This is a genomic window from Mesoplasma corruscae (assembly GCF_002930145.1).
GTDB lineage: Bacteria > Bacillota_I > Bacilli_A > Mycoplasmatales > Mycoplasmataceae > Entomoplasma > Entomoplasma ellychniae.
Genome location: NZ_PHNF01000001.1, coordinates 115344 through 173014 on the forward strand (window position 1 = coordinate 115344; position 57671 = coordinate 173014).

Below are 57671 nucleotides of genomic sequence, written 5' to 3' on the forward strand. Positions count from 1 at the left end.
TAATATAGGAAGGTTACCAAAGGCAACATCCCCCATTTTATTAAACAGTGTACCAACATATCAAAGAAAACTTTGATTTGCAGCAGCATTAGAAATAGCAGCGCCCACTCCTAAAAATACACCTGCAATAGGCAATAGTGCAATAGGTAATAAGAATGCTTTACTTAATTTTGAAAGAGTAGGCATGATTCCACCAGTAAACTTTTTAAGTTGAGTGATAAAAACTTTAGAGCCTAAACCTTCACGCTTTTTTGAAGTTATCATTTTATCTCCTTTTTATAATTTATAGAAGGTTATTTAAAACATCATCAACATACCAGAAAAAGCCATTATGAAACAAAATATAGTTAAAAATAAAGGAAAATTCTTTTTTGTAAATTCTCAAATGGAAGTTGATTCTTTATTGTTTTGGTGAAACTCATTATGAATTTTATTTCCATTTTTTATTCAATATGTTCATATTGAAGATATGATAGTCAATATTACTCCAATGACTAAAATACTTAATCCTATAATTTGTTGATCAGTCATGTTTTAAATACCCCCTATTTTTATTATAAAGTTTTCAAATATAAGTTTGTTAAATATAGTAATATTTTCTAATTAAACCCTCTATTTTTGGAATCTATTTTTTTAATTCACTCTTTCATCTTTTGATTATCTTTTTCTTCAAAAAGTTGAATAATAACAACTCTGTTAAATTCAATATCATTCAAATCCATGTAGTTTTTTATTTTATGAGTTCTATCTTCATTTATTTCAGATATCAGCTTAGTTATTTCTTTTCCTAAATTATCAGTTGTAAAAATATAAACAGGTATAAAAAAATCTTCAACATTTATGCCTTTAAAAGTTATTGCATAAACTCCTTGTTTATAATTAAAAATTTCATTTAATGAAAAACTTGGTTTTTTTCTGAAATGTTGAGCTCAATTTGTTTTTTTGTTTACCTTTTGTTTTGAAGCAACATAAAAAGACGACATCACTCCTCATAGAGCAAATACTATACCAATTATAGAAAGAACAACAATTACAACTATTGCTCAGATAGGTAATTTAAAATTAGCTGATTCACTCATAGTTTTCCTTAATATTTGTATTTACGCATTTCTTTACGTTCACTATCTCTTTTTTTGATGGTTTCTCTTTTATCGTGCAATTTCTTACCACGACCTAACCCAATTTCTAATTTAATATAATTGCCATTAAAATATAACTTTAAAGGAACAATTGTTAAAGATTCTAGCTGAACTCTTGATAATATTTTTTTAATTTCTTTTTTATGTAAAAGCAATTTTCGTGTTCTAAACGGATCAACTCCTTGAACAAAGTTGGCAAATTCATATTTCTTAATATTTGAGTTGATTAAAAAAGCTTCACCTTTTCTAATTATAATAAAAGCTTCGTTAATTGAGATATCATGATTACGAATGGATTTTACTTCTGGGCCAAATAATTCTAGTCCTGCTTCATAAATTTGTAGAATTTCATAATTAAAATATGCTTTTTTATTAGATGTAATTAAATCTATTCCCATTATGATCAGCTCCTTACTTTTATTAGACTAATATAAAGTCAATTTTTCTTTTTCTAATATCAGCTGCAATTATTTTGATTTTAACCTTTTGACCCATTCTATAGAACTGGTTATTTGTTTTAATTAAAACTTGATTAGTTTCATCATAAGTAATTCCTGCTTCCAAATTAGAAATATGTACCAGACCTTCAACCATATTTTCTAGTTGAACAAAAATACCAAATTTTAAAGCAACTGAAATTGTTCCTTCAAATTCCAAACCAATTTTATCTTGAAGATATTCAACCATGCAAGCTTTAACCACTTCACGTTCGCAATCTACACTTGTTGTTTCAGTTTCATTGATAATAGCACAAGCTCTAGTAATAAACTTTTCATTATCTTGCAAATCATTTTTATTATATTGTTTATTAATCACATATTGTTTTAGTAATCTATGAACAATTAAATCACTATATCTTCTAATTGGAGATGTAAAGTGAGTATAACATTTACTTGATAAACCAAAGTGACCAATATTATCTAATTGATATGCTGCTTTAGCCATGTATCTTAACAATGATAAATTTAATAACTCTTCTTCAATTGCATCTTTTGCTTGAACTTTAATATTGATTAAAGTCTTATTAATATTTACTGGATCTAACATTTCAGCTGGTGTTAGTTTAGGATCAATACCAAATGATTTTAGTGATTTATATCACGTGATTAAATCTTCTTCTTTTGGTTGATCATGATCTCTATAGATAAATGGTAATTCCATCTCATTAACAATTTCAGCAACAGCTTCATTTGCACTAACCATGAATTGTTCAATAAGTTTTTCAGATTCACCAGTTTGGCGTGCTTTAATTTCTAAAACATTGCCTTCATTATCCATCATAACTTTTGGTTCTCTGACATCAAATGTTATTGTTCCCCTTTTTATTTTGACTGCATCAATAAGTTTATACAATTGAATAGCTTGATCCATCATAACTTTTGATTCTTCATTATGATTTCATGAACCATTAGCTATATATTCATTTACTTCATTATAGTTTAGTCTAACTTTTGAAACCATAATTGTTTCATAAACTTTTTTAGATAACATAACACCTTGTTCATCAAATTCCATTTCACATGCTAATGCAAATTTTTTTGTATTAGGATTTAACGAACATAAATCATTACTTAATATTTTAGGTAACATAGGTATAACTTTGTTTGCTAAATAAGTGGAGTTACCACGAATTAAAGCTTCATTATCTAATGCTGAATCTATCTTTACATAATGACTGACATCAGCAATAGCAACATAAAGTTTAAAATGATTATTTGGTAGTTTTTCAACACAAATAGCATCATCTAAATCTTTAGAGTCTATTCCATCAATTGTAACAATCATTTTTTCTTCTAAAGAGTTAGCTTTTCTTTTTAACAATTCTTTAACTTCTTGTTCAACTGGTATATTAACTTCTTCAGCTTCTTTAATTGTCTTTTTGTTAAAATTAGTTTTAATATCAAATTCTTCTGCAATTGACATTATTCTGTCATTAGCTTTTCTTGAATCACCAATAATTTTTTTCAATCTTACAAATAAAATACGATCTTTAATTGAAACTATTTTTGCCTTAATAATTTGATATTCTTTAAAATCAAATTCATTTTTATTTACAATTCTAGTCTTAAAATTTGTAAATGCTTGGTCACTTGGTAAAAAATCTAAAAATCTACCATCAAAACTTTTTGAAATTTCTCCAATTAAAAAAAGTTTATTTCTAGTTAACAATTCTACAACTTCTGCTCTTGTTCTTTCATCTTTTATAACTGTATAAACTACAATATCACCATCATAACAACCAGACATAGAAACTGGTGGAACAAAGAACGCTTCTTCTTCGGGTTTTAAGATATCATTAACAAAACCAAATCCTTTTGGATTTAATCTTAAATTACCAGTTTTATATTTGTCGCCTAACAAATAAACATTATCTTCTTCAGAAATAACTATTAGTTTTGCTTGAACAAGTATTTCTAATTTATTTTTTAGTTGCACAATGTCAAAAATTTTTAACTTATTCGCTAAATTAGAAATGCTTATTAAATCCTTGTTATTTTTTAAAATTGATATTATTTCTTCTTTTTTCATATTTATAATTATAAAGCAATATATGAAAATATTAGTTTTTAGAATTAATAACTGATATTTTCTCTAACACTTCTATACTTTGAATTGATAAACTTAATCAGTAATTCATTTTTGGAAAATCTTGTGTCTTAGTCAAATGAATCATTTCTTGAATTTCTTGAATCATTGGATGAATAGTTTCATCTCTTGAGATCTCTATTCTTCCAACTCTTGCAATGTGGTGTTCTGAAATTATTTTATCTAAAGTCCCAATTCCTTTAATTTCTAAAGTTTGATCCTATGAATAAATTTGAGAGTTGACTGTTTGAAAGTTATTTTTAGAACTATTTATAAAAGTTATGTTTCCGTTTACATGCTGTATTAAAACATAATCAGCTATACTTACTCCATTTTTTAAATATTTAGATATTGAATTAACTTCTTTAACTTCACCAAATAAAGCTATAGCCATTTCAACAGGATTAATAAGAATATCATATGTATTACCTTTACCTAATTCAGCATCAAAAACTGAATCAAATATATTCTTATTAATCTTGCTCATTCTGCTTGAATATTGATTTGCATTTAAAAAAGCTCCAGTTGCTTTTGAATTAATAGACATTTCTTTTAGAATTTCAAATTCTTTTGAATGAATTGTCTTAATTGCTTCTAATAAAATAACTTTATTCTTATTAGCAAATTGAGTAAGTTCTAATATTTCTTTTTTTAAAAACGTTACTGGTTTTTCTAGTAAAACATTTATTTTATTTTTAAAAAACAATGCCTGAGAATAATGCAAACCATTGGGTGAAGCTATATAAACAAAGTCAACTTTTTGATTTACTATTTCTTCAAAAGAAGTTGTAATGATTGTATTTTCTTCGTCAATATTTTTTAAAAATATTTTAGCTGTTGGTAATGTTCTACTATATCATACACCATAATTTAAGTTATCAAATGACTTTGTAGCTTTAATAAACTCTTTTACTATATCACCAGTTCCGATTGTTGCAAACTTCATCTTATTCTCTTTTCTTAAAATGCTCAATCTCTTTCAAAATAGATGATGATAAAGTTCTTTTTTCTTCATCACTGATGAAATAAACAATTTCTAAATTATCATCTAATGCTTTAATTCCATCATAATATTGTACTTCATAATTAAAATCATCTTGTGACCTTAGCCCTCTTATAAGATATTTAGCGTTCAATTTTTTAGCTTGTTCTGTTGTTAGTATGCTTTCATTAATATCTACAAACACGTTTGTTAAATGTTTTATTTTTGATAAAACTAATTCTTTTCTTTCATTTGAATTTAATGTATTATTTTTGTTAATATTAAGTGAAATAATTACATGTACTTCATCAAATAATTTTGATGCTTTTTCTATTATATTCACATGGCCTTCATGTATTGGGTCAAAACTTCCTGGGTATATGGCTTTTTTCATAATTAACTCTTTTTAATATTTTAACTTAATAAAAAGTAATTAAATTATTTTGAGCATTAAAATAATTTAATTAAATATATTAGTTGCTCTACTAAAGATGCAATCCATATTCAAAATTGCACATTACAACGTATTATTTAAAGATAAAGTTTTGGCTTTCAAAATATATTATAATTTTGTTATTCAACCTTTTTTAAATGAAATAAGAATAAAGCCTATAACTAATTTAGAGATTTCAGGGGCACATAACTTTTTTGTATAAAAGATCAAACAAACACAATCTATCTAAAATTCTAGAGCCTATAAACAATCGATAGAATTTTTTATCGATATTACTTTTGATTGACATACGTATGGATGCTTATAATATAAAAATAATCATAATATATATTGAAAAAAGTAAATTATCTTGGAAAAAAGATAATTTACTTTTTTAACTCACGTGTTAGTATTTCAAATTATAAATTTAGTTAAGCTAATTTGCTTGCTTTTTTTAATTAAATTTTATCTAAGTCAACCAATCTTAAAATTAGGGCCCTAGTGTTTAAAACAAAAAATAACTTCTTTTGACTTAAATTCAATATAAAACAAAATATTATATTTCTTTGGTGTAGTTACTGGTTTAATTTGTTTTATTATATTTTAAAATAATTTATTTCCTTATTTATTATTTTTGTTCATTATATCTTAAATATATTTCATCAACTTTTCTTAAAAAATAGTCAAGTGTTAATATTTCTTTCATCTTATCTTCTGAAATAAATTTACTAATATCATAAGTTTTAATAACTTCAATAAAATCTTTATTTTCTTGTAAAGCAACTAAAGAAGCTTTTTGAATTAAATCATAAATTTCTTCTCTTTTATTATTCGAATGTTTAATAGCTTCAGTTAAAATTGGTTGAGAATAAAACACATTATTAGCTAATTGAATATTTTTTAACATCTGCTTTTCATCAACAACTATATTTATTAACACTGAATTTAATCTATTTGAAATATAAGTTATTAAGTTAAATACGTCTGGTAGCATAATTCTTTCGTTTGAACTATGCGAAATATCTCTTTCATGTCATAAAACATTATTCTCTAAAGCTGGAATAACATATGATTTAATCATTCTAGATAAACCTGATATGTTTTCAGAACTTATAGGGTTTTTTTTATGTGGCATAGAAGATGAACCCTTTTGATTAATTGAAAAACCTTCTAAAATTTCTTTAACTTCGCTTCTTTGATATAGTCTAATTTCAGTAGCGATCTTTTCAAAAGTAGACGCTAAATTAGCAAAACTTAAAAATAATGAAGCTAAACGATCCCTTTGTGAAACTTGAGTTGAAATTAAATCAACTGGCATTTGTAAATTTTTAGCTACTATGTTTTCGACTTCTACTTCTAAGTTAGCAAAGTTTCCCATAGAACCAGAAACTTTAGTTACACAAACATCTTCAAAAGCTAATGTAACTCTTTTTATTTGTCTTGATAACTCAGCATGTCATAATAAGAATTTTAAACCCAATGATGTTGGCTCGCCATATATTCCATGACTTCTTCCCATGATTAAAGTTTTTTTGTGTTTAATAGCTAAATTAAAAATTGTCAAACTTAATGCATTTAATGATTCCAAAACTATTAAGCTTGATTCTTTAATCTGTAAATTTTGAGCAGTGTCAACAACATCAGTTGAAGTAATGCCTAAGTGAATTCATTTTGCTTCTTCATTTAATGACTCACTGATCATTCTTGTAAAAGCAACAACATCATGTTTTGTTTCTTTTTCGATTTCTAACATTCTCGACAAAGAGAGATTAACTTTTTTAATAATAATGTCTAAATCATTTTGAGGTACAACACCCAATATGTTTCATGCTTTTATTACTTCTAATTCAACTTCTCACCATTTTTGAATTCTATTTTCTTCATCTCAAATTTTTTGAATTGAAGAAACTCTATATCTTTTAATCATTATTAAATTCCTCTTTAATCATGATTGTTTGTTTTCTGTCCGGTCCTACAGAGAAACCTAAAATATCAATTTCACAAAATTCACTAATTCTACTTAAATACTTTTTAGCGTTTTCTGGTAGTTGGTCTCAAGATGTAGTTTGAGTAATGTCTTGTTTTCATCCTGGTAAAGTTTCAAATACTGGTTTACATTTTCCAAATTCATTATTTGATGCAGGAATAGTATCAAACGCCTTTCCTTCATATTCATAAGAAGTACATAATTTAATTTCTTCTTCTGCATCCAACACATCTAATAAAGTTATAAATAATTCATCAATACCACCAGTTCTTATTGCATATTTTAATGCAACCAAATCTAATCAGCCAACTCTTCTTGGTCTTTTAGTGTTTGAACCATATTCATTTCCATTAACTCTAATTCTTTCACCAATTTCATTATCTAATTCAGTTGGCATAGCACCATTCCCAACTCTTGAATTATATGCTTTTGTAATTCCGACTACTTTATTAATTAACTTTGCATGAATCCCTGTTCCAACACTAACATTATTAGCTGTTGTGTTTGAGCTGGTTACATAAGGATAAGTACCGTGATCAATATCAAGTAAAGCTCCTTGTGCGCCTTCGAATAAAACTTTCTTATTTTCTAAAATAACTTTTTGAATTAGTTGACCACCATCAATTACTCTATTTTTAATGGTTTCAAAATTATGCATTTGTTTTTTGTAAAAATTTTCAAAATCTATATCAAATTTATCTTCGTAAATTTTTGTTATTTGATCTTTATGGTAATCAAAATTTTCTTTTAAAATATCTTTAAATTCAGGATCAGCAAAATCACAAATCCTAATACCGATTCTTTGAGCTTTATCTGAATAAGTTGGTCCAATCCCTCTTTTAGTAGTGCCGATTTTTCTGGTTTTTTTTGATTTTTCTTGTAAAGCATCTAAAGTTTGATTGTATTCAAAAACAACGTGAGCTCTGTCTGAAATTAATAGTTTATTTGTATTAACATTTGACTTTTCTAAAATATCAATTTCTTCCATTAATTTATCAATATTAACAACAGTACCATTTCCTATAATATTAGTTGTTTTTGGATTTAAAATTCCAGAAGGCACAATAGTTACTTTATATTTAACACCATCACTAACAATAACATGACCAGCATTATCTCCACCAGCAAATCTAACTACATAATCTGCATTTTGTGCAAAATAATCAGTTATTTTACCTTTTCCTTCATCTCCCCATTGGCTACCTAAAATAACCATAGTTTTATAATTATTACTTTTAAACATTTTACTCCTTAAAAACTTGACTCTTTTAATAACACATAATCAACGTCTTTGATTGCAGACAGTTTATTACCACCAGAATATGAAATGGATGATTGTAAATCTTGTTGCATTTCCTCTAAAGTTTCAAAAATTGATCCACGAATTTTTATCAAGTCTTTTTTACCTTCAATGAACCTTTTTTCTGACTTATTAAATTCAGATGCAGAACCATAGTATTCTTTGTATAATTCACCATTAACTTCAACAGTTTTTCCTGGTGATTCTAAGTGAGATGCAAATAAAGACCCAACCATTATCATTGTTGCTCCAAATTTAATTGATTTGGCGATATCTCCATTAACTCTTATACCACCATCAGCTATTATTGGTTTTTTAGCATATTTACTACATCATTGTAACGCTGATAACTGTCAACCACCAGTTCCAAAACCAGTTTTTAACTTTGTTATACATACTTTACCAGGACCAATACCAATTTTAGTAGCATCAGCTCCTCAACTTTCCAAATCTATAACAGCTTCTGGAGTCCCTGCATTACCTGCAATAATAAAAGTTTGATCTTTCATATGAATTCGAATATGTTCAATAATTTTTTTAATTGATTCTGAATGGCCATGTGCTATATCAATAGTAATAAAATCCGGAATTAAGTTTTCTTTTGTTAATGTTTCAACTAACTCATAGTCTTCATTTTTAACACCAAGTGATATAGATGAAACTAATGCTTTATTTTTCATTTCTTTAACAAATTGAACTGTGTCAATATTAAATCTATGCATTACATAAAAATAACCCTTTTTTGCAAACTGTTCAGCTATTTGTTGATTTATGACAGTTGCCATATTTGCTGGAATAACTGGCATCTTAAATGTAAATTTTCCTAAAGTAACAGTTGTATCACATTCTTGTCTTGACGACACTATACATTTTTTAGGAAGCAATTGAATATCATTATAGTCAAAAGCTATTAAATTTCTTATTTCTTCTTTCATAATAAACTCCTTTTGATGCAAACAATAAATAAGATAAATAATTAAATATCAAAATAAAATTATAATCCAATATTATTCAAAATTTTACTTATGAAGAACAAAGATTATACTTTATTGATTTATAATTTTTGTCGGTATTTTTAGATTGCCAACAAATGTATTATACATTTAATGAGAATATAATAAATAAAAAAATCACACTTAGTGATTTTAATTAATTATAACAACCTCTCTTTTTTCACGAATGGCTGTAATTGTTATTTCTCCTGGTATAACAACCTTATCTTTTAAGTTATTTTTGAATGTCTCTAAAATTTCAAACATTTCACTTTCATTTGATGCTATTGGGTCTATTATTATCCTAATTTGTCTTCCAGATTGAAAAGCATATGTTTTAGCAATTCCCGGTATTTCCTGACCTATTTCTTCAATTTGATTCATTCTTACGAAAAAATTTTCAATTGTGTCATTTCTGACACCAGGTCTTGAGGCACTTATAGCATCAGCAATAGAAACTATTATTGCTATTTCACTTTCTTTGGCTACATCATTATGGTGAGATGCAATTGCATTTTGAACTATTTCATTTTCACCATACTTACTAGCTTGTTCAACCCCTAATGTAACATGGCTTCCTTCTCTTTCAAAATCTAACGCTTTCCCTATATCATGCAATAATCCTGCTCTTAACGCAGTTTTGGCTGATAAACCTAATTCTGAGGCTATTGTAGAAGCAATCTTTGCTACTTCCACAGAATGTAAAAGAACATTTTGCCCATAACTAGTTCTGTATTTTAATCTTCCCAATAATTTTACAAGATTTTTATCCATGTCTAGTATGTTTAATTCATTTACTGTTTGATAACCAATTTCCAAAATATTTTCTTCTAAAAGTTCTTCTTGAATTTTTAATTCTTTCTCAATTCTTATTGGTTGAATCTTTTTTTCCTTTAATAATTTGTAAAGTGTTCTTGTAGCGATTTCACGTCTTATTGGATTAAAACAAGATACAGTAACAACTTTTGGTGTGTCATCAACAATGATTTCAACTCCTCCATAATTTTCAAAGGCTTTTGTATTTCTTCCATCTTTTCCAATGATTCAACCTTTTAAGTCATCATTTTCAAGCTTGACAACACTTGTTGTTTTTTCATTAACAATATCAGTTTTAAACTTTTCCATAGCAGAAAGAATAATATCATTAGATAGTTCTTTTGATCTAGAATTTGCAAAGTTTTCAGCTTTTTTAATTCTTGAAATAATTTCATGTTGAATTTTATTTTCAACATTTTTTAATATTTCTTCTTTTGCTTCTTCTTGGGTAAACTCACTTAAATTTTGTAATTTAGTTGTTAATTCTTCTTGTTTTAGAATAAGCTTTTCTTTAAGTTTTTGTAATTTAATTTCTTTTTCATCTAATTGTTTTTTTTGTTGATTGTAAAACGTCTTTAGTTGGTTTAGGACTTTTTCTTGCTCTGCAATATTTTTTTGAGCAATTTCATGTTTTTGATGTTCTAAATAACAATTTTCATTAAATAACTTTTTTTCTTGATTTATTTCTCTATATGTATCTGAGAGAATTTGTTTTCTTTCTTTATTTGCTTTCTCTTTCTTCTTCACAATTAAGTGTTTTTGACTTGTAGAAAACATTATATAAAGTAATAAAGATAAGGTTATTATAAAGAAGATTATAAATATAATCATCAGTACAATAAATATCATTTTACTCCTTGTGCCATTAATTAAAATGACACTAAATTCATTATACCAAATTAAGACCTTTCATGTGCTTGCTACACTAAAAGGTCTTAATTTATTGATTAATTACTTCGATTATCTTTTTTTCAATTTCAGTTTGCAAGTTAGGATTTTTTTCAAATCATTCTTTAACTGCAACTTTGCCTTGACCAATTTTCTCTTTGTTATAAGAATATCAAACACCAGACTTATCAATAATATTATAAATAACTGCCATTTCAATTATTTCACTTTGTTTGTCAATACCTTTATTATAATTAATTGTTATAATAGTTTGCTTGAAAGGTGTTCCAACTTTGTTTTTAACAATTTTAACTTTTACTTTATTTGCTGAAATTTCTCCATTATTTATAATATTTTCACCTTTTCTTACTTCAATTCTTAAAGATGAAAAAAACTTTAAAGCTCTCCCACCAGTTGTCGTTTCTGGGTTTCCAAACATGACACCAATTTTTTCTCTTAGCTGATTAATAAAAATAACTGATGTATTTGTTTTAGAAATAATTCCATTTAATTTTCTTAATGCCTTGGACATCAGTCTAGCATGCAACCCAATATTTTGATCAGTCATTTCTCCCTCCAATTCAGCTTTTGGTACCAAAGCCGCTACAGAATCAACAATTATTAATGAAACAGAATTAGATTTAACTAATGTTTCTAATATATCTAATGCTTCTTCTCCATAAGAAGGTTGACTGACTAATAATTTATCAATTTGTACTCCAACATTTCTAGCGTATTTTAAATCTAAAGAGTGTTCTGCATCTATAAAAGCCGCAACTTTTCCTGTTTTTTGAGCTTCAGCAATAGCATGTAAAGATAAAGTTGTTTTACCTGAGGATTCTGGTCCAAACAATTCAATGATACGGCCCATAGGATAACCACCAATTCCAATTGCTTGATCAATTAAAAAAGAACCTGATGAAATTGCTTGAATATCAAGATTAGTTTTTTCTCCATAAATTATTAGTGCTTCTTTTCCATAATTTTTTTCAATAGTTTTAAGGGCTTCTTTTAATGAATCTGATTTTCAAGTATCTTTTTCTGTGCTCACTAGAATCACCTCTTTTTTCTTTGCTGTAATTTCTTGCATAATTACCTCCTAAATATTTATTAAGGAAAATAATTAAATAATGCTATAAATATTCATTAAAACTTCTTTTACCGCATTTTTTTTAAATTCAACTCTTGATAAATTTAATTGCCTTATCTTTAAAATAATTATTTTTTCAAAAGTACACATGCATATATAAGCTAATCCTACTTCTTTATCTTCTAAAGAGCCAGGACCAGCATTTCCAGTAAAACTAATTACAACATCAGTTTTTGTAATTTTTTGAGTATTTTTTGCTAATTCAATTGCACATTGTTTAGAAACAACTCCATATTTTTTAATAATTCGATCATTAACTTTTATAATGTCTTTTTTAAAATCATTTGAGTAACAAATAAAAGCACCTTTAAAAGTTTTGCTTGAGTTTGGTATATCAGTAATTAAGTTAGCAAAAAGTCCACCCGTAAATGATTCACAAGTAGAGATGGTTAAATTCTTATCAATTAAATATTGTACAAGTTTTTCCATATCTTTTTACCTCAAATTATTAAAAAATATGAGATTTTACTATAACCCACGTTTTGTACCCTAAGGTGTCAATCATCTATCTAAGATCAAAAAGATCTTCTCTTAAAACATTCGTTTCTGTTTTTAGAGTTCCTTTACCAAAATTTAAGTTTCTTACTTATGGGGTTTACCGCGTTCCATCTAAAGGTTTCCCTTTTACTCGTCTCTGTGGCACCTTTATAAAATTACCGTGATTATAAAAATTTTAGGTTATTTATGCCGTCAATGTATAACATTGCCTATACTTATTTTTTCGTATAGCATAATCACTACAATCATCACAGATTGTGTAAGCGTGGAGTTTCCTCTACATTATTTTCAAATGCAGCGATTGACCATAAAATCTCTATTAATAATTATAAAGAATTTATAAATTTTTATTGTTATTATTAAATTTTTTCTTTTATTTCTCTAAGTGTTTCACGAATTTCTTCAATAGACTTAATAACATTAAAATCACTAAGTTTTTCTTTTGTAATTTGTTTGTTTTCTTCATGCAATTTGTTAATTGCTTTTTGATACATTGAAATATCGTCAGCATATTTTTTGTTTAAATCATTTAATTTATTAATAGATTTTTCCAAATCATTTATTTGATTAATATAATATTCTAAATCAATAGATACCTTATCTAAAAAATTATTTACCGATTCAATTTTGTATCCTGATAATTCTGTACCAAAGATTTTTTTTGTGATTTCTTGTGGTGTTATTTTGTTAGCCATATTTGAATTTCCTTTATTTTATTTTACATTGTTTTAAAAAAAATATTAATAATATTATATAAAAGGAGAATTATGATTCCATTAAAAAATAAAGGCATGTTTTTAGAAACGATTTTAAATATCACAAATAAAAAGTATAATGATGAAAACATTTGTTTGGTTAATAAAATACCAACTAATTTTAAAATATTGAGCAACGAATTTTCAGATAAAAGAACTTTTGTTTTTGATCAAAATTACAATTGTGATTATATAGGAGTTTACAAAGGTGAATATATAGAGTTTGAAGCAAAAGAAACAAGTAAAAAATATTTTGATTTCAATTTAATAAGAAATAACCAAAATGAAAAAATGCAAAAAGTTAACAATTATGGAGGTTTAAGTTTTTTAATTATTTACTTTTCTGAGTTTGAAACATATTTTTTAGCAGATTACATCAGTGTAAAACAATGAGTTTTTAACAACAAAAAAAGAGTTCCTTATGAATGATTTACCAAATTCGCATATGAAATTTTCTTATCAAGTGATTTAAAGTTAGATTATCTTAAAGGTATAAATAATATTTTAAAAAAATAAAAAAGTGGTCACCACTTTTTTGTTAATTAAGTTTTTCTTTAAGTTGTTTAGCTGGTTTGAATTTTGCTGACTTAGATGATGCTATTTTAATAGGTTCTTTTGTTAAAGGGTTGATACCTTCTCTTGCGGCTCTTTCACTGATTGTAAATTTACCAAAGCCGGCGATTGAAACTTCCTTACCTGACACTAATTCTTGTGCAATTAATTCAAATAATGAATCTACAATAGCTTCACATTCTACTTTAGAAATATTTTCATTTGACAATATTTCTGTTACTAATTCTTTTTTAGTCATTTTAACTCTCCTTGTTTATTAATGTTAAACTAATTTCACATTTTTAAATACATTATTTAAAAGTGAAATAGGCTTAGTATTATTATATAAAATATTGTAAATTATTTTAAAAAAATTCATATCTATTTCATATTTTTTTCCTATTTCATATGCAATTTTAACAGTTGGGACACCTTCAACAGTTAATGGGAAGGATTCTAATGCAAATTCTGCATCATTTACTTCAACAATTTTTAATCCTAATTTAAAATTTCTGGATTTGATTGATGATGCCGTTAAGATAAGATCACCCATTCCTGCAAAGTTTAAAGCAGTTTGAATTTTACCACCAAACTTTTCTGCAAACAAAAACATTTCATTTAAACCTATTGTTAAAAGACTCCCATGAGCATTATCACCAGCTTCAAACCCTTTTAAAATACCAGCTCCAATAGCAATCGCATTTTTTAAAGCTGCAAATATTTCACAACCAGGAACATCATCTGATGGATAAGTATAAAAGTATTCATTTCTAAATACATCGCACAAATAAGAAGCTGTTTGTATATTATCAGAAGCTATCATTACAGCTGTTGGTTGTCTATCTACCACCTCTGATGCAATAGATGGGCCAAACAATGAGGAATATGATTTCATAACTTTTGAATTTTCAAAACTACTAATAATAGATTTAGAAAGAATATCCAAATTTACTTCATCTAAACCTTTGGCTGTATTAATTATGTGCATTGGTCTTTTGTGAAACTTTTTTATATCTTCTACAACATACTTAATTGCTGAAGTTGGAACTCCCAAAATAAGTATTTCAGTTTTTTCTAAAGCTTCAATCATAGATGTGGTTGCTTTTATATTTTTATTGATATTTGTGTTTGGAAAAAAAGTGGAATTTTTATGATATATATTTATATCATCAACTTGCTTTTCTACAATTCCATACATTACAACTTGATGATCATTATCAGCAAGCACGTTAGCTAAAGCAGTGCCATATGCCCCAGTTCCAATAATAGTTATATTTTTTGAATTCATAATTATTTCCTTTCTCTGAAAATAATATTTATAGGTACACCTTCAAAACCAAACTGCAATCTTATTTGATTTTCTATAAATCTTTTATATGAAAAGTGAGCATAATCTGGATTGTTAACAAACAATACAAATGTTGGTAAATAAGCTTCTACTTGTGAACCATAATAAATTTTTAATCTTCCTCCATTAAAATTTGGAGCAGGGTTTATTAGTTGAGCCTTATTTAAAACTTCATTAAAAACAGATGTTTTAATTTTCTTAGTAAGTCCAACTTTTATATCTTCTATTGAAGAAAATATTTTACTTATTCTTGTTTTATCGCGAGTTGAAACAAACAATACTTTGGCATAAGCAAGATATTTAAAATATGATCTTATTTCTTCTTCTTTTTCTAAAATTTTCTTTTCTTTGTCTTCAACTAAATCTCATTTGTTAGCAACAATGATGATTGGTTTTTTTTCTTCAAAAGCCAGCCCGCCAATATTAGTATCTAAATCAGTTATTGTTTCAGAAGAATCTAGCATTAAAATAATTATATCACTTCCGTTTATTGTTGTTAATGATCTTAAATAACTATACTTTTCAATATTTCTAAATATTTTAGATTTTTTTCTAATACCAGCAGTGTCAACTATGGTGTATTCAATATTATTGACTTTAACAACTGAATCCACAGCATCAATAGTTGTTCCGGGAATTTCACTAACAATCATTCTTGTTTCATTTAGTAATGAATTTACTAATGATGACTTACCAACGTTTGGTCTTCCTATAATAGCAATTCTAGAGTTCATATCAGGATTTAAATCATTTGCAGAAGGTAATAACTTAATAACAGAATCTAGCAAGTCTCCAATACCAATTCCATGTGTAGCACTCATCATTATTGGTTCATTAAGCCCTAAACTCATATATTCGTATTGAACATAATCATTAGTTTTTTTGTCATACTTATTAACCGCAAGTATTACTGGTTTTTTTGTCTTGTATAAAATTCGAGCAATCATTTTATCTTCTTCAGTTAGTTGCTCTTTATGGTTTAATACAAAAACTATTACATCAGCTTCTTCAATTGCAATTTCTGCCTGTATTTTAATTTCTTTTGCGAATGGTTGATCTTCTAATGTAATACCACCAGTATCAATCACTATAAATTCTCTAGTTAGCCATTCAGTAGTTCCATATATTCTATCTCTTGTAACACCTGGTGTATTTTCAACTATTGATTTTTTTTGTTTAATAATTCTATTAAACAATGATGATTTTCCAACATTTGGCCTACCAACTATTGCTACTATTCCTTTTTTCATAATTAAAGTACTTCCAATTCTTTTATTTTTTTAACTACCATATCAACAACTTGATCAATAGTTAAATGAGAATTATCAATATATCATGCATCAGGTGTGATTTGCAAAACATTTTGTTTATCTTGAATATCTCTTTTTTCAATCGCAAGTTCTATTTCTCTAATATTCTGATCTAAAATGCCATTAGCTTTATTTTGTTCATATCTTCTTTTAGCTCTCGCCTCAATTGATGAATCTAAATATATTTTTAAATCAGCATTAGGTAAAACAACACTAGTGATATCTCTTCCAATTTCAATGAAGCCTCCGCCTTTAACCATATTGCGTTGTTCATTGACCATGAATTCTCTTACTTCTTTAATTGGAGTAACAAAATTTATAAATTTAACAATGTCATTTTGTTGAATTCTTAGCTCGACATCAATGCCATTTAAAAGTACTTGATTATTTTTTATACTGTAGTTAAAAAATTTGATTTGATTAATTATTTCTTTTTTTGATTCAAAGTTTATTTTGTTGTTTATGCAAAGGAGTGTAAATGCTCGATACATCAAACCAGTATCTATAAATTCGTAATTTAAAATTTCTGAAACTTTTTTAAAAGTAATAGTTTTGCCACTACCAGCAGTTCCATCAACTGCTATCACTATTTTTTTGCTCATTTGAAGTCTCCTTTATTATGCTAATATACTAATTAAAATTCCTACTATTCCAATAAATGCAAATAAAGCGAATGCTATAAAAAATTTTTTAATTTTGTATTTAAATTTCTTTTTATTTCTTTCAAGCTCATGCATTGCACCGTTTTGTTCTGATTGTATTTTTTGAATAATCTCAGATTTATTTTTAATTGCTAAAATTTTATCTGAAATAGCTTTTTCTTGTTCTGGTAATAATAAATTCTTTGCCAATGTTTTATTATTAATTCCTGCATAATTAGTTTGCAAAACTTTACTGTTTTTATAATCTGTTATGTATTTGTTATTAATTTCTGTTAACTTATAAAACATATCTTTTAATTCAGATGAATAAAAGCTTCTTTCATTAAAGTGAGCACCCAATTGTTCGCCATCAAATAAACTGATATCTCTTGTTTCTAAATCTTTTAAGTCACTTAAAACTTCATCAATTGATTCAATCAACTCATAATTATTAAAATCAGACATAATATCATGATCTAAATAAAACTTTATATTCTCATACTCAGTACTTAGTTTAGTTTTTAAACTTGTATAATACTCTTTATCAATTTTAATAAGTTCATCTAAGGAAGAGTTTACATAAGTATCAAAATTAAAAATACCACTGTTTTCACTTATAAACTTATTTTTTTTCTCAATTTCACTCTTGAAAATTTCATTTCTAGATTGTAATTTTGCCATGCTACCTCTTTTTATTATTTATATTTTATAACAAATATCTTTGTTTTAAACACATAAAAAAATAAAACTTAGTTTTATTCTTTAATCATTTTGCAAACATAAAAACCATCAGTATTATTTTCATAACCAAAAAGTTGTTCTTCATATATTTTTTTCATATTAGAATATCTACTTAAAAATTTTTCAATTTGATTTTGATTTTCTAATTTGTTGATAGTACAAGTGGAATATACCATTTCTCCCCTTACTTTTAAATTTTTATACGCATTATCTAACAGGTTTGATTGAAGTTGAATAATTTCATTAATTTTATTTTTTGTATACCCCTTTAATTTAATTTCAGGTTTTCTTTTAAAAACACCAAATCCAGAACAAGGAGCATCGAGCAATATGCAATCAAACTTTTCTTCAAATTTCATAGATATCGCATCTTTGCAGAATAGTTCTATATTCCTGCAAGCTAATCTATCAATATTTTGTTGAATTAATTTAATTTTACTTTCATTAATTTCACAAGCAATTACTTTACCAGTATTTTTTAATTTACTTGATATATGAGTTAACTTACCACCAGGTGCTGCACACATGTCTAATACATGATCATTTAGTTTTGGATCTAATATATTAACAACGTTAATAGATGCTGCGTCTTGAACAGTAATCAAGCCATCAAGATACATTTTACTTTGTACTATAGGAACTCTAGTTATTAAGCAATCTTTTGTAGAAGTTTTAATTAAAAGTAATTCTTCTTTATAAGTTTGAAAAAAGTCTTCAAAAGAAATTTTTAAAGTATTGACTCTAAAGTATATCAATGGTTTTTTAGTAGAATCGTTTGCTAATTTCATTGCAATTTTTGATCCGTATTGTTCTTTAAATAAATTATAAAATGATTCTGGTAAAGAATTTTCAATAATTACTCTTTGTTCTTCAGATAATTCATTAAATGAAAATAGCTCTTGTTCATTATTAATAACTTTTTTTAAAGTTGCATTTACTAAACCAGAAAGTCTTGGATTAATTTTTTTAGCAATACTTACAGCTTCATTAACAACAGCATATAAAGGAATAGTTTTTAAAAACCTTATTTGATAAGCACTCATTCATAAAAGAATTTGTATATCTAAATTAGTTTTTTTATTATCAATTAATTTACTAACAGTTTTTTCCAACAATATCTTATTAGTTATTGTTCCATGAACAATAGCAAAAACAAGATTCTTAAATTTTTGGGGGATATCTTTTTTTGAAATTTCATTTAATAAAATATTTGAAAAAGCTTTATGTTTAAAAACTTTTTGCAAACATTCAAAAGCTATTTCTCTTGAATTATTAGTCTTCATCATTTGCATCATTTCTTTGATTTATGCTAAAAAAATTTACTTTAAACATTAATTTTTGAATTTTAAAATCAATAAACTCTTTTGAATTAATTTTATTAAAATCACCATGGGCTAAAACTTTTTTGTAAACTTTGTTTGAAAGTATTTCAACTAATTTACTTTTTGCATCAAAAGAATCAGCTTGTTTTATATCTTCTTTTTTATTTGCTGCAGTTTGAACATTTTCTTTCCAGTGGTCAACAAAGAATAAATACTTTTCTTCTACTATTTCATTTACTATTTCAACAAGTTTTTCGTATTTAGAAGCCTCACCACTAACAATACATTGTTCTCTTATTAAAATATCTGTTATTTTGGCAACAGCATTTTCAACTGAATCATTTTCAACAACATAATCATAACTATGTTTTAAAGGTATTTCTAAAAGAGCCTTATCAAGTCTCTGCTTAATAACTTCATCAGTTTCCGAATTTCTACCTTTAATTCTTGTAGCTAATTCTGTTATGTTTGGGGGCATTAAGAAAATTGAAAGAACGTTTGCTTCATTTCGAAGAACTTGTGTTGCACCATCAACTTCAATTTCTAATATTACATTTTTTGAGTTTTTAAGCTTTTCTTCTACATATTTTCTAGGAGTTCCATATGAATTACCAACAAATGAAGCATGCTCTATTAATTCATTATTTACAATTGCTGATGCAAATTCTTCTTTTGAAACAAAGTAATAATTTACTCCATCAACTTCACCATTTCTAGGTTTTCTAGTTGTCATTGATATTGAGTATTCCAAATTTAATTTTTTATCTTGAAGTAGTTTTTCATTAACGCTTCCTTTTCCAACTCCACTTGGTCCAGATATTATAACTATTCTACCTTTTTTGTTTGACATTTTATTTCTCCAGTCTTAATATGTATAGATTTTTTTTATTATAACCTTTATGTTTAATTAAAACAAACTCTTTTAGTAATTCTATTTCTAAAACAACTTCTGATTCTAAAATGATAACTCCTCATTTATTTAAAATTTTGTTTTTTAAAAGAGAATCAATTACTTGATTATAAGATTCAACTTTTGCAAAAGGCGGGTCTAAATAAACCAAATCAAAACTTTGCTTATTAGATTGCAAGATTTGTAATAAAAAAATGTAATCATAATTAGTGATATTATATTTTTCATTATTGGTCTTATTTAAATTTATTTTTATTACTTCAATAGCTTCTTTTGAAATGTCATTTATTCAAGCCTCTTGAATTCCTCTGCTTAAACCTTCAATAGTTAAAGCACCAGATCCTCCAAAAATATCTAAGCTTTTTTTATTTTCAAATAAAAAATAGTTACTCAATATATTAAATGCATCTTCTTTAATTCTTGTTAAAGTGGGTCTTGTATTCATCCCATTCAAAGATTGCAATTTCATACCTTTATATTTTCCAGATATAACGTGCATATTTTAATCCTCAAATTTCTTATTTAAAGTAAACATATCTTTTAATATTTGAATTTTAGTTGTGTGTTCATTTTGTGCGGAAACTAACTTAACATGTTTACTACTTAAACAAACATTAACTATTCCGTTTTCAGGAACTTTATTACTAACTCCATCAACAATAATCTCAACATCCTTTATCCCATCAAGAATAACTTTAATATGATGATTCTTTGAAAGAATAATTGGTGCGTGTATAGTTCTAAAAATATTATTAGAAACTGGTGCCATTTCTAGCATTTGGAAGATATTAGTTTCATCAATAATAACAGCTCCACCTTGAGATTTTGAAAAACCAGTGCTTCCACTTGGGGTTGTAAATGCTAATCCTGTCCCTTTAAACTCTTCTAATAATTCATCATTAATCAAAACAGAAGCTCTTAATGGTCTTTTGCTATTTAATATTTTAATTTCATTTATTGCTTTATAATGATTTGCTTCTAATAACGGTATTAGTAATGGTTTTGTTCTTTTTAAGCCATCAATTCTTTTTTTGATATCTTCAATTCTGTTGTGATTAGTATAAAAACCTATCCCACCAGATTTAACTGGTATAAATAAAACATTGTCTAAAATATGATTATACTGCTCAGCAGCTGTTAAAAAGGTTCCATCACCACCAATAACAAAAATAACTTCTGGATTAAGTTTATCTTCAATTCAGTTGTAGTCTTTAAGAACTTTTATTATCTTTTCTGCTTTTTTTAATGAATCTTTGTATTCATTTTTAACAATTGTATATCTCATGTATCCACCTTTATGTTTTATAAATATCTTACCTAAAATATACTTAAAAATCATATATAATATATTTAAAAATTAAGGAGATCGTTATATGAAAAGAATGGTAACTGGTGTTACTTCTAGTGGAAGTCCAACACTTGGCAATTATCTTGGTGTTATTCGTGATTTAGCTAATTATCAGAATGAATATGATTTATTTATTTTTGTTGCTAATTTACATGCCATCACAGTGCCTCAAGATAGTAAAAAATTAAAAGAAAAAACAAAAGAGGCATTTGCAATTTACTTAGCTTGTGGAATTGATCCAGAAAAGTCTACAATCTTTGTTCAATCTGATGTTATTGAGCACACACAATTAGGATGATTATTAACAACTCAAGCAACAATGGGTGAGTTAAGTAGAATGACACAATTCAAAGATAAATCTTTAAGAAGTCAAGATAATATTTCTATCCCAGCAGGGCTGTTTACATATCCTTGTTTAATGGCTGCTGATATTTTATTATACGATCCAAGTTATGTTCCTGTTGGAGTTGATCAAAAACAACATTTAGAGTTAACTAGAGACATCGCTGAAAGAATGAATAATAAATATGGTGAAACACATATTGTTCCTGAAGTTATGTTGACTAAAAGAAATGTAAAAATAATGGATCTTCAAGATCCTACTAAAAAAATGAGCAAATCAAGTGGTAATCCTAAAGCAATTATTTTTATTTTAGATAGTGAAAAAGATATTAGAAACAAAATTAAAGCAGCTGTTACTGACAGTGAAAACTTGATTAAATATGATACAGTTAATAAACCTGGTGTTTCTAATTTAATTGATATTTATTCTATTCTTACAAACAAAACAATTAAAGAATGTGAACAACATTGAAAAAATAAAACTTACAAAGATCTTAAAGATGATGTTAGTGAAGTTTTAGTCAATACTTTAAACCCTATAAGACAAAAATATGAAGAATTGCAAAGCAATAATCAATTGTTAGAAGAACTAATGAAACAAGGTGCTTTTAAAGCTCAAAAAGTAGCATATAAAAAATTACAAAAAGTTCAAAATAAAATGGGGATAAATATATTTAAAAAATAAAAAGTTGAAGACACATCTAATTAATAATTATAAAAAACACAGTTATTGATTGAACTGTGTTTTTTATAATATTTTTTATTTTTTATTTTGAATTGCTGTACGAACTTTTCTCATATATTCAATAAGTTCTTTTTTAGTCATATCACGTAAATTAACATCTTGTAATTTTGCAGTTAGTTCCTTTTCAATTGCTACTTCTCTCAATTTATTTGAGTATTTTTGCAATTCATGTCTTTCTTCTTCAATTACTTCAGATCCATCTATTTTAGCACGCTCATCAGCTGAGACTTTTTTCTCAACTGGTTTTACAGTTGGAGGTTTAGGTGCAGATTTAACTTCTGTTTTTTTAGGTTCTGTTTTTTTCTCAACTGGTTTTACAATTGGGTTTTTAGGTGCAGATTTAGCTTCTGCGTTTTTAGGTTCAACTTCAACTTCTTCAGCTAAATGTTCTTTGTATTTAGCTTCCATTTTTGATAAGAATTCATTAGCTTCTTCATGGGAAACTTCAGGTTTAGATGCTGAGTTTTCTTCTTTTTTCTCAACTGGTTTTACAATTGGGTTTTTAGGTGCAGATTTAGCTTCTGCTTTTTTAGGTTCTGCTCTAACTTTTTCTTTAATTTCAACTTTATTAATGGTTGTTTTTCCTGAATTTAATGCTTTATCTGCAGCTTCAACTAATCCTTGAAAAACTTTTGCATCATTAATAGCTAATTCTGATAACATTTTACGGTTAACATCAATATTTGCTAATTTTAAACCATTCATAAATTTTGAGTATGATAAACCATAAGGTCTAACAGCTGCATTAATACGAACAATTCATAGTTTTCTAAAATTACGTTTGTTTTGTTTTCTACCAACAAAAGCATAAGCCATAGAACGTACTACTTGTTCATGAGCTTTCTTATATGAAGATTTTTTAGTTCCATAATAACCTTTAGCACGTTTAATTCAACGCTTTCTTCTTGCTCTGGTAACTTTACCAAATTTTACTCTTGCCATTTTGTATCCCTATCCCTTTCTTACTTTTGAAGTAATCCTTTAATTCTTTTCATGTCTGTTGTGTGCACTATTGTTGATTTCTCTAAGTGACGTTTTTGTTTTGTTGTTTTTCCAGTAGCACGATGAGATCTATAAGCCTTACCTCTTTTTAAAGTACCATTTTTCTTAACAGTAACTCTTTTTGCTAATGATTTTTTACTTTTCATTTTTGGCATAATATATATTTCCTTTCAAAACTCTTTCTAATTATTTTTTTGGCACTAAATACATATCTAAAAATCTTGAAGTTAATTTTGCTTCTTTTTCAATTTTAGCAGCATCTTCAATTTCTGAGTAAAATTTATTTATTGTCTCCATACCTTGATCCATATAAGCAATTTCACGACCTCTAAATTTTAGAGAAACTTTAACTCTATCTCCAGCTTCTAAAAATTCACGAGCTTTCTTAGCTTTTACCAATAAATCATGTTGACCAATATTAACAGTAAGCCTAACTTCTCTGTTTTCTACTTTAACTTGATTCTTTTTAACTTCTTTTTGCTTTTTTTGTTGTTGGTATTTAAATTTACCATAATCAACAATTTTACAAATCGCAATTCCATCAGCTTGTTGACCTACTTGAAATAAATCTAAACCTCTTTCTTCTGCTAAACGAATTCCATCTAGTTTTGAAATAGGTCCTAACTTTTCTCCATTGTCGCCAATGATTAGTACTTCTCTAGCTCTGATAAAGTTATTTATAGGTTCTTGAACTTTAACTGGTTTTGTATTGTTTCTTCTTTGATCCATTAATGATCTCCTTTTTAGATAAATAAAATGTGTGCCGTCAAAAATTAGATAGCACACATAATAAAATAATATTTTTAAAAATAAGTTTATTATTACCACTTCAAAAAATTGGTGGTGAGCTTGTGCTTCTTTTTCTTTTAACTATTTAATTATATCAATTTTTTTATTACTGTGAATTATTTTGAAATCAAAATAAAAAAAACCAAATTTGGTTTTTAGTAGTTAAACTAATTGAGCGATTAATTCACCTTTAGCAACTTTTCCAGTTTTAATTATTTTAATTTCTTTACCTTCTTGGTTTGTAAAAATAATTGGAGTGGTGATTGAAGGCACTTTTGGTTTTACAAAAGCTAAATCGACATTAACTAATTTTTCTCCAGTTTTAATTTTTTGATCTTGAGTAACATGTAACTCAAAACCTTCTCCGTCAAGAGTAACTGTATCTAAACCAATGTGAATTAATAACTCTACACCTGTTGAGTGTTGAATACCATATGCATGCTTTGTTTGAAATACACTCACTAATTTTCCATCAATAGGAGAAACAAATTCTCCATCAAAAGGAATAATAGCAAAACCATCACCCATCATTTTTTGACTAAATACTTCATCATCAACTTTATCAAGACCAACAACTTCACCATTAACTGGAGCATAAATATTTATTTCTTTATTTTTTTTGCCAAACAATTTCATTTTTTCTCCTTTAGAATTTAATTTTTATTTGCTTTTATGTAATTAATTATAAATACTTTTTAATTTTAATGATAAATATTTCTTAAAAGTGGAATAAAAAATAATATTTTAGATAAAATAATTATTAGTTGAAAAAAACATAGACGTATTTAAATTAGGAGAAAAAATGATTTTAAAATTTTTTAACAAAAAAGACAATAGTGTAAAAATACAAAAATATGAAGAAGAGATAAAGCGATTAGAAGAAGAAGATTTTTCTTCGTTATATAATCAAGATATTTCATATCACAATTATGGTTATGTTCACACTTTTAGAACAATATCTGATGGTTTGAGATTACAAAATGTAAAACAGTTTTCAGCAGGAATTTTAGCTGGGTTTTGAATATCTTTGGCTTATGTTGGGGCTATATTAGCATCATATTCTTTAGGTGGTGATGCGTGAGCTTCATTGAGTAAAATAGTATTTAGTGCAGTTTTTGCAATAGTTATTGTATTAATAAGTTTTCTTGGAGGAGGATTTGTTACAGCACACATGTGATATAACAGGACAATGTTTAAAGGTGTAGAACGCTGAACAGTCTTTATGAAAGCTTGTGGTCTTGTTTATTTGGGAAATATAATAGGAATGTTTATTGTTGTTATTATATTTCAATTATCAGGAACAATGACTGGTGAGGGTAACTCAATATGAGAATACTTTGTGCATAATTTTATAGAAAAAAAACTCTATAATGTTGGGCATGTAATGATTGCAGGTTTTGGTTTAAGTGCTTTAACAAGCAAAATTATTCTACAAGCAGTTTTATGAACATTCATGAGTGCTATTTTGTGTAACTTCTTAGTTTGTTTAGCAACTCAAGGGTCTAAATCTACAAAAGGAAATGCTGTAGCGTCAATGATTATGTATTTATTTATTTTATTTTATTTTGCTATTGGTGGATATCAACACTGTGTAGCTAACTGGTTTATTGCTTGAATGATTATAACTAATGCTATTCTTGCTTACCAACAGATTGATAATAATTTAGTTTGGATTTTTTTATTAATAAACATTCTTCCTTCAATATTGGGTAACTGAGTTGGAGCTTTAATAATTGGTTATTTCATGGGAATATTTAATAAAGAATTTGACGCACTTTTAGTTAAAGAAGCAAAATTAAGATTTTTAAGAGAAGAAGTTTTAAGATTAAAATCAAAATAAATAAAAATACCAATCCCGCTTGATTGGTATTTTTTATAAACTAACTATTTATTCTTTTTTATCATTAACACTAAATACTGATAAACCAATTCAATTGATTAGGTTAAAAGAAAGTATCGAAGTAATTATGAAACCAACTTTGGCAATAATCCCATTTCCAATTACAAGTCTTGATGTAAAGATAATATTTAAAATGTTAACAATAGTTAATGAAGAAGTCACAACTAAAGCTATAATTGAATATTTATCAAATGATTCTCATGGGAATTTATCAATTAATTTTTTTATTGATTCGCTGGGTAGCTTAATATTACCAAATTCTAAATAATGATTAACCATATCAACAAAAGTTTGTTTTGGTAAAATCTTTTCAACTAATTCTTTTATTTGATCAGCGTTAAGTGGGTGAGATTGACCATCTATTTTTATTTGTATGCCTTCGGTATTAATTTTTTTCATTAATTCTTCATACATTTCATCAGGATTAAAACTTTGCTTAATTTCAGCAATAAAAGACTTTAGTTTGTTTTCTAAATAAGAAACAGTTGAATTTAAACCAGTTTGAATTTTTTCTTTACCAGCTCAAAAGTAAATCAGTCCAAGAATGACTACTAAAAATATTGTCAAAAAAATTAATGATGATGATCCAAAAAGATTCATGATTAACCCAACATTTCTTCTTTTTAATTTTTTTTCAAATGTTTTTTCTTCTTTTGAAAGATGTTGTTTGTTACATGTTCTCATATTCTCCTTTTTTATTAGTAATTATATACTATCACTTTTTCAGATAATAAAAAAATCTATGCTCTTACATAGATTATATTACTTTTGACGTTGTTGAATTTCTTCGAGTTTTTCGTTAATATGCAGTGAGCAAAAGTATCAAGTAAACTTTTTGTAAATTGGTTCAGCAGTTGTTCATTGATTATTTGTTGAATTCATATCTAAAACTCTTTCAGCAAATGAAGCAGATGCACTTTGTTCACAATCTTTAATGTAGCATTTCATCTTTTAGTTCTCCCATTCTGTCTTCTCTTATCTCTCTTAATAAGTTTATATCATTTGTTTCTTTAATTTGTTTAATATATGCTTTAGATTTAGATTTCATTATTTTTACACTATTATTTGATCTAAACTTATATCCTCTTTCATGATTTATTTTTAATAAAATAATAACTATTAATATAGTTATAACTCCAATTGCAGCAACAATAGGAATTCATGTTTGACCAGCATACTTAAAGTCAACAATCATATTTCCATCAATAACATATTTAAAATCAGTAGCACCAACATATCCAGCTTGTACAATATTAATTGAATAGCGTATTGGGTGAAAATAAATAAGTATATTTAGTCATTGATGATCTGTGATAGTTGAAAATGGAAATCCTAAACCCAAAAAATAAGTTGAAAAAAAATAAATTAATAATCCAAACATTAATGATCATTTGGCATTGGGAATTATTAAATAAATAGCTATTGCAGTAGCACAACAAGTAACTCAACACATAATTAAACCAAATATTAACATTGGTAAATTAGCTGTTCAAGTAATTTGACCTGGAAAAAAAGAAACAGATATAATAACTAGTACCAAACATATAATTAATGTTGAAACAAAGTTAAATGCTAATAACGATGCTTGTTTAGTAACTCCGTTAATATTTGTCATTTGTAATTTATCTCTAAAGGTTTTTCCTTTTCAATCAAGTAAAGTTCTTAAATATATATACATAGAGTTTCTGGTCATAGCAACACAAATTCCAGATATCATTAAAAAGTTGTCTCCATCTTTAAATGTTAATCAACAAAGAACGGTATAAAAAGTAATAAACACACCTAAGAAAATGTTCATTGGGCTAGCGAGTCAGTTTTTAGCTTGTATCACAAATAAAATACTAAACACTTTATATTCTTTTAGTAGCTTTTGCATATTAATCACCTGGTCGCTTTCTAACTTTTTTACTTTTAAAGTCATTTTGAATTTTATCTATCTCAGATATTCTTATAAATTCTTTTAATTCATTAACTGATGATGACTTTTTAATCATTTCAATATTTTCTAAGTTTATAGCTACGCCTTTATATTTTGCATACCTACGTGTTCCAAATCTATATTTTTTGTTCATAGCTATCATAAATAATAGCGTAAAAAATATTATAAAAAATACAGATATTAATGATGGTAATCATCACCCATTATCACCATAACCAAAGTTTTGTTGTTCTAATCAAGAACCTTCTCAACTTTCGCCTGGATGTAAAGGTATTGGTAGTGACATATTTCCAGAAGTTCCAACTCAAGCTGCTTGCATAATATGTAATACATATCTGTGCGGGAATAAATATGAAACATAGTATATAACTTTGTATTGTCCAACTGTTGATCACGGAATTCCTAATCCTAATAAGTACATAGCTATATAATATGAAATTGATGACAGAATCAATACATAGTCTCTTTGTTTAAAGGCAACAGACAATCATAAAGCCATAATGTTTGACAAAATAATATTTAATCAAAACCCAGCTAAAAAAGGTGCTCATTGGACATTTTCCAATATCACTCTTTGTGAACTAAACATCATTGCTAAAGCAAACAAAATTAAAGCTATCACTATATTAACAATTCAGTTAAAAAGAAGAATTGTAAAGTAGAATAATTTTTTAGAAATAGGAGTTGTTAATATATTTCTAATAAATCTTGTTTCTCTTCATTCAACAAGAGTACAATTCAAATTATATTCGGCATTTCTAATAGTTGATATACCGATTGCTGAAGCTAAAACAAACGCATCAGTTGATATACCTCCTTCTGTTGGCTTAAAAGCTACTCAACAAAGCATAGTAACACTACAAAGTAAAAAACCTAAAACTATATTAACAGGGTCAGAAAAATAATTGATCGTTTGGATTTTTAATAATTTACATACAACTTTCAATTTACTAGATTTCATATTACTCATTTCCTTTTTTAAAAGTAGATGACTCAATTTTTTTAAATTGTTGTTTTAAAATTTTTTTTCGAATTGTTTTTTGCTCTTCTTTTATGTACTTTTCTTTCAGTTTAGCTAATTGCTTTTTTTCACTTTCAGAAATAGTTGAACTTAATGTATCACCTTTAACGATAACCATTTCATTATTAAAAGTTCTTTTTAATTCTTTTTGTAAATATTTTTCAATATTTCTAAAAGTTTTTTCATATTTTTGATATGGCGAAACAAGATAAACTTTGTTAAAGGTTTTAATGGTTGTTTTAATTTTAGTAGATATTATTTTTATTCCAGCACTGTCAATATATGATATTGATAAATTATCAATATTAGTTTTTAAATCTAAAACTGCTGCATAAGAGTTATTAATTGTGTTATTAATTTTAGCATTTGGATGTTCTTCACGACTTAAGTCATCAATAATTCCTTGTATAACACTAATAATCTCTTCTAACTTAGAATTAATGTTAATAAATAATTTTGATTTATTTTTAATTCTGTTCTCTTTAATAATCTCTTCTCTAAAAATAGATTTAGTATAGTCAGAAATAGTTCTAAACTCCCCTCTAACATCACTAATTGATTTATCATCAAAAACTTCTCCATCATTGATATAAATAATTCTTGTGGTTGTATTTTCTAAAAAATAATTACTTGGGTAATTTAAAACAACAGTATTGCCATTGCTAATATAATCTTTTAAAAATCTAGATATTTTCTCCTCGTATTTGAAATCAATCCCTGATGAAAGATCATCAATTAACAATAATTCAGGTTTGTTGATTAATGCTAAAAATATTGCATACATTTGCAATTTGATAATAGATAATTTTGATAATTGTTTATTCTCAATTTCGGTGATTCCAAAAACATCTTTTAAAATACTAATTCACTCTAAATCTTCAACTTGATAAATGTTATATCATAATTGATTGATATCTTTTACTTTAAATCCAACAGGTCAAGCCTGTTCTCTTTTTTGAAAACCAATACTTTTTAAAATATTTTCTTCTTTAAAATTATATTTTATTGTTCCAGTAGTTTTTTCAAGATTGTTAGCAAGTATTCTTAAAAGAGTAGTTTTCCCACTACCATTAGAACCAAGTAATGATATACATTCACCACGCCCAATTTTTAAATTGATCTTTTTTAAAGCTCAAGTGTGTTTATCATAAACCTTAGAAATATTTTCAACTTCAACTATGTTTTTTTTATCAAATATTACCTTTATATCTCTATCTTGCATTTTTATATTACCTTTTATATAACATATATTTTATTCCTAAAAATAAAAAAAAGAATCTAAATGAGATTCTTTTTCATTTTTATTTAATGAAAGCTTCTAACTTTGCAGGATCCATAAATCCTACATTTTTATTTTTAGCTTCACCATTTTCAAAAATCATTAAAGTTGGTATTGACATAACCTCATATCTTTTTGCAATATCAGGTACTACATCAACATCTAAATCAACAAATTTAACTCCTTGTGTTCGCTTAGCAACTAAGTCAACAATAGGCATTTGCATTTTACATGGTCCACATCAAACAGCATTAAAATCTACTAGTGTTTTACCTGTAGCAACCAACTCATCAAATTCTTCAACAGTTTTTATTTTTATTAATTCTGCCATAATATAATTCTCCTTTTTATATATTAATATTTTATATCAATAACAAAAGTTTTGTCTTATTAAGCAATAACTAATTTACCTTTTTTAACATCTATTGTTTTTCATAAACCTAAAATAGTAGCCATTGTGAAAGTTCCTACAACAATTGCTAAGATATATAAACTTATTCCTAATCCTATAGCAGCACTTGAAGAACTAACCAAATAAGATTTTAAAAGGGGGAATACAGCAACTCCTCCATGAGGTGCACCAAGAGTAATTTTGAAAGCACCAACAAGAAGTCCAGTGATTGTTCCACCAGCCATTCCTGAAACAGCTATGCGTTTTGGATCAGTTATCATAAATGGAATTGCACCTTCTGTAATGAAAAATGCACCTAATAATCAGTTAGATTTTGCAGCATCTTTTTCTTTTGAAGCTCAAACTTTTCTAAACATAATTGTTGAAACAGCAATTCCAAGAGGTGGAATCATACCAGCTGCCATTGCAGCTGCCATTATTGTTGTTAATTGAGGATTATCATTTAATGAACCTAAACCCCCACCAACTGATAAAGTACCTAAAGTATATGCTATTTTATTGATAGGTCCACCCATATCAACACACATCATAAACCCGATAATCATAGCAACTAGTATTAATAGATTTTGTTTTGACAATCAAATTAATCCTGATTTAATTCCATACATTGTATAACCTAATGGGATATTGATTACAAACATTGTTAAACAAATACCTAATAATGAAAGTACAGGAATTAAAACAATATCTCTAACTCCATGAAAATTTTTATTAAATTTTTTAAATGCCATTGTTAAACCAAATACTATAAGTCCTGCAGCATAAGCTCCAACAATACCACCAATAAATCCTGAATTCATTGGTATATTACCTGGTATTAATTTTGATCATAATCCACTTCAATCTGCAAAAACACCTTCCTTATTTGGAAGAGAATATGCAAATCCACCAGTCCCATCTGCTAATAAACCAGCAATCATTCCTGGCATTAAACCTTGTGGACCAACAATTGTATATGCAATATATGCAGATAAAATAGGTACCATCATCATCATTGAAGTTTTGCCAATAGCTGAGAATCAACCAGCAACTGGACTTACTGAACCAAATATATCACCAGCTTCACCATTACCCGCTGCAAAATCAATTAAGAACCCAATTCCTAATATAATACCACCAGCAACAACAAAAGGTAACATTCTTGAAACCCCAGCTAACAAATTACCTTTAACTTCAGCAAATTTTTTCAGTGAAAATTCCCCACCTGATTCTTCATCATTTCCTGAAACATTTTTTCCAGTAATTGTTTTACCGTCTTTTCCAAAATTTTCAATTAGTTCTTTACCGTTGTAAATACCATCTTTGGTTGAAGTATCAATAATTTGTTTTCCTGAAAATCTATTCATACCTGCAATGTTTTTATCATGAGCTAAAATAATAACTTTAGCATTATCAACTTCATCTTGGGTAAGTTTATTTTCAGTTCCACGTCTACCTTGAGTTTCAATTTTGACACTTAAACCTAAATTAGTAGCATATTCTTCAAGTTTTTCAGCTGCTAAATATGTATGTGCAATGCCTGTTGGACATGCAGTAATACCTACAACATCATAAACTCCATCTTTAGGTGCAATTTTTTTACTTTCCACTTTAACTTCTAAAGCTGAAATAAAACTTTTAAAGTTTTTAACTTCCATTAATGCTAATCTAATTTCTTCTTTAACTAATACTGTTGAAAGATCACCAATAGCAGCTAAATGTGTATCACCACTTGTGTCGTTTGTTGCGATCATGAATACCAATGATACTGGTTTATTATCCATGCTTCCTCACTCGATAGGATTTTTTAATTTCATAAATGCAATAGTTGGTTTTGTTACAACTTCATTTATTGCGTGTGGTGTTGCAATTGCATCACCAATTCCAGTTGAAAATTCACCTTCTCTTTTTAAAATTGCTTCTTTAAATATTTTTTCATCAGTAACTACTTTTTCAGTTTTTAATTTTGAAACTAAAAAATCAATTACTTCTTGTTTTGTTTTTAAATCAGCATCAAAGAAAGAAAGTTTATTTTGAAATAACTTTGTTAATTCCATATATTCTCCTATATTCTTTTTACTTGAATTGTTTTAAATAATTTTTCGATTTCTTCTCTTGAACCTAAACCTTCTGAAAAAGCAGTAGCTCCCCCAGCAGCTGAAGCATATTGTAAGGATTCTTCAGTAGTTAGATTTAATGAAAGTCCATAAGTGAAACCACCTATCATACTATCTCCAGATCCAACCGAATTAACTAGTTTACCTGTAGCTATGCCTGTATGAAATATTTCGTTGTTTTCACTAAAATAATAACTTCCTTTTGAACCCATACTAAATAATACGTTTCTAGCACCCATATCTTTCAGTTGTTGAATCATTTTTTGAACTTCATCAAATGAATATTCTTTAAATTTAACATTTAGAATTTCACAAATCTCTTCAATATTAGGTTTAATTAGAAATGGTTTAGCTTTTAAACCATTAATCATGTTTTCTTTTGAAGTATCTAATATAAACATACCTTTTTTATCATTCACTATATTTCCAATTTCATTATAAATATTATTATTTATTCCAATTGGTAAACTACCAGAAGCTATAACAATATCAGCTGGTTGAATTTTTTTTTCTAAAAATTCTAATAATTGATGAATAGTGTGTTTACTAACTTCAGACCCAACCCCATTAAGTTCAGTTTCAGATTTTTTGGCTAGATTTTTTATTTTGAAATTTGTTCTTGTTACACCTTTATTTAAAATAAAATGATTAGATAAACCTATTTTATTAAATTCTTCAATAAATATATGTTTATTTTCTTCACCTAATATTCCAACAGAAATTACATTTGCATTTAAATTATTCAAAATTATTGCGGTGTTAATTCCTTTACCTCCAATTTTTTTATAATCTCTTTGGTAATAATTAGTTTCATTCAAATTGAACTTATTAGTTTCTATTGTGTGATCTAAGGCAGGATTTAATGTAATTGTGTATATCATTTTTCCTCGTTCTATTTTCTTATCAAATTTACTTTATCTTCTCTCGCAAATAAGTAAAACGACTTTTTATTAAACTTGCTTGAATCTGCAAGCCCATAAGTTTGTTTTGAACATTTTATAATCTCTATTTTTACTTGAGCATGTTCTGAATTTGTTGTGTAGAGGTTGAATTGTTCATCAATAGCATTTATTCCAATAAATGCTTTATCAAAACTATAATTAGCTAATGATTGAATAGCTTCATAACCAATAATAGCCCCAGTTACTGGTTTAAATTTGCCGCCAAGTAAATAAACTTTTTGATGACCTTGCTTCATTAGTTCTAAAACGTTATAAATTGAATTAGTTACAATTTTTAAATTCAAATCTTTTGGTAAAAATTTGCAAACATAAAAACCATTAGAACCTGAGTCAATAAAAATTGACTCATTTTTTTTAATTAATTTGATTGCTTTTTTTGCAATTAAAATTTTTTCATCAATATTATTGTTTATTTTACTTTCAAAAAAGTCTTCCATGACCAAACTTGAATCGTTATATTCAACACCACCATGCATTTTATTGATTAAACCTTCTTTAAGCAAATCATTTAAATCACGTCTTAGTGTAGACATTGGTATATTTAACTTTTCTGATAAAACTTCATTATAAGATATTCCTTTTTCTTTTAAAAAATCTATAATCAGTTTTTTTCTTTCAAATTTAATCATTTTACCTCCACATAAAAATTATAAACCAAAAATAACACTAATGGTTTATTTTGGTTTATTTTGGTTTATTTTGGTTTATTTTGGTTTGGTTTAATTTTTTGATTTTATTTTATTAATTAAGATATTGACAAATTGATTTAACAAAATTGTTGTTTGTTCTTCGCTTCCATACATTCTGAAAGTGACTGTTTTATTTGATTTTTCAGTTTCACCAATAACTAATTGGTAAGGGATTTTTTTAATTTGCGCGTCTCTTATTTTATAACTTAGTCTTTCATCTCTATTATCAATGTGAGTTCTAATGAAATGTTTTTTTAATTCATTTCTAACTTCATTTGCATAACTTTCATTAGTTTGATCACCAATAGGAATAATTTCTACCTGAGTTGGAGCTAATCATAAAGGCAATATTCCTTTTGTTTGTTCTAATAAAGTCGCTACAAATCTTTCATAAGTTCCGATTAATCCTCTATGAATCATAATTGGTGCTTTATATTCTTGATTTTGATCAATATAAGTAACATCAAATTTTTTAGGTAATAAGAAATCTAATTGAATTGTTGAAACAGTTATTTCATGATTTTGCGCTGTTTTGATTTGGATATCTAATTTAGGACCATAAAAAGCAGCTTCCCCAATACATTTCTTATAATCAAGATTTAAATCTTTTAACACATTTTCTAAAGCTATTTCAGCTTCGTTTCACATTTTATCATCTTGATAGTATTTAATCTTATCTTCAGGGTCTCTTAAACTTAAACTTAAATAATCAATTTCAATTTTAAAAGTATCAAGAACTTCAGTTACTAATTTATAGATAGCTTTGAATTCTTGTTCGACTTGATCTGGTCTCACAAAAATATGGCTATCGGTTAATTCCATAGCTCTAACTCTTTCAAGACCAGTTAAACTGCCACTTGACTCATATCTGTGTTGTAAAGCATGTTCTGCTATTCTTAAAGGTAAATCTCTATAACTTCTTTGTTCTTGTTTATAAACAGCCACATGATGTGGGCAGTTCATTGGTCTTAAAATAAATTGTTCTTCATTACCAGCACCACCATTAAATGGTTGGAACATATCTTCTCCATAATGATCTCAATGACCTGATTTTTTATATAAATCAATAGTCCCAATAACTGGAGTAGTTACATGGATATAATCATACTCTCATTCTTTTTCTTTTAAGTATTTTTTGATTTCCTCTTTGATAATTGTTCCATTAGGCATTCATAAAGGTAAACCCGGACCAACTAGATTATCAATTCCAAATACATTAAGTGTTTTATTAATTATTCTATGGTCTCTGCTTCTTCTATCTTCTAGTGAAGCTTTTATCTCATCAAGACTGGCTTGACTATCCGACATAATTCCGTGAACTTTTTGTAACATAATGTTTTTTGCATCATTTAATCAATATTCACCAGATAACTGTTGAATCTCTAAAACTTTAATTAACTTTGTATTTAACGTAATGGGATGAGGGGTTATAAATTTCGTGTTAGCTATTTTATATATAAAAACTTCCCCATATGTTTCGTGCATATCTTTTGCAATATATTTTTGATATTCACTATATTCTTCACTTTTCTCAATTTCTTCTCATGAAACTTTTGTTCAAGTAATTGAGTTATTCTTCAACAATTCCATTATTTTTGATTGGATAACTGTCAATTGATCTAAACCAATTCTTGGTTCTATTTCAAAAGTTACACCAAATTCACATTCGTCTTTTTTATATAATATTTTTGCTAGTTTTGTATCTTTAAAAATGCTTTCAATAGCAGCACCAGCTACAAAAGCTGTGGTGTAGTTTAAAACTTTTAAATAGTCTTCATGTTTACTTGTAATTAATTCTAAATCACAATCTTTTTCAACAATATAATCAGTTGGTACATATTTACCATTGACTTTTGCAGCAATGGTATTCTTCTTTAAACTGATTGCAATATTTTCCGCAATTTCTAAAATAGTGGCAGAACCATTAAAATCTTTCACTGTTCCATCTAATAATTTTATTTTCATAATAATACCTCCCATGTAAATAAATAAAAAACGCCCTATTATTTAGGAGCGTTTATAACGCGGTACCATCCTAATTCATAACTTTTCACAGTTGCCCTAATTCAAACTTAACGCGTTTACACGTAACATATAATATGGTAGTAAAAATTTGCATATCCTTATTGTTATCACACCATCAACAACTCTCTTTAAAGGCATCAGCAACATTTTGTCCAAATGTTATTTAATATTTATTTATAACAAGATTATATTATATTTTTTCTTGATAAACAATTGATTATCATTAACTACATCTTCAAGTAACTTTTTATTTTCAATTTGATTTTTATTAGAATAAATTTCAAAGGCTCCTTTTGCTAAAAAAATTGTTGGGTCAACAATTACATAAACAATATGCTCAACAGTTTTAGAAATATCTTCAATTTTTTTTAAAAATTCAGCTTTATGAGAATTTGAAACATAAAATTCTTCAGGATTGAGAAATAAATTGATAATACCGATTAATTGAAATTGATTTAACCAATCAATTCCTTCTCTATTATATATTTGATTTACATTATTTTTATCACTTGCAACAAATACATTTAATACTTGTTCATTTGCACTTAATATTTTTATTACTAATTTTTTTAAACCATTTTCAATATTTTTAATAACTTCAGAATCTGATATATAAATTTTTGATGAATTTAAAATTCTTTTAACTGCTACTAAAAATTTTTCAAGATCACCAAAACCACCATCATTTTGATTTGAAGTTGAATTATTACCGATTTCTTCTAACTGAGAAGTTGATTTTTCAAAGATGTTTGCTAAAGTAGAATTTTGTTCTTTTGCATAGAAAATATCTATAAATGTGCCTGTTAAATCAAAATATTTTTTATTTTTTTCCAAGTCAATTAGTTCGACTATTTCTAAAAGACTATCTTTTTGTAAAATTTCTTTTAATTCTTTATCATTAGTTATTAGGTTTATTAAAAACCCTTTTAAACCTGAAAAATTATATTTATCTCTGTCATCAAAAGTTCAATTAGAAAAAACTTTATCTTGTGTAATTTTTTGGGTTTGAAAAGCTAAAGATATTGAATTAGAAAATTGACTGAGAGCCACAAATGATGAAACTAAAGTTGGTGAATAAGAACTTACTTCTTGAAATTTATTTGATGAAATATTTTGATTTTTGAATTTTTCACTAGTCTCAACATATTTAGGGCCCATAAAAAATCCATTTAATTTATCAGGAACTTGATTGAATCAATAAGCTGATTTATCAGCATCATAAACTATTTGTAAATATTTATCTTCAATTTCATTTTTAATATCTGAATTATAAATATTATCAAATTCTGAAACATTATAATCAGAAAAAATGCGTATAAAAACATAAATATTAAAGCTTGTATAAATTAATAAAAAAAATAAAAAATTAGTAATAAAGAAAACACGATTAAATTTATTATAAAAAAGTGTGAAGATATTCTTCCACACTTAATTTTAGTATCAACTAGGTTAAATTTTTACAACACTGGTATTTGCTTATTAGTGACGACAATATCATTCTCAATTAACAATTTTTGATAAAAAACTTTTTCTATACTTGCAAAAATATACTCATTTAATAAATTAAACCACAAGTTTTTATTTTATGTTATTTTTAAATATGATATTGTTTCAACTATACTCGTAACCTTTTAGTTGATATGTTTTTTTATTCGTTAAATCAGTAATAATTTCATTATGATGTTTTAAATAAAATCTAACACTTATGGCGTGTTCACCTTTATTAATAAATATTTCCATACAGCTTCTATCAATTAAAATTTGAATGTCTTGTATTTTTAAATCTTCAAATTGTAAAATAGAAGGTAAATTTTCTTCATCAGAATAATCAACATTACTGCGGTCAATTGTTAAAATGTTATTTAAGTTTTGAATAACTATGGATTTACTGTTGCTTTTAATTTCAATATTGAAGTTTTGATCATTAATGTTTTCACCTATTAATTCAGCAGTACCATTTTCATATTTACCATCAATTGTTTTAACTCTTAGTTGTTCAAGTTCTTTAATTGGTAATTGGTAAAGTTTGTTATTTTTAATAAATAATTCTCTTGGAACTGTTAGTTGATTTGATCAAGTTGTTAACTCTGGTGGGAAAACATTTGATTTTGAGTTACCCAACCACCCAAGCATAATTTTTCTATTATGTGTATTGTCAAAGATTTGTGGTGCGTAAAAATCAAAACCTAAATCTATTTTATTTAAAGTATTGTTAGATGTTATATTTAATTCTTTATCAAATTCTACTTCCAGATATTTAACAAAATGACTTCCAGTGCCAATTGCTCCTTCTTTTTCAAAACAAGCAAAAATTATTGTTTTACCATTTAATTCAAAATAGTTAGGACACTCTACCATATATGAGTTTTGCTTATCATCTTTATCTAATTCAATATCTTTAAAGAATTCTCATTTATTGTTATTAAATTTATAAACACTCAAAATTCCTTTAATGTCCAAAGTTTGAGCACCATTTAACATATATAAATTATTATCTCTTTCAAAAATAATCGGATCACGAAAATGGCCTGTGTATTTAGTTAAATCAGCTGTAAACAATAATTCTTTTGTTACTATTTTTTCTTTAAGATCAACTAATGCTTTAATTGTTGTAGCTGTTCTATTTATAGTATCTAATTTAATATTACCTGTATAAAAGAATTCTAATTCTCCATTTTTATTTACTTTAGCACTTCCAGAAAATACTCCATGTTTATCTCATTCACAACTTGGTGTTATCACAATTCCTTCATATGTATAATTAATAAAATCTTTTGTGGTATATAACCCTCAAGATTTATTATAATGTTCGATACTAAACAAACAACTTTGTAAAAAGATGTAATATTGGTTATTATAGTAAACTAAACCATTAGGATCATTAACTGACCCACTGTACCCACTTAAATGGAATTGATTATTGTATCAATCCTTCATTTTAGTTTCATGTTTTTTTTCAAATTCATTTAAATTTGAATTATTTATTAAACTGTATTTTTCTCACATACTTATTATTATACATTTGCTTTTGTGATTTTTGCTTTATTTTTTTGTTTATATAAAAAGAAAGTTAATATAAAAGCTGATCCTAAAGCGATTAAGTTACCTACTATAATTAGTAATAAATTTTTAACACTATCAGCATAAAGTAATAAACCAGGTAATACAGTTACCCCCATACCAGAACATCTGATGTTAAAAATTCCGACAAAGAATCCACCAATAGCTCCACCAGCTAAACCATATAAAAATGGTTTTATCTTTGGTAAGTTACTTCCAAAAATTGCTGGTTCAGTTATTCCGAATAATGTTGATATAAACGAAGAAATATGTAATCTTTTATCATCTTTATTTTTTTCTTTTAAAGCTACAGCAAGAGCTGCCCCACCTTGTGAAATAATTGAAACTGTTCAAATGGCATTAAAGATTGAACCATTCATTGCTCCAGTGTTTGTTCTACCATCAACAACTAATTGCATTTCTAATCCTTGCAGAATTTGGTGACAACCTGTTATAACAATAGCTTGTAGTGATCCAGCAACAAGTGCTGTTCCAAAACCATATGGTATATTTAGAAGGGTTTTAACTGCAATTAAAACCCCACTTTCAATAATTAATAATATTGGCCCTAGAATCATTAGCCCAATTGTGAACGAAATTACAATTGTTAAAAATGGTGTAATTATTATATTAACTGCACTCGGAACAATTTTTTTAAGATTCTTTTCTGTATATGCAATAATTATTCCAATAAATAATCCAGGTAAAACAGAACCTTGATAACCTGTTATTTTAATAAATCCTATTTTTCAAGGTTCTACAAGTTCGGGCAATTTATTAAATGCCTGCTTTCACTGTTCTTCTGTTCCTCCATTATTTTGAAATTTTAATCAAGCCTCATAAGAAGCAATTTCACCCTTATTTGGCAATATTGGTGAAACAAACATTAATCCAACAATAATTCCTAAAACTGGATTACCACCAAATTTTTTAACTGTTGATCAACAAACTAAAACTATTAAAAAATCAAATGCTGTTTTTGTTACTATATCAACAATATCTGTAAAATGAGAACCAGGTTTAAGAACTCCTAAATTTTTAAATAATGCAGCAAACCCCATCGCCATACCAGCAGCTACAATAGCAGGGATAATTGGGAGGAATATTTCTCCTAAACCTTTCATGGCGTTTTGAATCACCCCTAAAACTCCACCAGCATTTCTCAATCTCTCTTTATTGTTTTTTGCTTGCGTTTTAAAATCTTCAAGGCTTTTATCTTTTGATTTATTTTCTGTTATTTCTTTTTTTGGATCATCTAAGATTTGTTGAACTTCAGCATAAACTGCTTCAACAACACCAGTTCCTAATATAATTTGAAATTGATTAGATGATCAGTTAATACCTTTAGTTAATTTAGATGTTTTAACTTTAGCTATATCAACAATATCTTTATTAATAACATTTATACGCAATCTTGTAACGCAATGCATATATGATTGAATATTTAACTTACCACCTACTGCTTCAATAAATAATTGAGCAGAGGCTTTATAATCTTTATTTTTCATAAAAATCATTTCTCCTTTTTATATGGTTTTAAAAATTTTATTTATTTCAACATGTCTTAAAAAACACACTAAATATATAATAACAATTTTTTTTATATATTTTCTTGCATTTTGTTGTATTTAGAACAAAAAAATGCAGTTTTAAATACTGCAACTTTTAATAATTATTTAACAATAGTTTCTCTTATATCTTTATTTCTAACGATTAAGATTTTTTGTCCTGATTTAGCTCCTCAATGTAAAGCTATTTTTGATAATTCAACATCATTTTCTTCTAAAGCTGTTAAGTCATTAGTTTTACTCATAAAGATTGAATGTCATGCTCCAAAAGCGGTTAATAATCTTTCTGATTCACTAACGCCAAGAATAGCTACATTTGGTCTAAACTTTGAAATAGTTTTTAATAAAGCACCAGTTCTTGATAACACAATAGCAAATTCATATTGACCATCTCTAGTTCTTTCAGCAAGATCAACAGCAATATCAGCTCTTGGCCCTTTTGATGACTTAATAGCACTTTCTAGTTGTTCTTGATAGTATCCTTTTTTATAAAATTCTATTTCAGCACGTTTGTTTATAGTTGCCATTGTTTCTACAGTGATTGCAGGATAACTTCCAGCTGCTGACTCACCTGATAACATAGTTGCATCTGCACCTAATTCAGTTGCAAAGTAAACATCAGTCACTTCAGCTCTTGTTGGAGCTGGATTATCAGTCATAGTTTCAAGCATTTGAGTTGCAACTATTACAATTTTTCCTGCTTCTCTACATTTTCTAATAATGACTTTTTCTCAGTATGGCACATCATAATAAGGAATTTCTAGTCCTAAATCTCCACGAGCGACCATAATTCCATCTGATTCTTGAATAATTGCATCAATGTTGTCAATTCCAACTTGTGATTCAATTTTTGAAATAATTTGAATTTCTGAACCACCTGCAGCAGCCAAAATATTTTTAATTTCTTTAACGTTTTCAGCTGTATTAACAAATGAAGCAGCTATATAATCAACTTTTTGTTCGACACCATATTTAATATCAGCTACATCTTTTTCAGCTAAGAAAGGCATTGAAAATTCCACACCTGGTAAATTAACACGTTTATTAGTTTTAACTAAATGTCTGTTGAAAGCTGTAGCTTCAACAACACCTGGTGAAACTTTATCAACTGTAAGTTCTAATTTTCCATCATCAATTAAAATTGTATTTCCAACTTTTAAGTCAACTGACATGTCATAAGCAACAGTCATTTCACCTTGACCACATTCTTTAGTTCTAAATGATTCTGGATCAGTTTTGATAATAATTTTTTGACCAGCTTTAATTTCTTGTTTACCACCTAAAAATTTTCCAACTCTAATTTCTGGCCCTTTAGTATCTAAAAGAATAGAAATTGGTTTATTTAATTCAGCAGCAACTTTTCTTGCACCATCAATTCTGTATTTTTGTTCAGCATTATCACCATGTGAAAAATTTAATCTGATAGTTGTCATTCCCTTTAAGAACAACTCTTTGATTTGTTCTGGTTCATTTGTTGCTGGACCAGTTGTTGTTATAATTTTAGTGCGTTTAATACGCTCTTGTATTTCTTTTTTAGTCATTTTTTCTCCCTGTTTCTCAATTAACATTATATTCTATTTTGTAAATAAATAACTGTTATTTTATTTGTTTTGAATTTAATATTCTAATTTTGTTAATAATTTGTGTTCTATCTGGCTTTGGCATATTCAAAGTTGACTCAATATCTCTGGCTACTAATTGATTATTTTCAATGCCTATATAAAGACCACCTTCACCTGCAATCAATTTGTCAACTGCAAACATTGCTGCTGTGAAAGCTAAGTATCTATCCATGCCAGTTGGTCTTCCACCTCTTTGGGTGTGCCCTAAAATAGTTGCTCTTGTATCATACCCGCTAACTTCTTGAATTTTTTTAGCTAAAGCCTTTGCATCAAATTGTTTTTCTGAAATTAATATAATAACGCTTCTATGATTTATATCAGCAAGTTTTTTTACTTGTATACAAATTTCTTCTTCTGTTAATTTAGATTCTGATGGTGAAAATACTTCTGCTTGTGTCCCGATTGCAGCATATGTCACTAAATCACCACAACGATTCCCCATAACTTCAACAACAGCAGCTCTGTTGTGAGAAGTCATTGTATCTCTTATTTTATCTACAGATTCAATAACTGTATTTAAAGCTGTATCAAAACCAATTGTATAATCACTTGAAACAATATCATTATCAATAGTTCCTGGAAGACCTACACAATTAATACCCATTTCAGTTAATCTTTGAGCACCCATATAACTACCATCACCACCAATAACAACTAAAGCTTCAATACCATGTTTTTGTAATTGATCAACAGCTTTTTGTCGAACAGATTCTTCTTTGAATTCTGGTAATCTAGCAGACCCTAAAACTGTTCCACCTTTAGAAATGATATCTAAAGTAAAATCAGAATCAAGTTTGGTAAATCAACCATTAATTAAACCTTTATATCCATCTTTTATTCCAAAAACTTCAATACCTTTTGCATGAGCTGATTTAACAACACCAGCAATAGCGTTATTCATTCCTGGTGCATCTCCACCAGAAGTTAAAACCCCTATTTTTTTTAACATAAAAATACCTCTATTTTCTATTTATGTATTTTAATTTATTTTTAATATATTATACTAAATAAAAAAATCACATAATAGTGATTTAAATAATTTTATTATCTTTTAAATATCTACAAACACCATCTTGAGTGTTGTCAAATTTGGTTGTGTCTTTGCTTATTTCTTTTAATTCATCAATACCATTTAACATTGCTATAGGATTATCAACACTGTTAAATAAAGAAATGTCATTATAACTATCACCAAATCCATAAGTTATATATTCTTTTGGTTTTAAGTATTCTATTATTAATTTTGCAGCATAACCTTTATCAATATTTTTAGGAGCTATTGAAATAACTCTATTGTGATATGCATCAATTTTATAATCACTTCCAAACAGTTCATTAATTTTTTTAAGTTTAGTTTCAAATTCTTGTATAGTTGTACCTTTTTTTGTTATTATTGAAATACTTGTTATTTCTTCTTTGATTTCATCAGGTGATGAAATAACACAATTTTCTTGTTCCATGATAGATGATCATTTTAAAGTATTTTCAGAGTGACCAAATGAGTAAACATAATTTTCAGAAGTGAAATTTACCTTGTCTTCTTTTTGATCTGATTTTGGTTTATAGTACATATTAAATACATTCTGAATTATTTGTTTATTTAAAACTGAATTTAAAATAAATTTTTTATTTTTGAAATCATAAATTTGAGCTCCATTATTTGCAGCTATTATTCCATTTAATTCTTCTAAATTAAGTTGATTTGAAATATTTTTAAGGTTTTTTAAGGTTCTTGCAGTAATTGGAATTAATAAATGACCTTTTTCATAAATTTCTCTTGTAGTTTCAATTGTAAACTCTGAAAAATTGTAATCATCACTTAAAAGAGTACCATCACAATCTGTTAAAATTAAGATTTTTTTATCCATAAACATCTCCTTGTTTATTATTTTACATTATTTTATAAAAAAACCGGAGTTAGTCCGGTTTTGCTTTTAAGAATGGTGCGGGATAAGGGACTCGAACCCTTACGTCAAAGACGCTAGATCCTAAGTCTAGTGCGTCTGCCAATTCCGCCAATCCCGCTTAAAATGGTGACTCGCCGCAGGCTCGAACTGCGGACCCACTGGTTAAAAGCCAGTTGCTCTACCGACTGAGCTAGCGAGTCATATTGTTAAGACAATTAAAATATTACCACTTAAATAAATTGATTTCAATAACCTTAAAACGATAAATAAAAGGCACCCAGCGGTGCCATCATCTCTTAATGGTGCTGACTAGAGGAGTTGAACCCCCGACCTACTGATTACAAGTCAGTTGCTCTACCTACTGAGCTAAGTCAGCATTAAAAAATAAAAAAATGGTGGGATGCAACGGGCTCGAACCGCTGACCGCCTGCTTGTAAGGCAGGAGCTCTCCCAACTGAGCTAGCATCCCGAAAATATGGTAGCCTGTACGGGGTTTGAACCCGTGTATCCACGGATGAAAACCGTGTGTGTTAACCGCTTCACCAACAGGCCAAATGTAATGGCGGCTTTTACAGGACTTGAACCTGTGACAAACCGGTTAACAGCCGGTTGCTCTACCAACTGAGCTAAAAAGCCATGTACATAATATTGGTTAAATATTTAAAAATTATTATCTAGTGAAAGACAAATAAAATATTAACATATATTTTTTATATTGTAAATAAATATTTTGCATTTTATTAACTTTAATAAAAATAAGGTATTCACCTTACTTATTTTTATATAATTTTAAAGTATTTTCCATCAAAGTAATCACAGTCATAGGACCAACACCACCTGGAACTGGTGTGATGTTTTTAACTTTTTTAGCAACATTTTCAAAATCAACATCACCAACTAATTTATTAGTTGTTAGATCTCTTATAATACCAACATCAATAACAGTACAATTAGAATTAACCATATCTTCAGTAATAATAAATTTTTTACCAGTTGCACTAATTAAAATATCAGCTGATTTTGTGTGTTTTTTTATGTCAATTGTATTTTTGTTACACATCGTTACAGTTGCTTTTTTATTTAGCAACATTAACGCTAAGGGCTTTCCTACAATATTTGATGTTCCAATAACTGTTACATTTTGACCAGTTAATTTAATATTGTAATCCTCTAATAAATTAATTATTCCAAGTGGTGTGCATGGATAAATAGTTTCATAACCTTGCAACAATCTACCTTGATTTATGTAGTGAAAACCATCAACATCTTTACTAGGCGATATTGCTTGTAGATAGTCTTCTTCATTAAATGATTTTGGTAATGGTAGTTGTAATAATATTCCATCAACATTTTCATCAACATTTAGTTCATCAATTTTGCTATAAAGCTCAGCGTGTTTAACATCAAAATCAAATCTTATTAGTTCTGCTTTAATGTTTAGTTCATTTGCCACTTTTAGTTTGTGAGCTACATATGTCTCACTAGCTGGATCATTTCCAACCATAAGTACTTTTAAACTAGGTTGTCTTTGGTTTTTTTGAATCAAAACTTCAATTTCTTTTTTTAATTTTATTTTTCTAGCTAATGCTATTTTTTTTCCATCTAATATCATTTTAACCACCTATCCTATTGTAACATCTTCGTCTAAAAACTTTGAATTAGTTTTTCTGCTTGGTTTAATGAAAGCTAATAAAGTATTCGAAACACCTAATTGACCTAAGAACATACATAATAAAAGTAATAATTTAGATAATGTTCCAAAAGTTAACATTTGATTTTGAGTGAATGGGTTCATACCAACAGTTCCATAAGCACTTGTAATCAATAAAAGTAATTTAATCACACTATCATCATTGGTTTGCAAACTAACCTTTGTTGTAAAAGATGAATATGAATCAACATAAATTCCAAATAAAGTCATAAATACAATAAATACTGAAATGAAGAAAACTGCAAAACTTCTTCTAACAGTTTCTGCTGGAATAGTTTTTCTAAAAGCACTTGTATGCTGATTATTTCTAATTAATGCAATGGTTGATAAAATAATAATTGCAAAAGTTGTTGTTCTAATTCCTCCAGCTGTTGATGATGGTGCTGAACCAATAAACATAAATGTTGATAATAATAATTTTGAACTAGAATTAAAATCATTCATTGGAACAGTTGAAAAACCTGCATTTCTACACGAAGTTGTGTTGAAAATAACATCCATTATAACAGCTGTGTTAGTTTTGGGAACAAGCAAATTTATGTTGATAGCTTGCCCTGTTAGTGGATCAACTTCATATGAATAATTATAAAAAATTAAAGATGTATCTTTATGAGCAAACTCTGAAAAATAAACTGCTAATGGACCTAATATTAAAAGTGGTATATAAACTCAAAAATTAAGCTTGGTAAATAAACTAAACCTTACTTTTTCACCAGTATTTTTAGCTTTTATTTTTTTCTTAATGTCATGATATGTTGGATACCCTAAACCACCAATTACTCATTCCATTAAAAAAACTATTTGAATAGAGTAATGGTGAGCATTATTTACATTGTATGGTTGTAAGGAATTTCCTGAAACTATATCAAAACCTGCATTATTAATAGCAGATGTTGAATGAAATATAGAAAATCAAAATGACTGTGAAAAATTTTTATAAGGTGAAACAACAGATAAGTCAACAGTTTTGTCTTCACCACCAATCAATGCCATATTATCTGAAAATTCACCTGGTTTTAAATAAAAAAATAAAAAGAATAAAATAGCAGCTGAAATTATTTGAACAAAAGAAATAAATACAAAACCATCTTTTATCATTTCAATAGTTGATGACTTAACACTCCCACCCCTTTCAGATTGAGCAATTATAGTGTCATCAAGTGATATTTTTTTATTAATAATAATAAAAATAACTATTTTAATGGTTAATACACCAATACCCCCCATTTCAATTAATATGAGTAAAACTATTTGTCCTAATAAAGTATAATCTTGAGCAGCATTAGATATTGTTATTCCTGTATCACTAAATGCTGAAACAGCTGTAAATACAGCTGTTATAAAATCTCATTGGAATTTATCGCTTTTAACAAACCCTGGAATAGACAAAAAAAGTCCACCTACTAAAACGATAAGTAAATATATTAAAAAAATTCTTCCCGAAACTTTAGAAAGAGGCCATGCATTTTTGAGTTTGAAAAAGAAATCTTGAGTTCTGACTTTTTTTAAATCTTTTTTCGCTTTACGATCTTTATTTTCCATTTTCTCTGGATCCTTTATATTTTAGATATTATACAATTTATATATTATCAAATGTATAATTATGTTAATAGTAAAGAGGATACTTTAAAAATGGCAAAAAGAAAAAGTATAGCAATAATTGGGATTTCTAACTTTAGTTTATCTGTTATTAAAACACTTGTTGATAAAAAACAATACATAACTGTTTTTGATTATGACGAAGATAAACTAAACTTACATCTTTCAGAGTTTGATTATGGTGTTGATACAACAATATTGGATGCAACAAGTAAAACTGCATTAGCAAGAAACGGTATTGGGGCTTTTGATGTTGTTATCATAGGTATTAGTAATAATATGGAATCAGGATTAATGACAGTTTTAAATTTATTAGATTTAGGTTGTGAAAATATTATTGTTAAAGCTAAAGATAGCAAACATAAGCGTTTATTAACTGCGCTTGGTTTAAATGAAAACCAAATTATTATACCTGATGACATATCAGGAAACATAGTTGCAGCTAGAGCGGTTTTTAATATTGCTTTTGATGTTGAAGTTAATTCAGTTGATCAAGATTACATCTCAACTTCACTTGTTTTAACTAATTTTGATATTTTTGGTAAAACAATTGCAGAAGTTGGATTATCAAGCACAAAAGAATTTAATATTATTCAATTAAGAAGAAATAATAAAATTTTAATCCCTGATGATTATACAGAATTAAAAGAAAATGATGAAATTGTTGTTTTTGCTAAAATAAATATTATTAATGAACTTGCAAATAAAATCCAAGGGCAAGCAAAAGATAGTAAACAAGATGATGATGAACTTGAAATCTTTGAAGAACTTGAAAATATTTCAAATACTGGTCAGTTAACAGATAATTTAAAAAATGCTGAAGATGTTGAAACTATTTTTGACTCAATAATATTTGATGATACAAAGCAAAACAAAACTACTAAAAAATAGTATTTTTGACTTGACACTAAACAATATTGTATAATTATATACATAACAAGGAGGAGAAAAAATGAAAGAATGAGCTTTAAAAAATTTAGCATCTTTAGCTTCAGTTATTGGTGCAGTTGTTTGAGCACTAATAGTTATATTGATTAGCTTTGTAATTGGTTATGGGGTTAAATCAACAAACGGTGTGTTGGTTTTGAATGATTTGCAAGACACTAGTTCATATGGTTTAGCTACTTGAGCGTTAATTTTATCAATAATTGGTATTGTTCCAGTTGCAATTAGATTATTATTAGGAATATTAACAATTGATTTTTTTGCAAGATTATTTAATTTAGCAACAATTGTTTTAAACGTTATAAGCATTGTTTTATTAATAGTTTTAAGTTTTGGTTTATTAGGTACTAGTGGAATGTCAGTTAGTGTGTTAAGTATAGTTGGTTTTTATATTTTAATACTAATTGGTTCATCAATGTTTATTGCACCAATTATTAAAAAATAATAAAATATTAAAGAAGTAAATTCTAAATTTTGATTAAAAAAATCTACGTTGAATAGCGTAGATTTTTCTATTTTTTTTGTGTTTAAGATTTATTTTTTTGACTTACCTCAAGTATTTTTTAATTGGTTATTTTTAATTCTATCAACGTTTCAATATCACATAAAATAAGCAAAACCCATGGAAACAACAGTTCCAAAAAATGATAAAGATAAAGCGACAATAGCACTTGATCAATCATCTTTTCACGATTCTGGTGATGGTATTATTCCAAAAAATAATGCCATTATTAAAATAAATAATATGAATATTGCAAATAAAGTTGCTACATATTTATTTTTAATAAAGCATATCTGTTTATCAATTTCTTCATTTAACCTAATTTTGATATACCCAACAAATAAATAGATAAATGGTATTATTGCTAATGAAGTTGTGGCTTGAGTTATGGTTTGTAAAAATTCTGATGTCCCTTGCCCTACAGCTCCTTTAGTTGTTGTTCCTACTAAAACTAGCAACAATACAACAATTATGAATTGAAAGTTTAAAGCATTTCTTGGGATTCCATTATGATCTGTTTTAGATAAAATTTTTCCAGCAGCTTCATAAGGAACTTCTGAATAAAATACTTTTGCTGGTCCAACTGTTCAAAATGCTAATGCTCCGAAACTATTAATAGCGAAAATGAAAGCTATTGATCTAAGGATTAGTTGATATCAAACACCCCCGCCTTGTTCTGATAAACCAAATAATGCAGGAAAAACTTTATAATAAGAATTTGATATTCCTCATTCTGTTATAAGATTTTGATCAATTGCAAGACTCATAGTTAATCCACAAATTACCATTATAATAATTGTAAAAACATTTCCTAATATAGCGCCAATCTTAAACGCTTTATAATCACCTTTTAGATCTTTTTGAAATACTGCAATCGTTTCAATACCATTATATGCGAAAAATACTCACGGTACTGCAGACATAAACGCTCAAGTGTTACCATTAAAAAAGTTAGAATTTAATGGGTCAAAAAACTCTCAACTTCATGTAGGACTGACACTTTTATGAATAAAAGGTACAGTTACAAATAGTCCTATTACAATAAATATTAAACCTAAAAATAATGAAGCTGTTCCTCCAATATTGGTTATGTATTTTATTCAATTGGGACCTTTTTTTGACAAATAAGTTGTAAATCAAAATAATATGATGGCAAACAATGATAAGAGCATAGTGGAATATCTAGTGGCATTATTTTCACTATATCCTTGCATAACTAAATGTTTTGCTAACATATCAAATCCATTATCCCCCATCAGAACAAATGAAATAGATATAACTGCAAATGGGGCTAATGTTGCAAAAAAGAAGACATTTGCAAAATAAGATGTTCAACTAGCTATAAAACCATTTTTTTTACCCAAAGAATAAATACACCACCCACCTAGTCCTGCTTCGTTATCTTTTAACTTTTTGATTGAATTAAATTCTATTGATACAAAAGTAATCGGAATTGCATAAATAATTCCACCTATTAAAAATAAAAATAATCCCATTATGCCAAATTGTGATTGGTTATTAATAATGTTTCTAAAACTAAAAACAATAGCAAAAACTAAAAAAACTAGAGCTGATTTTGTAAAACTTTTATTTCTCATGATTTTTTACTCCTTTATTTTGTTCGTCTTTTAATCTTTTTTCATCAACATTATCTGATGCATAATAATGATTTAAAATAAATTCTTCTAATTTGTTTTTTTCAAGTTCAGTAAGTTTTTTTTCAAGTTTTGGGTGAACTACAAAGCGGATAATAATAGAAACACCTATCATGCTAAAATAAAATATAGTTTGAATTAAAGAACCGATTAATGATTGTAAATATTCAAAAGTTTCTTGTTCTTTTCTTGGAATCATTTGATCAAATAAGTTATAAAATTGATAAGCTAACATTAAAATCAAAAACGCTATAGTCCCAATTCATAATGTTAGTTCCCACCATTTTGATTTTATTTTCTTTTTAAAAGTTAAAATGACTGCACAAAGAATAACTATTGAATACATTGAAATATATGTAAACCCAACAGTGCCAGCAACCGAATCAAAATTGAATGCTGATTGCGAACCAGTGAAACCTTGAATCAAGTCTGGAATTAATAAGAAAAATACTGATAAAAATGAACTCAAACCCAGACTTATTAATAACCCTTTTGTTGAAACATTATTTGCATTAGTTAAACCAATTTTACTTGGTAAAAAATTTTGTTGCACTAAAGAATCAACACTGTTAGATCCATAATATGACATTTGAGTTAACGAATTAAAACGGTTAAATAACATATAGATGATGATGATTGTTACACCAAACCCAAAAAAGTAATGTTGCTTTGTTTTAAATAAGATATCTAACCTTTTAAAAATTTCTAAGTTGGGAGTGTCTGTAAAAGTTCCGACTAATGTAAACAAAAATAATGCTGAAAATAACATGAAAAATAAAGTAGTCATTATTAATGAAATCATTATTATTATTGGTAAATTTTTTCTTCTATTTTTAATAGCTTTACCTGTACTAATAAATGTTTCAAACCCACCATAACTAAAAAAGAAAACAATAAAAGCATATTGGAATGAACTGAATTTAAATTCTGAAACTATTGGTTCGATTTTTTTACCACTACCATCAACATCAGTTCTTCCACCAAAAATTAAAATAAAAGCTATTATTGTTATTAATCCAGTAATAGTTCAAGAAGCATAAGATAATAATGTAGAAACTTTTTTAAATCTTTTAACTCCTCAATATGAAGTTATGCCTGCAATTAAAGCAAAAATTAAACCACCAAAATCTAAAATAAAATTAGTTCAGTCACCAAAAACATTTTCATATAATCAATTATCAACTGACAAAGTTGTTCTTAAAGTTACTATCATAGATACAAACAAAAGGCTTATAACTGCAATTGAAAAAACGCTATACAAAATACTCATTTGTTTACCAAAAGCAGTTCTAGTGTACTGAGCACCACCACCAGTTGTTGAGGGATGTGATCTTATCAACCTTATAAAAGCTCAAGCAGTTATAAAAATAGTTATTGATATAAAAGCCATTATTCAAACAATATGATAACCAAGCCTTATTTCATGCCCATTTTCTGATCTTTCACCATTAAAAACACCAAAATGCATAATAAAAGTTATTCCTGCAACATAACTGAAAAGCATTCACACGCCATTTCTAATACTAATTTTATGATCTGATTTAGAATTTTTTTTGTTTTTTAGTGTCATAATTCCTCCTTAATAGCTTTATAAATTTTAAAAATATTTATATTTTGTAAATTATACTACAAAAATAAAATAAATGTTTAATGGTTTTTTTAGCAAAAAAAAATAACACATAGTGTTATTAAAAATTAAATAAGTTGGTTTTTTATGATATCTATAATAATTTGCATGCTTTTTTCTGGATTAACATTTCCACCAGTTTGTTTCATTAATTGTCCCATTATAGTTTTAGTAACTCTTTCTGGTCTTTCATTATATTCTTTAATTAACTCAGAATTATTTTCAATTATTGGGTTTAATAGCTTAACAATTGTAGCTTCATCAGAAATAATTTTAATTTTTAACTCTTCGATTAAATCTTGAAGTAGAACTTCACTATCAACCATTATAGGAATAAGTGTTTTATAGTGTTTTGATGAAATTATTCCTTCTTGTATTAAAGTGATTAATTCACTTAAATTTTGAGGAGTTATTTTTAAAGTATCAATAGTTGTGTTTCTGTCATTAAGAATCGCTTGTATATCACTTGTTAAAAGGTTTGCAACTCTTTGATAGTCATTAGTTAGTTTAATTGTTTCTTCAAAAAAGTCATTCAGTTCTAGATTAGCAAGTAAGTTATTTGTATCATATAAAGATAATCCATATACTTCTTGATATTTGACTCTTTTTACATCTGGTGATTCTGGTGATTGATTAATAATTTCTTCGATTCAACTTTTATCAATTTGAATTGGTGCAATATTGGGTTCTCTAAAATATTTATAATCTAATGCATCTGTTTTTGAACGCATTGCAACAGTTGAATTTGTTTGATCATCAAATCTTCTTGTTTCTTGCTTTATAATTTCATTATTTAACATTAATTTGGTTTGTCTATCTATTTCATAATCAATAGATTTTTTAATGTTTGATATAGAATTTAAGTTTTTAATTTCAACTTTATTTGAAAATTCAGTAACACCAAATGGCCTAATTGAAATATTCACATCAGTTCTTAAGCTTCCTTCATTCATCTTTACATCAGAAACTTTTAAAAATAATAATACTTCTCTTAATTTTTCAACATAAGCACAAGCTTCATCAGCATTTCGCATAACAGGTTTAGTTACAACTTCAACTAATGGTGTTCCTGCTCTATTAAAATCAATATAAGTTAAGTTATCTTTATGAATTTGTTTAGCGGTGTCTTCTTCTATATGTAATCTTTCGATTTCGACTATTTTTTTTTCACCATTAACTTCAATTTCTAATTTACCGTCTTTACCAATTGGATTATATTGTTGAGTTATTTGATATCCTTTTGTTAAATCAGGGTAAAAATAGTTTTTTCGATCAAATTTTAAAAGCGAATCAATTTTTAAGTTTAGTGCGTTGCAAGTTAAAATAGCTAATTTGATTGCTTGTTTATTAACAGTGGGTAAAGTTCCTGGATAAGCCATATCAACTTCGTGAACTTGAGTGTTAGGTATTTGTCCATAACTTACAGGAGCTGGTGAAAACATTTTTGTTTTAGTTTTTAATTCAATATGATTTTCAATACCAATTATAACTTCAAAATTATTCATAGTTTTCTCCTACTATTTGGTTTTTAATCCCAATTATATTTTCAGCAACTTTTGCTGCTTGTAAACATAACAAATCACTTTTGGGTTTAGTTATAAAATTTATTCCAATACCCATTCCTGCTTTTTTGGTAAATGGGATAGTAATTGATGGTGAACCATTCATATTAGCTAAAATTAAAATATCAGTAATAATTTCTTGTTCTTCAGTTAATGGCTTTTTAATGTCACTAACTAATGGAGCAATATCATAAAATGGTGGGACTATTAAAATATCTGCTTGTTGAAAAATTTTACTCATTTGTTCAACAATTAATCTTCTAACTTTTTTAGCTTGGTTTAAGTAGAGTAACTGTTTATCTTTATTTAAATTTAATGAACCTATTAAGAATCTTTTTTTAACTTCTTCACCAAAACCAGCATTTCTAGTATTTTTAATCACCGCTTCATAATCATCACCATCAACTCTTGCTCCAAACTTAATACCATCTAAGTTAGCATTTGTTGAAGCTGATTCACTATATGATATCATCATATAAACTGGAGATACAGCTAATAATAATTCTTTTGGAAAGTCTACTTCCATTACTTCATAACCTTGTTTTTTTAACTGATTAAAGAATGAATAATATTTTTCTTTTAATTCATTTGGCAATGCTTCAATAACATATTTAATGTAACAATATTTTTTTGTTCTTTTTATTGAATTAATATTTTTGTAAAAATCCGATTCATTTATAACTATGCTAGTGGCATCTCTTTTATCATATCCAAAAGTAGCATCACACAAAATTGCAATATCATTAACATTTCTTGTGAAAAAACCAATGGTATCTAAACTTGGCGAATATGGCAACAAACCATATCGACTAATAGCACCATATGATGGTTTAAAACCAACTATATTATTTAATGAAGCAGGTTTTCTAATTGAATCACCAGTATCTGTTCCAATAGCAAAAGGCACTATTCCTTTAGCAACTAAATAAGCACTACCACTACTACTGCCTCCAACTATTCTTTTTGAATCATATGGGTTGTATATTTCACCATTACTTGAGTAAAGACCAACTCCTCCCATCCCTAATTCGTCTAAAGCTGTTTTGCATAACATTAAAGTTTGATTATCTTTTAATTTACTTATAATCGTTGCATCAAAAGATGGTATATAACCTTTCAAAATATTTGATGAAGCACAAGTTGGTATGCCTTTAGTTGAAATGTTATCTTTTGCAGCGTAAGGAATACCAAATAACAAACTGTTATCAGCTTGTTTTAGTTCTAATAATTCAGCTTCTTTTAAAACTTCTTGATTCAAAAAATTAATTGCATTACTATATTTTTCTTGTTCACACAAAAATAATAGTTGTTTTGCTATTTCTGATGGTGTTGTTTTACCATTTTTTAATAACTCATGAAGTTGTTCAATTGAAAGTGTATTATATTTCATAATTACTTAACCACCTTTACTAAAGTCACAAAATCACCATCTGTGCTTGGGGCATTTTTTAAAATATCTTCTTGATTCATCGTTTGTATAAATTCATCGTCTCTTAAATAAGTGTGAATATCATCATATGGATAAAATAATGGTTTGACACCTTCAGTATCAATGGAAGTTACTTTTTTGAATAATTCTTTTAGTTCCGCATAATTTTTATCAATATCATCATAATGATTATTGTCAAAATCTAACATAACATCATTTGCTAATGATTTATAGTAATCTTTTTTTTCCATAATTATTCTCCTTTTAAAATTAAATGAAACTCTTCTTCATTGATTATTTTAATACTATACTCTTTTGCTTTAAATAACTTGCTTCCAGCGTTTTGTCCAGCTAAAACATAATCAGTTTTTTTAGAAACACTACCTATAACCTTACCATTATTAGATTCTATTATGTTTTTATAAAAATCTCTTGGTTTTTCTAAACTACCAGTTATTACAAAAGTTTTTTTACTGATTGGTGAATCAGTATTCTTTTTTTCGCCTAAATATGTCAAATTAACACCTAATTCTCTTAATTCCTTGATTATTGTGATATTTGATTCAATCTTAAACCAATCAACAATAGAAAGCGCTAAAACTTCTCCAACAGAGTCAATTGAACTTAACTCTTCATAAGTGGCATTCATAATTGATTCAATATCGTGATATATTTCAGATAAAGTTAAAGCTGTTTTAGAACCAACATGTCTTATACCTAAACCAAATAAAATTTTTTCTAATGAAGATTTTTTAGCATTTTCAATTGCTTCAATTAATTTGTTATAGCTTTTTTCACCCATATTATCAAAGTTGATCACTTTTTCTTTATGTTGATTTAGTTTGAAAATGTCAGCAACAGTGCTTATAATTTTGTTTTCATAAAACTTAACAATAGTCTGACCACCCATACCAGCAATATTAGCAGCACCTCTACTTGCGAAATGTTGTAGACTTCTGATTATTTGTGCTGGGCAATTGAAGTTAACACAAAATTGATCAACTTCTTTGTCTGACTTTTCTAAAATTGAATTACAAACTGGACATTTTAAATCTTTATCTCATTCTAATAAAGATTTGTAATTTTCATCTTTAATTACACTAATAACTTCAGGGATTATATCTCCAGCTTTTTTAACTTTTACATTAGCCCCAATTTTTAATTCTTTTGCAATTATGTATTCTGCGTTATTAAGAGAAGCAGCTCCAACACTTGTTCCAGCTATTTGTACTGGTTCAAGTTTTGCATTATAAGTTATTTTTCCAGTCCGACCAACTGTTGGGAATATATCTAGTAGTTTTGTTTCCTTTATTTCAGCTGGAAATTTGTAAGCAATAGCTCACTTTGGGTTTTTTGCAGTATATCCAACTTCTTCTTGCAGTTGTTTATCATTAAGTTTAAAAACTATGCCATCTATTTCATAATCAAGTTCAATTCTTTTTTTAGTATATACATCAATGTAATTTTTAACTTCTTTTAAATTTTTACATAGTTTTGTTTCAGGATTTGTTTTTAAACCCAAAGATTCAATTTTATTAATTGAATCCAGCTGAGTTTTCTCTGGTTGTTTTTCATTAAAATAGTA

Annotated in this window: 56 protein-coding genes, 6 tRNA genes, 1 other RNA gene and 1 pseudogene (2 of these 64 cut by a window edge); 6 read left to right on the forward strand and 58 right to left on the reverse strand. The window is 26.9% G+C overall.

Annotation, left to right across the window (positions count from 1 at the left end; genetic code table 4):
* Positions 1–264, reverse strand: the 5' end (the start) of a protein-coding gene (locus MCORR_RS00455) for a PTS transporter subunit EIIC (RefSeq protein WP_219818473.1). 1602 nt of this gene lie to the left of the window's left edge; only the first 264 of its 1866 coding nucleotides appear in the window; the start codon lies at positions 262–264; its stop codon lies off the left edge, out of view.
* A 67-nt stretch (positions 265–331) separates the two neighbouring features.
* On the opposite strand from MCORR_RS00455, the gene MCORR_RS03750 reads away from it, so the two are divergent.
* A complete protein-coding gene (locus MCORR_RS03750) occupies positions 332–538 on the forward strand; it encodes a hypothetical protein (RefSeq protein WP_181021194.1) in 207 nt (68 codons plus the stop codon).
* Positions 539–599: 61 nt separating this feature from the next.
* Here MCORR_RS03750 and MCORR_RS00465 read toward each other — a convergent pair whose 3' ends face one another.
* The 14 genes from MCORR_RS00465 to MCORR_RS00525 form a co-directional block, all read right to left on the reverse strand.
* On the reverse strand, positions 600–1079 hold the full coding sequence (locus MCORR_RS00465) for a hypothetical protein (RefSeq protein WP_104207687.1): 480 nt from the start codon (positions 1077–1079) through the stop codon (positions 600–602).
* Between the two features lie 8 nt (positions 1080–1087).
* On the reverse strand, positions 1088–1537 hold the full coding sequence (gene smpB / locus MCORR_RS00470) for an SsrA-binding protein SmpB (RefSeq protein ID WP_104207688.1): 450 nt from the start codon (positions 1535–1537) through the stop codon (positions 1088–1090).
* Between the two features lie 22 nt (positions 1538–1559).
* The gene (gene rnr / locus MCORR_RS00475) at positions 1560–3668 is read right to left on the reverse strand and encodes a ribonuclease R (protein ID WP_104207689.1); all 2109 of its coding nucleotides are present in this window, start codon (positions 3666–3668) and stop codon (positions 1560–1562) included.
* 31 nt (positions 3669–3699) lie between these two features.
* Entirely contained in the window at positions 3700–3834 is a 135-nt protein-coding gene (locus MCORR_RS03915) for a hypothetical protein (RefSeq protein ID WP_281254008.1), read from the reverse strand.
* Positions 3835–3945: 111 nt separating this feature from the next.
* Entirely contained in the window at positions 3946–4671 is a 726-nt protein-coding gene (locus MCORR_RS00480) for a Gfo/Idh/MocA family protein (protein ID WP_181021195.1), read from the reverse strand.
* 1 nt (position 4672) lies between these two features.
* Positions 4673–5101, reverse strand: a complete 429-nt coding sequence (gene coaD / locus MCORR_RS00485) for a pantetheine-phosphate adenylyltransferase (protein WP_104206080.1) — start codon at positions 5099–5101, stop codon at positions 4673–4675.
* 667 nt (positions 5102–5768) lie between these two features.
* The gene (gene purB, locus MCORR_RS00490) at positions 5769–7067 is read right to left on the reverse strand and encodes an adenylosuccinate lyase (RefSeq protein ID WP_104207691.1); all 1299 of its coding nucleotides are present in this window, start codon (positions 7065–7067) and stop codon (positions 5769–5771) included.
* Positions 7060–8370 (reverse strand): adenylosuccinate synthase, encoded by a 1311-nt coding sequence (locus MCORR_RS00495; RefSeq protein WP_104207692.1) that lies wholly within the window; start codon positions 8368–8370, stop codon positions 7060–7062. Before MCORR_RS00495 ends, purB begins: the two co-directional genes overlap by 8 nt.
* Positions 8371–8378: 8 nt before the next feature.
* Complete coding sequence (locus MCORR_RS00500; protein WP_245851758.1) at positions 8379–9362, reverse strand: GMP reductase; 984 nt, start codon at positions 9360–9362, stop codon at positions 8379–8381.
* 210 nt (positions 9363–9572) lie between these two features.
* A complete protein-coding gene (gene rny, locus MCORR_RS00505; protein ID WP_104207693.1) occupies positions 9573–11084 on the reverse strand; it encodes a ribonuclease Y in 1512 nt (503 codons plus the stop codon).
* 91 nt (positions 11085–11175) lie between these two features.
* Positions 11176–12213 (reverse strand): recombinase RecA, encoded by a 1038-nt coding sequence (gene recA / locus MCORR_RS00510; RefSeq protein ID WP_104207694.1) that lies wholly within the window; start codon positions 12211–12213, stop codon positions 11176–11178.
* Positions 12214–12246: 33 nt separating this feature from the next.
* Positions 12247–12702: a CinA family protein gene (locus MCORR_RS00515; protein WP_104207695.1), complete on the reverse strand. Its 456-nt coding sequence runs from the start codon at positions 12700–12702 to the stop codon at positions 12247–12249.
* A 37-nt stretch (positions 12703–12739) separates the two neighbouring features.
* Positions 12740–13084: RNase P RNA component class B (gene rnpB, locus MCORR_RS00520), an RNA gene on the reverse strand.
* Between the two features lie 46 nt (positions 13085–13130).
* Positions 13131–13466: a DivIVA domain-containing protein gene (locus tag MCORR_RS00525; RefSeq protein ID WP_104206074.1), complete on the reverse strand. Its 336-nt coding sequence runs from the start codon at positions 13464–13466 to the stop codon at positions 13131–13133.
* A 72-nt stretch (positions 13467–13538) separates the two neighbouring features.
* Here MCORR_RS00525 and MCORR_RS00530 point away from each other — a divergent pair, with 72 nt between their 5' ends.
* Positions 13539–14042, forward strand: a complete 504-nt coding sequence (locus MCORR_RS00530; RefSeq protein WP_104207696.1) for a Holliday junction resolvase RecU — start codon at positions 13539–13541, stop codon at positions 14040–14042.
* A 22-nt stretch (positions 14043–14064) separates the two neighbouring features.
* Here MCORR_RS00530 and MCORR_RS00535 read toward each other — a convergent pair whose 3' ends face one another.
* From MCORR_RS00535 to MCORR_RS00575, 9 genes are all read right to left on the reverse strand, one after another.
* Positions 14065–14337 carry an HU family DNA-binding protein gene (locus MCORR_RS00535; RefSeq protein WP_104207697.1) on the reverse strand — a complete coding sequence of 91 codons (273 nt, stop codon included), beginning with the start codon at positions 14335–14337 and terminating at the stop codon, positions 14065–14067.
* Positions 14338–14361: 24 nt separating this feature from the next.
* Positions 14362–15366, reverse strand: coding sequence for an NAD(P)H-dependent glycerol-3-phosphate dehydrogenase (locus MCORR_RS00540; protein ID WP_104206071.1), 1005 nt, complete (start codon positions 15364–15366; stop codon positions 14362–14364).
* Positions 15367–15368: 2 nt separating this feature from the next.
* Positions 15369–16676, reverse strand: a complete 1308-nt coding sequence (der, locus tag MCORR_RS00545) for a ribosome biogenesis GTPase Der (protein ID WP_104207698.1) — start codon at positions 16674–16676, stop codon at positions 15369–15371.
* A gap of 2 nt (positions 16677–16678) precedes the next feature.
* Positions 16679–17338, reverse strand: coding sequence for a (d)CMP kinase (cmk, locus tag MCORR_RS00550; protein ID WP_104207699.1), 660 nt, complete (start codon positions 17336–17338; stop codon positions 16679–16681).
* A 15-nt stretch (positions 17339–17353) separates the two neighbouring features.
* A complete protein-coding gene (locus tag MCORR_RS00555; RefSeq protein WP_104207700.1) occupies positions 17354–18058 on the reverse strand; it encodes a hypothetical protein in 705 nt (234 codons plus the stop codon).
* Positions 18059–18132: 74 nt separating this feature from the next.
* Positions 18133–19401, reverse strand: a complete 1269-nt coding sequence (rsmB, locus tag MCORR_RS00560) for a 16S rRNA (cytosine(967)-C(5))-methyltransferase RsmB (RefSeq protein ID WP_245851759.1) — start codon at positions 19399–19401, stop codon at positions 18133–18135.
* The gene (gene gmk, locus MCORR_RS00565) at positions 19391–20290 is read right to left on the reverse strand and encodes a guanylate kinase (protein ID WP_104206066.1); all 900 of its coding nucleotides are present in this window, start codon (positions 20288–20290) and stop codon (positions 19391–19393) included. Before gmk ends, rsmB begins: the two co-directional genes overlap by 11 nt.
* 1 nt (position 20291) lies before the next feature.
* Positions 20292–20849, reverse strand: coding sequence for a 16S rRNA (guanine(966)-N(2))-methyltransferase RsmD (gene rsmD, locus MCORR_RS00570; protein ID WP_104206065.1), 558 nt, complete (start codon positions 20847–20849; stop codon positions 20292–20294).
* A 3-nt stretch (positions 20850–20852) separates the two neighbouring features.
* Entirely contained in the window at positions 20853–21635 is a 783-nt protein-coding gene (locus MCORR_RS00575) for a diacylglycerol kinase catalytic domain-containing protein (RefSeq protein ID WP_104206064.1), read from the reverse strand.
* 88 nt (positions 21636–21723) lie between these two features.
* Here MCORR_RS00575 and trpS point away from each other — a divergent pair, with 88 nt between their 5' ends.
* Complete coding sequence (gene trpS / locus MCORR_RS00580; protein WP_104207702.1) at positions 21724–22725, forward strand: tryptophan--tRNA ligase; 1002 nt, start codon at positions 21724–21726, stop codon at positions 22723–22725.
* A gap of 645 nt (positions 22726–23370) precedes the next feature.
* Here trpS and rplT read toward each other — a convergent pair.
* The 4 genes and pseudogenes from rplT to MCORR_RS00605 form a co-directional block, all read right to left on the reverse strand.
* A pseudogene (gene rplT / locus MCORR_RS00590) lies at positions 23371–23727 on the reverse strand (50S ribosomal protein L20); the annotation flags it as partial.
* Between the two features lie 20 nt (positions 23728–23747).
* Positions 23748–23942, reverse strand: a complete 195-nt coding sequence (gene rpmI / locus MCORR_RS00595) for a 50S ribosomal protein L35 (protein ID WP_104206062.1) — start codon at positions 23940–23942, stop codon at positions 23748–23750.
* Positions 23943–23973: 31 nt separating this feature from the next.
* Positions 23974–24516, reverse strand: a complete 543-nt coding sequence (infC, locus tag MCORR_RS00600; protein WP_104207703.1) for a translation initiation factor IF-3 — start codon at positions 24514–24516, stop codon at positions 23974–23976.
* A 222-nt stretch (positions 24517–24738) separates the two neighbouring features.
* Entirely contained in the window at positions 24739–25212 is a 474-nt protein-coding gene (locus tag MCORR_RS00605; protein ID WP_104207704.1) for a PTS sugar transporter subunit IIA, read from the reverse strand.
* A gap of 166 nt (positions 25213–25378) precedes the next feature.
* On the opposite strand from MCORR_RS00605, the gene MCORR_RS00610 reads away from it, so the two are divergent.
* A complete protein-coding gene (locus tag MCORR_RS00610) occupies positions 25379–26416 on the forward strand; it encodes a formate/nitrite transporter family protein (protein WP_104207705.1) in 1038 nt (345 codons plus the stop codon).
* A gap of 48 nt (positions 26417–26464) precedes the next feature.
* On the opposite strand, the gene MCORR_RS00615 is transcribed toward MCORR_RS00610, so the two are convergent.
* From MCORR_RS00615 to MCORR_RS00730, 24 genes are all read right to left on the reverse strand, one after another.
* On the reverse strand, positions 26465–27160 hold the full coding sequence (locus MCORR_RS00615) for a hypothetical protein (RefSeq protein WP_104207706.1): 696 nt from the start codon (positions 27158–27160) through the stop codon (positions 26465–26467).
* Between the two features lie 78 nt (positions 27161–27238).
* Positions 27239–27424: a hypothetical protein gene (locus MCORR_RS00620; RefSeq protein WP_104206058.1), complete on the reverse strand. Its 186-nt coding sequence runs from the start codon at positions 27422–27424 to the stop codon at positions 27239–27241.
* Positions 27408–28352, reverse strand: a complete 945-nt coding sequence (locus tag MCORR_RS00625) for a hypothetical protein (protein WP_181021054.1) — start codon at positions 28350–28352, stop codon at positions 27408–27410. The genes MCORR_RS00620 and MCORR_RS00625 overlap by 17 nt, the downstream gene beginning before the upstream one ends.
* A gap of 1 nt (position 28353) precedes the next feature.
* Entirely contained in the window at positions 28354–29376 is a 1023-nt protein-coding gene (locus MCORR_RS00630) for an ABC transporter permease (protein WP_104207707.1), read from the reverse strand.
* 1 nt (position 29377) lies between these two features.
* Positions 29378–30658, reverse strand: coding sequence for an ATP-binding cassette domain-containing protein (locus MCORR_RS00635; protein ID WP_104207708.1), 1281 nt, complete (start codon positions 30656–30658; stop codon positions 29378–29380).
* Positions 30659–30737: 79 nt separating this feature from the next.
* Complete coding sequence (gene trxA, locus MCORR_RS00640; RefSeq protein WP_104207709.1) at positions 30738–31046, reverse strand: thioredoxin; 309 nt, start codon at positions 31044–31046, stop codon at positions 30738–30740.
* A gap of 59 nt (positions 31047–31105) precedes the next feature.
* Entirely contained in the window at positions 31106–33163 is a 2058-nt protein-coding gene (locus MCORR_RS00645) for a PTS fructose transporter subunit IIABC (RefSeq protein ID WP_104207710.1), read from the reverse strand.
* A gap of 8 nt (positions 33164–33171) precedes the next feature.
* A complete protein-coding gene (gene pfkB / locus MCORR_RS00650; protein ID WP_104207711.1) occupies positions 33172–34104 on the reverse strand; it encodes a 1-phosphofructokinase in 933 nt (310 codons plus the stop codon).
* 11 nt (positions 34105–34115) lie between these two features.
* Positions 34116–34814, reverse strand: coding sequence for a DeoR/GlpR family DNA-binding transcription regulator (locus MCORR_RS00655; protein ID WP_104207712.1), 699 nt, complete (start codon positions 34812–34814; stop codon positions 34116–34118).
* Positions 34815–34904: 90 nt separating this feature from the next.
* The gene (gene thrS / locus MCORR_RS00660; protein WP_104207713.1) at positions 34905–36839 is read right to left on the reverse strand and encodes a threonine--tRNA ligase; all 1935 of its coding nucleotides are present in this window, start codon (positions 36837–36839) and stop codon (positions 34905–34907) included.
* A gap of 234 nt (positions 36840–37073) precedes the next feature.
* Complete coding sequence (locus MCORR_RS00665; RefSeq protein ID WP_104207714.1) at positions 37074–38327, reverse strand: hypothetical protein; 1254 nt, start codon at positions 38325–38327, stop codon at positions 37074–37076.
* A 150-nt stretch (positions 38328–38477) separates the two neighbouring features.
* Positions 38478–39905, reverse strand: a complete 1428-nt coding sequence (locus tag MCORR_RS00670; protein WP_104207715.1) for a glycoside hydrolase family 32 protein — start codon at positions 39903–39905, stop codon at positions 38478–38480.
* A gap of 8 nt (positions 39906–39913) precedes the next feature.
* Positions 39914–41467 carry a PTS transporter subunit EIIC gene (locus MCORR_RS00675; protein WP_104208006.1) on the reverse strand — a complete coding sequence of 518 codons (1554 nt, stop codon included), beginning with the start codon at positions 41465–41467 and terminating at the stop codon, positions 39914–39916.
* Positions 41468–41631: 164 nt separating this feature from the next.
* A complete protein-coding gene (pyk, locus tag MCORR_RS00680; RefSeq protein ID WP_104206048.1) occupies positions 41632–43068 on the reverse strand; it encodes a pyruvate kinase in 1437 nt (478 codons plus the stop codon).
* 55 nt (positions 43069–43123) lie between these two features.
* A complete protein-coding gene (gene pfkA, locus MCORR_RS00685; protein WP_181021196.1) occupies positions 43124–44098 on the reverse strand; it encodes a 6-phosphofructokinase in 975 nt (324 codons plus the stop codon).
* An 82-nt stretch (positions 44099–44180) separates the two neighbouring features.
* On the reverse strand, positions 44181–45017 hold the full coding sequence (locus MCORR_RS00690; RefSeq protein ID WP_104207716.1) for an HAD-IIB family hydrolase: 837 nt from the start codon (positions 45015–45017) through the stop codon (positions 44181–44183).
* A 73-nt stretch (positions 45018–45090) separates the two neighbouring features.
* Positions 45091–45174 (reverse strand) — tRNA-Leu (locus MCORR_RS00695).
* A gap of 6 nt (positions 45175–45180) precedes the next feature.
* Positions 45181–45256: transfer RNA gene (locus MCORR_RS00700), tRNA-Lys, on the reverse strand.
* A 100-nt stretch (positions 45257–45356) separates the two neighbouring features.
* Positions 45357–45432 (reverse strand) — tRNA-Thr (locus MCORR_RS00705).
* Between the two features lie 17 nt (positions 45433–45449).
* Positions 45450–45525, reverse strand: a tRNA-Val gene (locus MCORR_RS00710).
* 7 nt (positions 45526–45532) lie between these two features.
* Positions 45533–45608: transfer RNA gene (locus MCORR_RS00715), tRNA-Glu, on the reverse strand.
* 8 nt (positions 45609–45616) lie between these two features.
* A tRNA-Asn gene (locus MCORR_RS00720) sits at positions 45617–45692 on the reverse strand.
* 133 nt (positions 45693–45825) lie between these two features.
* On the reverse strand, positions 45826–46668 hold the full coding sequence (locus tag MCORR_RS00725) for a bifunctional 5,10-methylenetetrahydrofolate dehydrogenase/5,10-methenyltetrahydrofolate cyclohydrolase (RefSeq protein WP_104207717.1): 843 nt from the start codon (positions 46666–46668) through the stop codon (positions 45826–45828).
* Between the two features lie 9 nt (positions 46669–46677).
* Positions 46678–48309 (reverse strand): potassium transporter TrkG, encoded by a 1632-nt coding sequence (locus tag MCORR_RS00730; protein WP_104207718.1) that lies wholly within the window; start codon positions 48307–48309, stop codon positions 46678–46680.
* A 90-nt stretch (positions 48310–48399) separates the two neighbouring features.
* Between MCORR_RS00730 and MCORR_RS00735 the strand changes: the two genes are divergently transcribed.
* Complete coding sequence (locus tag MCORR_RS00735) at positions 48400–49257, forward strand: potassium channel family protein (protein WP_104207719.1); 858 nt, start codon at positions 48400–48402, stop codon at positions 49255–49257.
* A 61-nt stretch (positions 49258–49318) separates the two neighbouring features.
* On the forward strand, positions 49319–49756 hold the full coding sequence (locus tag MCORR_RS00740; protein ID WP_104207720.1) for a hypothetical protein: 438 nt from the start codon (positions 49319–49321) through the stop codon (positions 49754–49756).
* A gap of 89 nt (positions 49757–49845) precedes the next feature.
* Here MCORR_RS00740 and MCORR_RS00745 read toward each other — a convergent pair whose 3' ends face one another.
* From MCORR_RS00745 to ligA, 6 genes are all read right to left on the reverse strand, one after another.
* The gene (locus tag MCORR_RS00745) at positions 49846–51411 is read right to left on the reverse strand and encodes an amino acid permease (protein WP_104207721.1); all 1566 of its coding nucleotides are present in this window, start codon (positions 51409–51411) and stop codon (positions 49846–49848) included.
* The gene (locus MCORR_RS00750; protein WP_104207722.1) at positions 51401–53038 is read right to left on the reverse strand and encodes an APC family permease; all 1638 of its coding nucleotides are present in this window, start codon (positions 53036–53038) and stop codon (positions 51401–51403) included. Before MCORR_RS00750 ends, MCORR_RS00745 begins: the two co-directional genes overlap by 11 nt.
* A gap of 125 nt (positions 53039–53163) precedes the next feature.
* Positions 53164–54600: an Asp-tRNA(Asn)/Glu-tRNA(Gln) amidotransferase subunit GatB gene (gene gatB / locus MCORR_RS00755; RefSeq protein WP_104207723.1), complete on the reverse strand. Its 1437-nt coding sequence runs from the start codon at positions 54598–54600 to the stop codon at positions 53164–53166.
* Complete coding sequence (locus MCORR_RS00760) at positions 54593–56047, reverse strand: amidase family protein (protein WP_104207724.1); 1455 nt, start codon at positions 56045–56047, stop codon at positions 54593–54595. The genes gatB and MCORR_RS00760 overlap by 8 nt, the downstream gene beginning before the upstream one ends.
* A 2-nt stretch (positions 56048–56049) precedes the next feature.
* Complete coding sequence (locus MCORR_RS00765) at positions 56050–56337, reverse strand: Asp-tRNA(Asn)/Glu-tRNA(Gln) amidotransferase subunit GatC (protein WP_104206038.1); 288 nt, start codon at positions 56335–56337, stop codon at positions 56050–56052.
* Positions 56338–56339: 2 nt separating this feature from the next.
* A protein-coding gene (gene ligA / locus MCORR_RS00770; RefSeq protein ID WP_104207725.1) for an NAD-dependent DNA ligase LigA crosses the window boundary here: on the reverse strand, positions 56340–57671 show its 3' portion. The gene runs 669 nt beyond the window's last position; only the last 1332 of its 2001 coding nucleotides appear in the window; the start codon falls outside the window, past its right edge; it ends in the stop codon at positions 56340–56342.